Raw genomic sequence first — 56,324 nt, 5'->3', positions numbered from 1 at the left:
GCCACGACTCCGGCGAGAGCGGTGGCGGTGGCGACCCAGTGGATCGGCCGGGTGTGCGTGTGGGACAGGTCCGGAACGGCGGGGTGCTGCACGAGGAGTGTCTCCTGTGAGGGCTGTGCCGGTGGGGGTGGCCAGCATCGTGCCACACGTCACAGTGCGGGGGAACGGCGGGGTGGGTACTCACTCGGGTTTCGCCGGCCGCCGGACCTCGGGCGCGGGCCGCGCCCCTGGACGGCGGCTCCGGCCGGTGGCCCGGACCGGTCCTTCAACGCGGCGGCGCCGTGGTGGAGTTCCCGGGGTGACCGGGAACTCCACCACGGCGCCAGTGCGTTGTGTGCGGCACGGGGCCGTCTCAGCGGCCGGAGCCTCCGCCGGCGTTGGGGCCGTCGTAGTCCTCGCCGTAGGCGCCCTTGGCGGGGCGGCGGCGGCGCATGGGCGGCTCGACGCCGTCGGCGAGGCGGCGGGCGGTGAGCAGGAAACCGGTGTGGCCGATCATCCGGTGGTCCGGGCGGACGGCCAGGCCCTCGACGTGCCAGTTGCGGATCATCGTCTCCCAGGAGGTCGGCTCGTTGAAGCAGCCGATCTCGCGGATGGACTCGACGGTCCGCGCGAGCTGGGTGGTGGTCGCGACGTAGCAGCACAGGATGCCGCCGGGCACGAGCGCCTTGGAGACGGCCTCCAGGCACTCCCACGGGGCGAGCATGTCGAGGATGACCCGGTCGACGTCGGTGTCGGACAGGTTGTCCTGGAGGTCGCCGACGGTGAGCTGCCAGGCGGGGTGCGGGCCGCCGAAGTAGCGCTCCACGTTCTGCTGGGCGATCTCGGCGAAGTCCTCGCGGCGCTCGTAGGAGTGCAGCATGCCCTGGTCGCCGATGGCGCGCAGCAGGAAGCTGCTGAGCGAGCCGGAGCCCACCCCCGCCTCCACGACGCGGGCGCCGGGGAAGATGTCGGCGAAGGCCAGGATCTGCCCCGCGTCCTTGGGGTAGACCACGGCGGCGCCGCGGGGCATGGACAGGACGTAGTCGGGGAGCAGGGGGCGCAGCGCGAGGTAGGCGACGTTTCCGGTGGTGCGGACAACGCTGCCCTCGGGAGCACCGATCAGTTCGTCGTGGGGGAAGGAACCCTTGTGGGTGTGGAAGTTCTTCCCGGCCTCGAGCGTGAACGTGTAGTGGCGGCCCTTGGGGTCGGTCAGCTGAACCTGGTCCCCGACCTTGAAGGGCCCGCGCCTGCGGGCGGCACCGGTCGGTTCGGACATGTGACCAGCCTACCGGTTCCCTGCCGGGGGCTTTACCGGCCCAGGGGCCGGGGCGGCGGCGCGTTCAGCTGGGGCGGGCCATGGCCTTGACGAAGGCGCGCTCGACGTCGGCCGCGGACAGGACGCCGTAGATCTCGCCGGTGTCCTCGACCACCAGGTATTCGGTGGCCGGGGACGCCCGCAGCGCGTCGAGGAGCTCCTCGCCGGACAGCTCGGCCGAGACGCGCATGCCGTCGGTGAGGTCCTGCGCGAGCCCGCTGACCGGGACCCAGGGGCGGCGGTGCTCGGGTACGCCGACGATGGCGGCCTCGCGGACCAGGGAGACCGGCCTGCCCTCGGCGTCGACGACGACCAGGGCGCGGGCTCCGGAGGCGTTGGCACGGCGCAGGGCCTCGGAGAGGGGGGTGTCCGCGGGCACGGGGACCGCGCGCCGGGTCAGGGCGCGGGCGCGCAGCTCGGGCAGGTGCTCGCGCAGGCGGGCCATGCGCAGGCTGTTGCCGGCGCCGGTCCAGATGATCGCGGCCAGGATGGCGGCGAGCAGGGCGTCCATCACGGTGTCCATGCCGACGTTGTCCACGGCGCCGGAGCCGAGCGCTCCGGACTGGGTGAGCAGCGGCAGCCCGATCAGGACGGAGACGGCGAGTGCCCGGCCGACCCAGGCGGCGGCGACCGTGCCGGTCATCGGCTTGCCGGTGACTTTCCACACGACGGCGCGGAGCATCCGGCCGCCGTCGAGGGGGAGGCCGGGGAGCAGGTTGAAGACGGCCACGATGAGGTTGGAGACCATCAGGCCGGCGAGCAGGACGCCGGGGACGGTGCCCGGCTCGACGGGCAGCAGGGCGAGGTAGAAGACGCCGGCGAGGACGAGGGAGAGCAGCGGGCCGACGAAGGCCAGCACGAACTCGCGGCCGGGGGTCTCGGCCTCCTTCTCGATCTCGGAGACGCCGCCGAAGAACTGGAGCTGGATGCGGCGCACGGGGAGCTTGAAGCGGAGGGCGGCGACGGTGTGGGCCAGTTCGTGGACGAGGACGGAGGCGTAGAAGGCGACCGCGAAGAAGAGGGAGACCAGGTAGCGCGCGACGCCGAGCTCGGGCAGGACCCGGTCGAGCTGGCCGCCGAACACCCAGGTGATCAGGGCGGCGACCAGGAACCAGCTGGGCGCGACGTACACGGGCACGCCGAACGGCCGCCCCATCAGCAGCCCGCCTCCGGGCTCGGGGCGACGCTGCGGTGGCCGCCCCGGGCCGCCGCCGGTGTGGGCCTCGGTACGGGCGTGGTGACCGGGGGCCGGACCGGCCGGCGGGACGCCGGCGCCCGCGGGGCGGTCGGTCCCGGCGTCCTGCGGTGCGGGGGGCTGCGGTGTGGGCTCGGACGGGGTGTCCTTCCCCGTCGCGTTCCCCGCGGCGTCCTCGGCGGGGGGCTGCTCCGGCGGCTCGGCACCTGGGGCGTCCGTCCGCCCCCTGGTGGTCTCGCTCACTGTCGGTGACTGCCCTGCGGGGGTCTCTTCGGTGCTGGGGAGCTGTTCCCCGGGCTGTTCCCCGGGCGTGTCGGCAGCCGTGGGCTCCGGGCGCACGGGGTCCGGGGCCGGGGGCCCGGTGTGGGGGCCGGCCGACTCGTCGTTGCCGGACCGCGGGTGCCCGCTCCCGCCGCTCACGTTCACGGTGTCCCCTCGTTCGAAGCGTTTCCCGCGCCTGCCGTGCGGGAGGGTCTGGTGTCGATGGTATGCGGCCGTCGCGGGCCGTTCCGCCCCGGCACCCGGTGCTTCCCGGTCCGTCGCACGGGTCAATGCCGCGACTGGGTCACTGTCAGTGGCGGGCCGTAAGGTCTGTGGGCATGGAGACGAGCATCGAGGATGTCGCGGAGGACGCCGGCGGCTCCGCCCCGCCGGCAGCGGCCGCGGCGGAGGCAGCCGAAGCGGCCGAGGGCGCGCCGGCCACCGCGGGCCCACAGCCACCCGCACCCGTGCCCGTCGCCGTGGCACCCGCCTCGCTCTCGCCGTCGCGGGCCGGCGACTTCATGCAGTGCCCGCTGCTGTACCGGTTCCGGGTGATCGACCGGTTGCCGGAGAAGCCCAGCGAGGCGGCGACCCGGGGCACCCTGGTGCACGCGGTGCTCGAGCGGCTCTTCGACGCGCCGGCGGCCGAGCGCACGCCGCCGCGGGCCAAGGCGCTGATCCCCGGGCAGTGGGACCGGCTGCGGGAGACCAGGCCCGAGGTCGGGGAGCTGTTCGCGGACGACCCGGAGGGCGAGCGGATGGCACGCTGGCTCGCCGAGGCGGAGGGGCTCGTCGAGCGCTGGTTCACCCTGGAGGACCCGAGCCGGCTGGAGCCCGCCGAGCGGGAGCTGTTCGTCGAGGCCGAGCTGGACTCCGGACTGCGGCTGCGCGGCATCATCGACCGGGTCGACGTGGCTCCCACCGGCGAGGTGCGGATCGTCGACTACAAGACGGGCAAGGCGCCCCGGCCGCAGTACGCGGAGGGCGCGCTGTTCCAGATGAAGTTCTACGCGCTGGTGGTGTGGCGGCTGAAGAAGGTCGTCCCGCGGCGGCTGCAGCTCGTCTATCTCGGCAGCGGTGACGTGCTCACGTACGACCCGGTCCTCGCCGACCTGGAGCGGGTCGAGCGCAAGCTGCTGGCCCTGTGGGAGGCCATCCGGCTGGCGACCGAGACCGGTGACTGGCGGCCGCGCCCCACCAAGCTGTGCGGCTGGTGCGACCACCAGGCGCACTGCCCGGAGTTCGGCGGCACTCCCCCGCCCTACCCGCTGCCGGTGAGGGCGGCCGAGTCGGGCACCGCCGAGCAGGGCAGAATGGGGCCGGACTAGCGAGAAGGAGACTTACGTGGCCATCCGCGTCCTACTGGTCGACGACCAGCCGCTGCTGCGCACGGGCTTCCGGATGATTCTGGAGGCGGAGCAGGACCTCGCGGTCGTCGGCGAGGCCGGAGACGGCCTCCAGGCTCTCGACCAGGTGCGGGCGTTGCAGCCCGACGTGGTGCTGATGGACATCCGCATGCCGCGGATGGACGGTGTGGAGGCGACCCGGCAGATCACCGGTCCGGAGCGGGACGGTCCGGCCAAGGTGCTGGTGCTGACCACCTTCGACCTCGACGAGTACGTGGTGGAGGCGCTGAAGGCGGGTGCCAGCGGGTTCCTGCTGAAGGACGCCCCGGCCAACGAACTGGTGCAGGCGATCCGCGTGGTGGCGAACGGGGAGGCGATGCTCGCGCCGAGCATCACCAGGCGGCTGCTCGACAAGTACGCCACGCACCTGCCCTCCGGCGACGAGCCGGTGCCGGACACCCTGCACACGCTGACCGACCGTGAGGTGGAGGTCCTGAAGCTGGTGGCGCGCGGTCTGTCCAACGCGGAGATCGCCGCCGACCTGTTCGTCAGCGAGACCACCGTCAAGACGCACGTCGGGCACGTGCTGACCAAGCTGGGGCTGCGCGACCGGGTGCAGGCCGCGGTGTACGCGTACGAGAGCGGGCTGGTGCGCCCCGGCGCGCAGTAGGCCCCCGTCCCCGTCGCCGCGGCCTCCCGGCCGCGTTCGCCGGGAAGCGCGAAGGGCGCCCTCTTCCTTCCGGGAGGAGAGCGCCCTTCGGCTTGAACGGGGCGCGGCGGGTGACGGGGTGCGTCAGCCGCTCACACCGCGGGCCAGCTCCCACAGCTGCAGCGAGGAGGTGGTGTTGAGGGCGTAGGCGGTTCCGGTGACGTCGTCCCGGGCCGCGACGTACTGCTTGCCCTGCCAGAGCGGGATCATCGGGACCTCGTCGGCGACGACGTCCTGGATCTCGGTCAGGCTGTCCACGGCGGACAGCCGGTCGGCCTCGCGCCGGGACGCCGGGATCAGGTTGTTGATGACCTCGGAATTCGCGTACGGCGAGTTGAGCATGTTGCCCTTGTCGAGGAACGGCGCGAGGAAGTTGTCCGCGTCGGGGAAGTCCGGGAACCAGCCCATGCCGAAGACGTCGAACTGGCCCTTCAGCTCGGCCGGGCGGAACTTGTCCCAGGGCGCGCCCTCGATGTCGACCTGGAACAGGCCGCTGTCGTTGAGCTGCTTCTGGAGCTGCTCGAACTCCTGCTTGGTGGCCGCACCGTAGTGGTCGGTGGTGTAGTGCAGGGTCAGCTTCACCGGCGTGGAGACGTTGGCGGACTCCAGCATCGACTTGGCCTTGGCGACGCTCGGGTCGCCGTACTTGTTGAAGAACGAGTTCGAGTGGCCGGTGATGGTGGCCGGCACCAGCGAGTACAGCGGTTCGGCCTGCGAGCCGTAGACGTTCGAGATCAGCTCGCTGCGGTTGATGAGCTGGGCCATCGCCTGCCGGACGGCCTTCGTCTCCACCGTCTGGGCCTTGGTGTTGAAGGCCAGGTAGCGGATCTCGAGTCCGGCCATCTCGACCAGGTCGACGTCGCCGCCCGTGTCGTTGGAGAGCTTCCGGATCTGGTCGGGCGTCATCGCACGGGTCATCAGGTCGATGTCGCCCTTTTCGAGCGCCGTGCCCATGGCGTCGGCGTCGGCGAAGGAGACGACCTCGGCCTTGTCGTTGTTCACCGTGAGGGTCCCCTTGTAGCGGGGGTTCTTGGTGAACACGGCCTTGGTCAGCGCGCCGTCCTTGACCTCGGCCTTCATGGTGTACGGACCGGAGCCGTCCACCTCGAAGCCCTCGCGCAGCTTGCCCTTGTCATAGTCGTCGGGGTTGACGATGCCGGCGACCGGGGTCGACAGCTTGAACGGGAAGGTCGCGTCGGCGGTGTTGAGGTGGAAGATGACCTCGCGGTCGCCCTGGGTCTCCACGGTGTCGACGGTGGAGAGCAGACTGGACACACCGCTGTCGGCCTTCAGGGACAGGGCGCGTTCGATGGAGAACTTCACGTCGGCTGCCGTGACGGCATCGCCGTTGGCGAACTTGAGTCCGTCCCGCAGGGTGCAGGCGTAGCGCTCGTTGCCCGTGTCGGTGAAGCCGCACTTCTCGGCCGCCTCGGGCACCGGCTCGCCGTCGCCGCGCGGCTGGATCATCAGCGTCTGCACGGTCTGGCGCAGCAGGTTCCAGGAGCCGACGTCGTAGGCGTACGCCGGGTCGAGGGGCGCGGGAGCCAGCTCCGAGGTGAACCGGTCCGTGGTGCCGACGACGATCGCGTCCCCGCCTCCGCTGCCGCCGTCGGACCCGCCGCAGGCGGCGAGTACCGGGGCGAGCAGGCCGACGACGGCCGGCAGCACCAAAGTCTTGCGGTTCATGCTCGAAATTCTCCAGAGCTGTCGGTCCGTGTATGCGGCATGCAGGGGTGTCGCGGGCCGATCACGGGGGTAGTGGCTGAGGTTCTCGCGACGAGATTAGTCCGCGACCGCACGGGGGCCCGCAGCCCCCGGAGTTGAGGGCTCATCACAGAGCGAAACCGGGCGTGGACACACCGAAAACCCGACAGCGGAAGGATTAGTGCAGGGCTTCACCAATCGGGACACATGGGCGCGCCGACAACGTTCTCCCGGCGGGATTCGGCACAGCCGCACCGGCCTGTCGACCCCTGACGGCGTGGCGAACGTCACAGGTGGGTGCGACTGGGGGTTCCGCCCGAGGCCGTTGGCGCACGGGCCGGGCGCGACGGTGCCGCACGCTGTGTGAACGCTCAGCCCACGTGGGTGATGAGACCGCGCAGGAAGGTCAGGTCGACCTCTTCCAGTGACCCGACCACGGTGCGCCGGGCGGCCGGAGTGATGGGCGCGACCGAGGGGACGGCCACGACGTGGCAGCCTGCGGCCTCCGCGGCGGCGACTCCGGTCGCGGTGTCCTCGACGACGGCGCACCGGACCGGGTCCACGGCGAGTCCGGCGGCGGCGGCCAGATAGGGGTCGGGGTACGGCTTGGTGCGCGGCACCTCGTCGCCGGCGACCGTGAGCGCGAAGTGGTCGCGGCCGAGCGAGGCCAGGACACGGTCGATGATGCGCCGGTGCGAGGCGGAGACCAGGGCGGTGGGGATCTGGTGCTCGGACAGCTCCGCGAGCAGCCGGGCCGCGCCCGGCATGAGGGGCAGGTCGCGTCCGATGCGCTCCTCGAAGCCGTCGTTGAGCAGCACGCTGAGTTCGGCGAGCGAGATGTCCGCGCCGGTGGCCTCGATGAGGAAGCCCGCGCTGCGGGTCATGGGACCGCCCACCACCACGTGGCGCCAGGAGTCGTCGAGGGTGTGGCCGAGGGAGGCGAAGACCTCCTTCTCGACGTCCCACCAGAAGCCCTCGGTGTCCACCAGGGTGCCGTCCATGTCGAGGAGCACGGCTTGCAGGGCTGAGCCTTCGGCCGTACGGGTTCCGAGCGCGGGGACCGTACTGGTCATCCACGTACCTCCTTGAGGGACGATCAGGCCGGTTCCCACGAAGGGAACCGGCCTGCAGTGGACCGACCAGTGTACGTCGTGCGGGACGACAACGCCTGGTGTGACGCCTGGAGCGGTACGGAGGGGGTCCGTGGCGGCCTCAGCGGGCGTTGAAGTACTTGGCCTCCGGGTGGTGGATCACGATGGCGTCGGTGGACTGCTCGGGGTGGAGCTGGAACTCCTCGGACAGGTGCACGCCGATGCGCTCCGGCTGGAGCAGGTCGGCGATCTTGGCGCGGTCCTCCAGGTCGGGGCAGGCGCCGTAACCGAGGGAGAAGCGGGCGCCCCGGTACTTCAGGGCGAACATGTCCTCCATCTCGGCCGGGTCCTCACCGGCGAAGCCGAGCTCGGAGCGCACGCGCGCGTGCCAGTACTCGGCGAGGGCCTCGGCGAGCTGGACGGACAGTCCGTGCAGTTCCAGGTAGTCGCGGTAGGCGTTGGCCTGGAACATCCGGGCCGTCTCCTCGCCGATCCGGGAGCCGACGGTGACGACCTGGAAGCCGACGACGTCCGTCTCGCCGGACTCCTCCGGGCGGAAGAAGTCGGCCAGGCACAGGCGCCGGCCGCGCCGCTGGCGGGGGAAGGTGAAGCGGGTGCGCTCGTTGCCCGCCTCGTCCAGGACGATCAGGTCGTCGTCCTTGGAGACGCAGGGGAAGTAGCCGTAGACCACGGCCGCCTCCAGCAGGTTCTCCGTCTGGAGCCGGTCCAGCAGGCCGCGCAGCCGGGGCCGGCCCTCGCTCTCGACGAGCTCCTCGTACGACGGTCCCTCGCCGGTGCGGGCCTGCTTCAGACCCCACTGGCCCTTGAAGAGGGCGCCCTCGTCGAGCCAGGAGGCGTACTCCTTGAGCTGGATGCCCTTGACGACGCGGGTCCCCTGGAAGGGCGGGGTGGGGACGGGGTTGTCGGTGGCGACGTCGGAGCGGACGTGGCCTTCCTCGGGCCGCTCCTCGACCTCGACGGTGGCGGCCCGCACCCGGCGCTGCCGCAGCTCGGGCAGCTTGGCGCCGGGCACGCCCCGCTTGATGCCGATCAGGGCGTCCATGAGGCGCAGGCCCTCGAAGGCGTCGCGGGCGTAGCGGACCTCGCCGTCGTAGATCTCGTGGAGGTCCTGCTCGACGTACGCCCTGGTGAGGGCGGCGCCGCCGAGGATGACGGGGTAGTCGGCGGCCAGGCCCCGCTGGTTGAGCTCCTCCAGGTTCTCCTTCATGATCACCGTGGACTTGACCAGGAGCCCGGACATGCCGATGACGTCGGCCCTGTGCTCGTCGGCGGCCTCCAGGATGGCGGAGACGGGCTGCTTGATGCCGAGGTTGACGACGGTGTAGCCGTTGTTGGACAGGATGATGTCGACGAGGTTCTTGCCGATGTCGTGGACGTCGCCGCGGACGGTGGCCAGCACGATCGTGCCCTTGCCCTCGTCGTCGGTCTTCTCCATGTGCGGCTCGAGGTAGGCGACCGCGGTCTTCATGACCTCGGCGGACTGGAGCACGAACGGCAGCTGCATCTGGCCGGAGCCGAAGAGCTCGCCGACGACCTTCATGCCGTCCAGGAGGGTCTCGTTGACGATGTCGAGGGCCGGACGCTCCGTCAGGGCGTCGTCCAGGTCCTGTTCGAGGCCGTTCTTCTCGCCGTCGATGATGCGGCGCTTGAGGCGCTCCTCCAGCGGGAGGGCGGCCAGCTCCTCGGCCTTGGAGGCCTTCAGCGACTTGGCGGTGGCGCCCTCGAAGAGCTGCATCAGCTTCTGCAGGGGGTCGTAGCCCTCGCGGCGGCGGTCGTAGATCAGGTCGAGGGCGGTGGTGACCTGCTCCTCGTCGAAGCGGGCGATCGGCAGGATCTTGGAGGCGTGCACGATCGCCGAGTCCAGGCCCGCCTTGACGCACTCGTCCAGGAAGACGGAGTTGAGCAGGATGCGGGCGGCCGGGTTGAGGCCGAAGGAGATGTTGGACAGGCCGAGGGTGGTCTGCACGTCCGGGTGCCGCTTCTTCAGCTCCCGGATGCCCTCGATGGTGGCCAGGCCGTCCTTGCGGGACTCCTCCTGGCCGGTGCAGATGGTGAAGGTCAGACAGTCGACGAGGATGTCCGACTCGTGGATGCCCCAGTTGCCGGTGAGGTCCTCGATCAGCCGCTCGGCGATCTCGACCTTCTTCTCGGCGGTGCGGGCCTGGCCCTCCTCGTCGATGGTCAGCGCGATCAGCGCGGCGCCGTGCTCCCGGGCCAGCTGCGCGACCTTGGCGAAGCGGGACTCGGGTCCGGCGCCGTCCTCGTAGTTCACCGAGTTGATCACCGCGCGGCCGCCGAGCTTCTCCAGCCCGGCCCGCAGGACGTCGACCTCGGTGGAGTCCAGCACGATCGGCAGCGTCGAGGCGGTCGCGAACCGTCCGGCCAGCTCCTCCATGTCGGCGACGCCGTCCCGGCCGACGTAGTCCACGCACAGGTCCAGCATGTGGGCGCCCTCGCGGATCTGGTCGCGGGCCATCTCCACGCAGTCGTCCCAGCGGCCGGCCAGCATGGCCTCGCGGAACTTCTTCGAGCCGTTGGCGTTGGTGCGCTCCCCGATGGCCAGGTAGGAGGTGTCCTGGCGGAAGGGCACGGTCTGGTAGAGGGAGGCGGCGCCGGGCTCGGGGCGCGGGTCGCGCTCGCCCGGGGTGAGGTCGCGGACGCGCTCCACGACCTGCCGCAGGTGCTCGGGGGTGGTGCCGCAGCAGCCGCCGACCAGGGACAGGCCGTACTCGCGGACGAAGGTCTCCTGCGCGTCGGCCAGCTCGGGCGCGCTCAGCGGGTAGTGGGCGCCGTCCTTGCCGAGGACGGGCAGGCCGGCGTTGGGCATGCAGGACAGCGGAATGCGGGAGTGCCGGGCCAGATAGCGCAGGTGCTCGCTCATCTCGGCCGGGCCGGTGGCGCAGTTCAGGCCGATCATGTCGATGCCGAGCGGTTCCAGCGCGGTGAGCGCGGCGCCGATCTCCGAGCCGAGCAGCATGGTGCCGGTGGTCTCGACGGTCACCGACACGATCACGGGCAGGTCGAGGCCCAGGGCGTCCAGCGCGCGCCGGGCGCCGAGCACGGAGGCCTTGGTCTGCAGCAGGTCCTGGGTGGTCTCCACCAGGAGGGCGTCGGCGCCGCCGGCGACCAGTCCCTCGGCGTTGCGCTGGTAGGCGTCGCGCAGGGTGGTGTACGGGGCGTGGCCGAGGGTGGGGAGCTTGGTGCCGGGGCCCATGGAGCCCAGCACCCAGCGCTGCCGGCCGTCCCGGGCGGCGAACTCGTCGGCGACCTCGCGGGCGACCCGGGCGCCGGCCTCGGACAGCTCGTGGACGCGCTCGGGGATGTCGTACTCGCCGAGGGCGGAGTGGTTCGCGCCGAAGGTGTTGGTCTCCACGCAGTCGACGCCGGCGGCGAAGTACTCCTCGTGCACCGAGCGGACGATGTCGGGCCGGGTCAGGTTCAGGACCTCGTTGCACCCTTCCAGTTGCTGGAAGTCGTCGAGCGTGGGGTTCTGCGCCTGGAGCATGGTGCCCATCGCCCCGTCGGCGACCACCACACGGGTGGCGAGTGCCTCGCGGAGGGCGGACACACGGGTCCGGGTGTCGGCGGACGGGGTGGACGGCGACGAGGCCATGAAGGGGCTCCCTAGGATGCGACGGCTGTCGGCTTTGCGCTTCCCGGTGCCGTCCGTCCAGAACGTCCCGGGGAAGAACGCACGTCGCCAGGGTAGCCGGGAGGCGGGGCCGGTGGCCTGGGCGTCCACGTGACGGACGAGGATGGAGGGCCGGATGCCCTCCCGCACGGGTGACGCCGGCGCCCGAAGGGGCGAACCCCCGTCGCCCGTCCGCGGTGGAGGGACGGCCGGGCAGCGGGCGCCCGGGACCCCTCCATGACGCGGTCCGAGTGCAACAGTTGCCCGCCGACCATTGGCGGGAGGTCGGCATGGACCGGTAGTGTTCGGCATTGCCGAACGACGTCAGCGACGCCGAGGTCGGCAGTCGAAGGGGACGGAGGCAGTACGTCGATGGCACGGAACATCCAGTCGCTCGAGCGGGCGGCCGCGATGCTGCGCCTGCTCGCGGGCGGCGAGCGGCGGCTCGGCCTGTCGGACATCGCCTCGTCGCTGGGTCTGGCCAAGGGCACCGCCCACGGCATCCTGCGCACCCTCCAGCAGGAGGGCTTCGTGGAGCAGGACGAGGCCTCGGGGCGCTATCAGCTGGGCGCCGAGCTGCTGCGCCTGGGCACGACCTACCTCGACGTGCACGAACTACGGGCGCGCGCCCTGGTGTGGACGGACGACCTCGCCCGGTCCAGCGGCGAGAGCGTCCACCTCGGCGTCCTGCACCAGCAGGGCGTGCTGATCGTCCACCACGTCTTCCGGCCCGACGACAGCCGGCAGGTCCTGGAGATCGGGGCCATGCAGCCGCTGCACTCCACCGCCCTGGGCAAGGTCCTGTCGGCGTACGACCCGGTGGCGCACAGCGAGGCGCTGGAGGCCGACCGCAAGGCGTTCACCGACCGGACCGTCTGCGAGCCGGACGGGTTCGAGCACATCCTCGACATCACGCGCGCGCGTGGCTACGCGGCAGACGTGGAGGAGACCTGGGAGGGCGTCGCGTCCATCGCCGCCCCCATCCACGACCGGCGCCGCATGCCGGTCGGCGCGGTCGGCATCACCGGCGCCGTGGAACGGCTGTGCCGGTCCGACGAAGAGGGAGCGCTGCGGCCGGAGCTCATCGCGGCGGTACGGGACTGTGCCCGCGCGGTGTCGCGGGACCTGGGCGCCGGGCGGTTCTGAGGGGCGGACACGCGGACGGGGCCGGGACGCCGGGGGGCGTTCCGGCCCTCGCCATACCCTGAAACGGACAAATGGCACCGCGGTCCGTGAATCCGCCGCGCGGGAGATCGATAACCCCCAGCGATCAATAACGATCGTGCTTTCGATAACAGAACTCTTGACGCACGCCTGACGCCGAAGCAAGACTCCCGTCCATCGGTCGGCATTGTCGAACACCTACCGGCAATACGCGTTAGAGTGTGACAACGCCAAGGGCCGCCATCGCTCTCACACCGAGGGCGCCGGAACACCCGGAGGGACCCGGGGTTCGGCTTCCCCTGGACGAAGGACAAAGGAGTCGCGGGTGTCCAGCTCCGACATCTTCATCGGCGAGACCATCGGTACCGCCATACTCATCCTGCTCGGCGGCGGCGTCTGCGCCGCCGTGACGCTCAAGGCCTCCAAGGCCCGCAACGCCGGCTGGCTCGCCATCGCCTTCGGCTGGGGCTTCGCCGTCATGACCGCGGTGTACATCTCGGGTCCGCTCTCCGGCGCCCACCTGAACCCCGCCGTGACGGTCGGCATCGCGATCAAGGACGGCGAGTGGGGCAACGTCCCGACGTACTTCGCCGGGCAGATCCTCGGCGCGATGATCGGCGCTGCGCTGGTCTGGGTCGCCTACTACGGGCAGTTCGTCGCCCACCTCACCGACCGGGAGATCGTCGGCGGGCCGGGCGCGCAGGACACCACGGCGAAGGCCGTCGAGGCCCAGGAGAAGGGCGCCGGTCCCGTGCTGGGCGTCTTCTCCACCGGCCCCGAGGTCCGCAACGCCGTCCAGAACCTCGCCACGGAGGTCATCGGCACCTTCGTCCTGGTGCTCGCCGTCCTCACCCAGGGCCTGAACGACGAGGGCAACGGCCTCGGCATCCTGGGCGGCCTGATCACCTCGCTGGTGGTCGTCTCGATCGGTCTGTCCCTCGGCGGCCCGACCGGGTACGCGATCAACCCGGCCCGTGACCTCGGCCCGCGCATCGTGCACGCCCTGCTGCCCCTGCCCAACAAGGGCGGCTCCGACTGGTCCTACGCCTGGGTCCCGATCGCCGGTCCGCTGATCGGCGCCGCGATCGCCGCAGGTGTCTACAACGTCGCGTTCGCCTGAGCGGTCCCCCGCCCGGCGAACATCGAGTCGCAGCACACGCGCCGTACGCACCGGCCACCCCATCACGGAATCCCAGGAGCACACAGTGACCGACGCCCACACCGCAGGCCCCTTCATCGCCGCCATCGACCAGGGCACCACCTCCTCCCGCTGCATCGTCTTCGACCGCGACGGACGCATCGTCGCCGTCGACCAGAAGGAGCACGAGCAGATCTTCCCGAAGCCGGGCTGGGTCGAGCACAACGCCACCGAGATCTGGACCAACGTCGAGGAGGTCGTCGCCGGGGCGGTCGAGAAGGCCGGCATCACCCGTGACGACATCAAGGCCATCGGCATCACCAACCAGCGCGAGACGACGCTGGTCTGGGACAAGAACACCGGTGAGCCCGTCCACAACGCCATCGTCTGGCAGGACACCCGCACCGACGCCCTGTGCCGCGAGCTCGGCCGCAACGTCGGCCAGGACCGCTTCCGCCGCGAGACCGGCCTTCCCCTCGCCTCCTACTTCGCCGGTCCCAAGGCCCGCTGGCTGCTCGACAACGTCGACGGCCTGCGCGAGCGCGCCGAGGCGGGCGACCTGCTCTTCGGCACCATGGACACCTGGGTCATCTGGAACCTGACCGGTGGTGTGAACGGCGGCAAGCACGTCACCGACGTCACCAACGCCTCCCGCACCATGCTGATGAACCTGCACACCATGGAGTGGGACCCGCGGATCTGCGAGTCCATCGGTGTGCCGATGGAGATGCTCCCCGAGATCCGCTCCTCCGCCGAGGTCTACGGCGAGATCACGGGCGGCAAGCTCGGCGACCTGCTCGGCGGCATCCCCGTCGCCTCCGCGCTCGGCGACCAGCAGGCGGCCCTGTTCGGCCAGACCTGTTTCTCCGAGGGCGAGACGAAGTCGACGTACGGCACCGGCACCTTCATGGTGATGAACACCGGTGACAAGATCATCAACTCGTACTCGGGCCTGCTGACCACGGTCGGCTACAAGATCGGCGACCAGGACACGGTCTACGCCCTGGAGGGCTCGATCGCCGTCACCGGTTCGCTGGTGCAGTGGATGCGCGACCAGATGGGCCTCATCTCCACCGCCGCCGAGATCGAGACCCTGGCCCTGTCGGTCGAGGACAACGGCGGCGCCTACTTCGTGCCGGCCTTCTCCGGTCTGTTCGCCCCGTACTGGCGCTCCGACGCCCGCGGTGTGATCGCCGGCCTGACCCGGTACGTCACCAAGGCGCACCTCGCGCGCGCCGTCCTGGAGGCCACGGCCTGGCAGACCCGCGAGATCGCCGACGCCATGACGAAGGACTCCGGCGTCGAGCTCTCGGCCCTCAAGGTCGACGGCGGCATGACCTCCAACAACCTGCTGATGCAGACCCTCGCCGACTTCGTGGACGCCCCCGTGGTGCGCCCGATGGTCGCCGAGACCACCTGCCTCGGCGCCGCCTACGCCGCCGGCCTCGCCGTCGGCTTCTGGAACAGCACCGACGACCTGCGCGCCAACTGGCGGCGGGCCGCCGAGTGGACCCCCCGCATGGACGCGGAGACCCGCGACCGTGAGTACAAGAGCTGGCTCAAGGCCGTCGAGCGGACCATGGGCTGGCTCGAGGACGAGGAGTAAGAAGCGCAATGACCACTCAGTCCACCCTGCAGTCCGTGCCTGCCCTGGGGACGCACCCGGCCTCCGGCTCCAACCCGAGCCGGGCCGAGACCCGGGAGCAGCTCTCCAAGGCGTCGTACGACCTTCTCGTGATCGGCGGCGGCATCCTGGGCATCTCCACCGCCTGGCACGCCGCGCAGTCCGGCCTCAGGGTGGCCGTGGTCGACGCCGGCGACTTTGCCGGCGCCACCTCCTCCGCCTCCTCCAAGCTGCTCCACGGCGGACTGCGCTACCTGCAGACCGGCGCGGTGAAGCTGGTCGCGGAGAACCACTTCGAGCGCCGTGCGGTCTCCCGCCAGGTGGCACCCCACCTGGCGAACCCGCTCACCTTCTACCTCCCCGTGTACAAGGGCGGGCCGCACGGCGCGGCGAAGCTCGGCGCCGGTGTCTTCGCGTACTCGGCGCTGTCCGCCTTCGGTGACGGCGTCGGCCACCTGCTCTCCCCGGCCAAGGCCGCCCAGGACGTGCCGGAGCTGCGCACCGACAACCTCAAGGCCGTGGCCGTGTACGGCGACGACCAGATGAACGACGCCCGCATGGCGCTGATGACCGTCCGCGCCGCGGTCGACTCGGGCGCGGTCGTCCTGAACCACGCCGAGGTCACCGGTCTGCGCTTCACCAAGGGCCGGGTGACCGGCGCCGAGCTGAAGGACCGGCTCTCGGGCGACGAGTTCGGCGTGAACGCGCGCCTGGTGCTCAACGCCACCGGCCCCTGGGTCGACCACCTGCGCCGGATGGAGGACCCGAACGCGGCGCCGTCCATCCGTCTGTCCAAGGGCGCCCACCTGGTGCTCAAGCGCACCGCGCCCTGGAAGGCGGCGCTCGCCACGCCGATCGACAAGTACCGGATCACCTTCGCCCTCCCCTGGGAGGACATGCTGCTGCTCGGTACCACGGACGAGGAGTTCGAGGGCGACCCGGCGGACGTGGCGGTCAACGAGAAGGACATAGCCCAGATCCTGGACGAGGCCGCGTTCTCCATCCGCGACCAGCAGCTCGACCGGGATCTGATCACCTACTCGTTCGCGGGTCTGCGTGTGCTGCCGGGCGGGCCCGGTGACACGGCGAAGGCCAAGCGCGAGACGGTCGTCACCGAGGGCCGGGGCGGCATGCTGTCCGTCGCGGGCGGCAAGTGGACCACCTTCCGCCACATCGGCCGTACGGTGATGAAGAAGCTGGAGGCGCTGCCGGGCCACCCGCTCGGCGACGACTTCGAGCCCATCGCCTCGCTGCCGAAGAAGCTGCCGCTGCCGGGCGTCGCCAATCCGCGCGCGGTCGCCCACCGGCTGCTGGTGGACGGTCCGGCACCCGGCCCGCGCATGGCGGCGGACACCGCCAAGCACCTGGCCACGCACTACGGTTCGCTGGCCTTCGACATCGCCCGGCTCGCCAACGAGAACCCGGAGCTGGCCCGGCGCGTCCACCCCGACGCGCCGGAGATCTGGGCGCAGGTCGTGTGGGCCCGCGACCACGAGTGGGCCGAGACGCAGGACGACGTGCTGCGCCGCCGGACCACGCTGACGATCCGCGGCCTGGCCACCGACGAGATCCGGGCCGGGGTCCAGGACCTGCTCGACCGGAAGTAGGGCCCCGGCGCACCGGGAGGCGGCGACTGCGCACCGACGGAGCCGCCGCCTCCCGGTGCGCGTATCGCCGCACGGTGACCCCGATGGTCTCCGTGAGACATCGGATGTCTGGGAGGCATCCTCGAGGCACCGGGAGGCCGGCCGTGGCAGTCACCGACGAGGCGATCGAGAAGATCAAGGGCATGATCGTCTCCGGCGCGCTGCGGCCCGGCGACCGGCTGCCCAAGGAGAGCGAGCTCGCCGCCGGCCTCGGCCTGTCCCGCAACTCCCTGCGGGAGGCCGTGCGCGCCCTGTCGCTGATCCGGATCCTGGACGTCCGTCAGGGCGACGGCACGTACGTCACCAGCCTGGACCCGCAACTCCTGCTGGAGGCCCTCGGTTTCGTCGTCGACTTCCACCGCGACGACACGGTGCTGGAGTTCCTCGCGGTGCGCCGCATCCTGGAGCCGGCCGCGACCGCCATGGCGGCGTCGCGGATCGGCGCGCGCGAACTGGACGAGCTCGGCGACCGGTTGGACGCCCTCGGTGACGAGCCGTCGGTGGAGGAGCTGGTCGCCGCCGATCTGGAGTTCCACCGGGCGGTCGTGGGGGCCTCGGGCAACTCGGTGCTCTGCTCCCTGCTCGAGGGCCTGTCGGGGCCGACCGCGCGGGCCCGTGTCCTGCGCGGGCTGACCGAGGAGGGCGCGGTCGGCCGCACCCTGGACGAGCACTGCGCGATCCTCGCCGCGCTGCGCGACCGGGACGCGGAGGCGGCGCGCTCGTGGGCGACGGTGCACATCGCGTCCGTGGAGCGGTGGCTGCGCTCCACCCTCTGACCCGGCCCCTGCGGCGGGTGTCCGACCGCCGGGATCGGGGCAGTGATCGTTCACCGCCCCGCGCAAGGGGGCTGCGGGCGGCCCCTCGGCACGCCGTAAGGTTGGGGGGTACGCGAGGGCACGTCGGAAGGAGGCGCTGGGTGATCGAGCTCGAGGGGGTTCCCGAGCTGATCGACCCGGTCATGGTGGCCGCGTTCGAGGGCTGGAACGATGCCGGTGACGCCGCCTCCGCCGCGGTCGCGCACCTGGACAAGGAGTGGAAGGGCGAGGTGTTCGCGGCGCTGGACGCCGAGGACTACTACGACTTCCAGGTGAACCGCCCCACGGTCTTCATGGACGGCGGTGTCCGCAAGATCACATGGCCGACGACCCGGCTCTCGGTGGTCCGCGTCGGCGGCGACAAGCCGCGCGATCTCGTCCTCGTCCGCGGCATCGAGCCGTCCATGCGCTGGCGCTCGTTCTGCAACGAACTGCTCGGCTTCGCCCACGAGCTGGGCGTGGAGCTGGTCGTCGTCCTGGGCGCCCTGCTGGGCGACACCCCGCACACCCGCCCGGTGCCGATCAGCGGGACCACGTCGGACGCCGACCTGGCCCGCCGCATGGACCTGGAGGAGACCAAGTACGAGGGCCCCACGGGCATCGTCGGCGTCCTCCAGGAGGCCTGCACGCACGCGGGCGTGCCGGCCGTGTCGCTGTGGGCGGCGGTGCCGCACTACGTGTCGCAGCCGCCGAACCCGAAGGCCACGCTGGCCCTGCTGAACCGGCTGGAGGACCTGATCGGCGTGCGCATCCCGCTGGGCGAGCTGCCCGAGGACGCGCGCGCGTGGCAGGTCGGGGTGGACCAGCTGGCCGCGGAGGACAGCGAGGTCGCGGAGTACGTCCAGTCGCTGGAGGAGGCCCGGGACACCGCGGAGCTGCCGGAGGCCTCGGGCGAGGCGATCGCCCGTGAATTCGAGCGGTACCTGCGGCGCCGGGACGGCGGGTCCGGGCCGGGCGGGCACGCCACGGCGGACGGCGGCGACGGCACCCCCGGGACGCCGTACCTGCGGGACAATCCGAGCGGCCGCACACGCCCGCCCAAGCCGCCGAAGGCGGGCGGGGACGACGAGGAGTCGTCGGAGGACTGAGCGAAGAACGACGGAGGGGGCGCTTCCCGTGGGAAGCGCCCCCTCCGCGTTCGTGCGGGTGGTTACAGCGCCACGCCGAGCAGGGCGTCGACGGCGCGGGAGACGACGCCGGGCGCGCCGATGTCCGTGCCGCCGGTCTCCTGCTGGAGCGCCGCCCAGCGGTCGACGGCGTCGAGCGCGGCCGGGGAGTCCAGGTCGTTCGCGAGGGCCTCGCGGATCTCCTCGACCAGCGCCTCGGCGGGCGGGCCGTCGGGCCGGGACACGGCGGCGCGCCACCGCTCCAGCCGGGCGACGGCGTCCCGCAGCACCTGGTCGGTCCACTCCCAGTCGGAGCGGTAGTGGTGGGCGAGCAGCGTGAGCCGGATCGCGGCGGGGTCGACGCCGTCGCGGCGCAGCCGGGAGACGAAGACCAGGTTGCCCTTGGACTTCGACATCTTCTCGCCGTCGAGAGCGACCATCCCGGCGTGCACGTACGCCTTGGCCATGGGGAACTCGCCGGTGAGCACCTGGGCGTGCGAGGCGCCCATCTCGTGGTGCGGGAAGGCCAGGTCCGAGCCGCCGCCCTGGACGTCGAAGCCCATGCCGAGGTGGTCGAGGGCAATGGCCACGCACTCGATGTGCCAGCCGGGGCGTCCGCGGCCGAGGGAGGCGCCGTCCCAGCTGGGCTCGCCCTCGCGGGCCGCCATCCACAGCATCGGGTCGAGCGGGTTCTTCTTGCCCGGCCGGTCGGGGTCGCCGCCCCGCTCGGCGGACAGCAGCCGCATGGCGGCCGCGTCGAGGTGGGACACACCGCCGAAGTGGGGGTCGGACTCGACGGAGAAGTAGATGTCCCCCTCGAGTTCGTAGGCGGCGCCGGCGTCGCGCAGCCGCTCGACGAGCGGGACGATGCCGGGTATGGCCTCCACGGCGCCTATGTAGTGCTGCGGCGGGAGCATGCGCAGCGCGGTCATGTCCTCGCGGAAGAGCGCGGTCTCCTTCTCGGCGAGGGCGGTCCAGTCGACGCCGTCCCGCTCGGCCCGCTCCAGGAGGGGGTCGTCGACGTCGGTGACGTTCTGGACGTAGTGAACCTGCCGCTTGGTGTCGAGCCACACGCGCTGCACGAGGTCGAACGCGTTGTAGGTCGCCGCGTGCCCCATGTGGGTGGCGTCGTACGGGGTGATGCCGCAGACGTAGATACGGGCGACGGGACCGGGGTCGAGGGTGACGAGGCCGCCGGTCGCGGTGTCGTGGATCCTCAGGTCGCGGCCCTGACCAGGCAGGGCGGGGACCTCGGAAGCGGGCCAGGCATGCATGTCATGAGCCTAACCGGACGGGTCTTCCGTCCACGAACCGGATCGGACCGGATGGCCGGTAAGGCGCTCTTGCGCGATACCGGCCGTTGTGCGGGTCGGGCACCTACACCGGCGGCCAGGGGATGGCCGGCCACTCCCCGCCCGGTTCCGGGTGCTTCCCGGACTCCAGGAGGGCGCCGACACGCGCGCGTGTGGCGTCCAGTTCGGCGGGCGTGATCAGCTCGCCGAGCCGGGCCGCCAGCGGTGCGCCGTCCTTGAGACCCTCCTGGAGGGCGTGGAGCGCCGCCAGGGCCTCCGCGGTCAGCGGGTCGCCCGCCCAGCCCCACAGGAGCGTGCGCAGCTTGTTCTCGGCGTGGAAGGTCACCCCGTGGTCGATGCCGTAGAGCCGCTCTCCGGCCGCGGGCAGCAGGTGGCCGCCCTTGCGGTCGGCGTTGTTGACGACGGCGTCCAGGACGGCGAGCCGGCGCAGCCGCTCGTCGTCGGCGTGCACGAGCAGCGCGGTGCGGCCCTCGTCGACCTCGGCGAACGCGACGGCCTTCCAGCCGGGGCCGGGCTCCTCGGCGTCCACCAGGGCCAGCAGCTCCGCTTCGGGCACGGTGTCGATCCACAGCTGGACCATGCCCTCGCCGTACGGGCCGTCGCGCAGCACGGTGGGCGGTACCAGGCCCCAGCCGGTCGCCTCGGAGACCTCGTACGCGGCGACCTCGCGCTGGGCGAGCGTGCCGTCCGGGAAGTCCCACAGGGGGCGCTCCCCCGCCACGGGCTTGTAGATGCAGGCCGCCTCGCGTCCCTCGTGCGCCACCGTGCAGTACAGCGCCGCGTTGGACGCCTCACGGATGCGTCCGCGCACGGTCAGCTCGCCTCGGGCGAGCAGCTCGGCGGCCACCGCGTCGGTGGTCACGCTCCGCGGCGGTATCCGTTCTGGCGCGGACATACGTGTCCTTCCGGGTCGAGCGGGAGGCTGCACAGCGGGCACGGCGGCCGCCCGGCGTTGACGACGTCGAGGGCGCGCTTGGCGAAGGCCCTGGCCTGCGCGCCGGTAAGGCGGACCCGGAGCATCGGGGGGCCATTTTCCTCGTCCTGGAGGAGTCGCTCCTCGGCCTCCGCCAGGTCCTCCTCGGACTCGGCCTCGAGCTCGACGAGGGCCTGCGCCTCGACGATCATGCACTGGTCCTCGCCGTCCCACGCGAGCGCCATGGTGCCGACCCGGAACTCCTCCTCGATGGGAGTGTCCAGCGGCGCCGTGTCGGCGTTCTCGGCGGGGGCCACGGCGGGGACGACGGTGCTGCCGCCGCTACGCCGTACGACCTCGTCGAGGAGCTCGTCCATGCGTTCGGCGAGTGCGGCGACCTGCGTCTTCTCCAGGGCCACGCTGGTCACCCGGGGGCCGGCGATGGCCTGGAGGAAGAACGTACGGCGTCCGGGCAGCCCGACCGTGCCGGCCACGAAACGATCCGGTTGGTCGTAGAGGAACACCTGACGGGACACGTCCTGTCTCCATGGGAAGTCGGGGGAAGCGGGATTCGGGGGGCGGGCACTGCGATCGCTTCACCCTACTGCGGCCGACGATCACGGTGCGCCCGCACCACCACCGACCGGGGCGTCGCCCTCCGGGGGCTCCTCGCGCGGCGCCAGGGAGGCGAAGTCACCGGTGTCGCCGAGGCGGACGAGGTACGGCCGCAGCCGGGTGTAGCGGATCGCGGTGACGGAGCAGGGTTCGACGGAGATGCGCTGGAAGAGGTCGAGGTGGAGGCCGAGTGCGTCCGCCACGAGGGACTTGATGATGTCGCCGTGGGAGCACATGAGGTAGACGGCGTCCGCGCCGTGGTCGCGCTCCACGCGCGCGTTCCACTCACGTACCGCCTCGGCGGCGCGGGTCTGCATGGCGCGCATCGACTCGCCGCCGGGGAACGCCGCCGCGGAGGGGTGCGCCTGCACGACCTCCATCAGGGGCTCGTCCTTCAGTTCGGCGAGTTTGCGGCCGGACCAGTCGCCGTAGTGGCACTCCCCGATGCGTTCGTCGGTGTGCGCCCGCAGTCCGGGGCGGGCGTCGAGCAGGGGCCGGATCGTCTCCTGACAGCGCTGCAGCGGGCTGGCGACGACCTCGGCGAGCGGCAGGCCGGCGAGCCGCCCGGGCAGCGCGGCGGCCTGCGCGGCCCCGCGTTCGTCGAGGGCGACGCCGGGCGTCCAGCCGGCGAGCAGCCCCTCGGTGTTGGCGGTGGAACGTCCGTGCCTAACCAGGATCAGCGTGGGCATGCGGCCAGGGTAGGCGCACCGCACGGTGCGAGGGCGACGGGGGCGAGGGGAGAAGGCGTTCGGTGATCGTCGACTGTGCCATCTACCGGGGCGGGCACCGGACGGAGGGGCCCGAGGACTTCTCCGACGCGCTCGGCGAGGCGCGGCAGGCGGGCGGCTTCGTCTGGATCGGGCTGCACGAGCCGACGGCGGAGGAGTTCGACCTGGTCGCGCAGGAGTTCGGACTCCACCCCCTGGCCGTGGAGGACGCCCTGAAGGCACACCAGCGGCCCAAGCTGGAGGTGTACGAGGACTCGCTCTTCGTCGTCCTCAAGCCGGTGGTGTACGAGCCGGAGAGCGACACCGTGTCCACCGGCGAGCTCATGCTGTTCCTGGGCGACGCGTTCGTGGTCGTCGTCCGGCACGGCGAGGGCTCCCCGCTGAAGGCCGTGCGGCAGCGCCTGGAGCACGAGCCGGAACTGCTCGGCAAGGGGCCCACCGCCGTGCTGTACGCGATCGCGGACGCCGCCGTCGACCACTACCTGGACGTGGCGGTCGAGCTGCAGACCGACCTGGAGGAGCTGGAGGCGGAGGTCTTCTCACCGGACGGCGGCGGCTCGCGGCACACCGCGTCGCGGATCTACAACTTCAAGCGGCAGGTCCTGGAGTTCCGCCGCGCCACCGGGCCGCTGGCGCCTCCGGTGGCCCGGCTGGCCGGCACGGGGGCGTTCGGCGCCGGTGTGCCGTTCGTGAACGACAGGGCCCGGCCCTTCTTCCGGGACGTGAGCGACCACCTCACGCGTGTGAACGAGTCGGTGGAGGGCCTGGACCGGCTGGTGTCGGACATCCTGTCGGCGCACCTGGCGCAGACGGGCGTCCGGCAGAACGACGACATGCGGAAGATCTCCGCGTGGGCGGCCATGGCGGCGGTGCCGACGATGCTCGCGGGGATCTACGGCATGAACTTCGAGCACATGCCGGAACTGCGCTGGGTGTGGGGCTACCCGGCGGTGATCGTCGTGATGGCCGTGCTGGAAGTGCTGTTGTTCCGGACGTTCAAGCGGCGGGGCTGGCTGTAGCGCGGCGACCCCGGCCCCTCAGGCGAGCTCGGGGGCCGGGGTCGCGGGTCCGCCGAGGGCGTCGCGCCGCTCGGGCGTCCGCAGGGTCACCATCCGGCGCCAGCCGGCCAGCCGCTCGTAGGCGTACACCGCGTGGATGCCCGCCGCGAGCAGCGCGGACCGCGCCCGGGACCAGCCGAGCAGACGGCCCATGCGGGCCATCACCGCGAGGCTGACGTCCCGGTGGACGCGGATCTCGGCGTGCGCGCACTCGCGCAGCGTCCGCTGGATGTAGCGGCCGTGTCCGGCGGCGGCGTAGCGCAGCAGTTCCTCGTGGGAGTAGGCGAGGTGGTTGTCCTCGTCGGCCGAGATCATGCGCACGGCCCGCCCCAGGTCGGGGTGGTCCGCGAAGTGTTTGAGGAGCATCGCCATCTGCTCGGCCGCGCGCTGCTCGGTGACCCTGCTGTGCGCGAGGTAGGTGATGACGTCCCGTACGGTCAGGGGCCGGTCGGCCTTGAGCTTCTCGTGGGCGAGGCCGATGCCGTGCCGCTCCAGGAGCATCGTGTAGTCCGTGTCGGGGGGCACGTCGACCGGCTCCAGACCGCGCTTCTTCAGCAGGGCGTTGAAGATCCGCCCGTGCTTGTCCTCGTCCGCGCCGTGCCGGGTGATCTTGGGCGCGAGCCGGCGCTCGCTCTCCGGTACCAGCGCCGCGATGCGCGCGTTCTCCCAGCCGCCCTGCGACTCGCCGCTGGCGGCGATGGAGCAGAACAGACGGAACGCCTCGTCGTCGTCGATGATCTCCTGGAACAGACTCTTGGCCGAAAGCATCGCTGGCACCTCTCTGCCTCCGCGGGGCTGCGCAGGTTCCGCGGTCTCCGCGGTCTCCGCGAAGAACGAGTCAAGTGCGGGACGCGGAACACGGCAACAGGTGCGACGGGGAACTCCGCCGAAAGAGGGAGGGCGCGCGGACGAGAGGGCGTAACCACACGCGGGTGGACGCGTTGTTCCGCGTGACGGCCGTGGCGGGGAAGACCCCCCGAGCCCCCACCACGGCCGCGGAACTTCGACGACGGATCGCGCGTCAGGCGAGCCCGGCGCGCTCCAGGGCCTCGGTGCCGGCGCGGAGCGAGGCGAGCCGCTCGTCCAGGGTGAAGCCCGCGGGAGCGAGGGTCAGCGTGGTGACACCGGCGGCGGCATAGGCCTTCATCCGGTCCGCGATCCGGTCGACGCTGCCGAGCAGGGTCGTCCGGTCGATCAGGTCGTGCGGCACGGCCGCGGCGGCGCCCTGCTTGTCGCCGGACAGGTACTTGTCCTGGATCTCGGCGGCCTCGCGCTCGTACCCCATGCGCTGGGCGAGCTGGTTGTAGAAGTTCTGCTTGCGGCTGCCCATGCCGCCCACGTAGAGCGCGGTGTAGGGGCGGAAGGTGTCGGCGAGCGTGGTGACGTCCTTGTCGTCGCCGAGGGCGAGCGGCAGGGTGGGGACGATGTCGAAGCCCTCGAGGGTCTTCCCGGCCTTCTCGCGCCCGGCGCGCAGGTGCCGGATCGCGGTCTCCTCCAGGTGGTCGGCGGACGGGAAGATCAGCAGGGCGCCGTCGGCGATCTCGCCGGTCTGCTCCAGGTTCTTCGGGCCGATCGCGGCGATGTACAGCGGGATGTGCTCACGCTGCGGGTGCACGGTCAGCTTGATCGGCTTGCCGGGACCGCCCGGCAGCGGCAGCGTCCAGTGCTGTCCCTCGTACGACAGCCGCTCCCGGGTCATCGCCTTGCGCACGATCTCGACGTACTCGCGGGTGCGGGCGAGCGGCTTGTCGAACTTCACGCCGTACCAGCCCTCGGAGACCTGCGGCCCGGAGACGCCGAGGCCGAGGCGGAACCGGCCGCCGGAGAGGGAGTCGAGGGTGGCGGCCGTCATCGCGGTCATGGCCGGCTGACGGGCGGGGATCTGGAAGATGGCCGAGCCGACGTCGATGCGCTCGGTCTGGGCGGCGACCCAGGTCAGCACCGTCGCGGCGTCCGAGCCGTAGGCCTCGGCGGCCCAGCACACGGCGTAGCCGAGCCGGTCGGCCTCCTTGGCGACGGCCAGGTTGTCCGCGTCCATTCCGGCACCCCAGTAGCCGAGGTTGATCCCGAGCTGCATGGCCGATTCCCCTTACCGATCAGTAACGTCTGTTGTGCCCCGACCCTAGCGTGCCGATTCGGTTGTCCACAGGCCCCCACAGCGCAAGCCGTGGCCAGTAATGTCGGCGTTCATGGAGCAGAGGCATCTCGGCCGCACCGGCCTGCGTGTGTCCCGCATCGGGCTGGGCACCCTCACCTGGGGCAGGGACACCGACGAGCACGACGCGGCTGACCTCCTGAAGACCTTCTGGGAAGCCGGCGGGACCCTCGTCGACACCGCCGACGTGTACGGCGACGGAGAGGCCGAGTATCTCCTCGGCCGGCTCATGGAACGCCTGGTGCCGCGCCGGGACCTGGTGATCTCCACCAAGGCGGGCAGCGTGCCGGATCCCGACCGCCGCTTCGACGGCTCGCGCGGCCATCTCCTCTCCGCGCTGGACGCCTCCCTGGCCCGGCTGGGCACGGACCACGTCGACGTGTGGCATCTGCACGCCTTCGACCCGCACACGCCGCTGGAGGAGACGCTGCACGCCCTCGACGTGGCGGTCGGCAGCGGCCGCGCCCGCTACGCCGGGGTCTCCAACTTCTGTGGCTGGCAGCTGGCCAAGGCGGCGACCTGGCAGCTGGCGGCGCCGGGCGTGCGCACCCGGCTCGCGAGCACGCAGATGGAGTACTCGCTGCTGCAGCGCGGCGTCGAGCGCGAGGTGCTGCCGGCCGCGCTGGACCTGGGCATCGGTCTGCTCCCCTCCTCGCCGCTGGGCCGGGGCGTCCTCACGGGCAAGTACCGCAAGGACGCGACGCCGCCGGACTCGCGGGGCGCCTCGGAGCACCTGGCCCCCTTCGTCGAGCCCTACCTGGACGACACGGCCGGTCACATCGTGGACGCGGTGGCGACGGCGGCGGACGGGCTCGCGGTGACCCCGCTCCAGGTCGCCCTCGCCTGGGTCCGGGACCGGCCCGGGGTGGTCGCCCCGATCATCGGCCCGCGCAACGCGCAGCAGCTCACGGCGGCGTTGTCAGTGGAGAGCCTTAGTCTTCCTGACGAGATCTGCCGGGCGCTCGACGACGTGTCGGCGCCCGTGCACCGCTATCCCGATCACGACTGGAGCACGCTGTGAGCACGCAGCCCGAACCCGCCGAGGACACCGCGGACGCCGTGGACACCGAGCCGGGAGCGCCGGGCACCGCGCAGGAGGCCGAGCCCGACGACGCCACGGACGGGGCCCCGTCCGGCGACCGGGCCGCCGACGCGGAGACCGCCGAGGAGCCGGGGGCCCCGGAGCCCGACGACGCCGGGGCCGAGGCGACTGCCGGGGAGACCGCCGGGGCGGGCGAGCCGCCGGCCGCCGAAGACGCGCAGCCGGCCGGGGACGGCGCCGATGCGGCGGGTGAGGGCTCTGCGGCTCAGCTGTCGGAGGCCGAGGCCGAGCTGGCCGCCCAGCGGCTGGAGCGGGAGCGGATCGAGCGGCGGAAGGCCGAGAAGCAGCAGCGGATCGACAGCGGGGCCAAGCTGAGCGGCACGGCGGCCGAGCTGCTCGCCGCCGTGCGCGCCGTGGAGAGCGGCGAGAAGCCGGCCGCCACGGTCTTCGGCGAGCCCCGGCCCGCGCCCCGCCGCCCCGCCCCCGAGCCGGTACGACGCCCGCAGCCGGCGCCGGCCGAGCCGGCCGCCGGGCCCGCGGGGCCCGCGCCGGAGACCGTCGAGGCCGTGCGGCGCGTCCTGGCCGAGGGCGGCGCCCCCGAGACGCTCGCGCCGCAGACCGCCGCGCTGCTCGGTGAGGCGGCGGAGGAGTCGCTGCGCGCGGATCCCTGGCAGCTGCTCCGGGTCGCCGGTGTGCGGCCGGAACAGGCCGACGGGTTCGCCCGGGCGCTGCTCGGCGCGGAGTGCGGCCCGGACGACGAGCGGCGGGGACGTGCGATCACCGTCTGGCTGCTGGAGCAGGCGGCCCTGACCGGCCATACGGCTTTGGAGCTGCCGCGGCTCACGGCTGCGCTGGCCCAGCGGGGCGTGCCGGATCCCGACGCCGCCGTACAGAGCACGCTCGCCGAGGGCGAGGCCCTGGTCTTCCAGGACGCCTTGGAGGAGACCGGCGCCCGCCCCGGCACCGTGGACGCGGGGACGGAGGGCACGGAAGAGGCCGAGGAACGTCCGGTCCGGGTCCTGGTCGGTCTGGAGCGGTACGCGCTCGCGGAGGAGAGCCTCGCCGACGGCCTGGCCCGGCTGGTCAACTCGGTGCCGAAGCAGGACGGGGCGGCGGAGGACTGGGAGCGGGCCGCCGCGTCCACGCAGGGTTCCGCGGCCGACCTGATCCGTGCGGTCGCTGCGCACGGGCTGGTCCTGCACACCGGCGGGGAGGCGTCCCTGGCCGAACCTGCGGCCCTGCTGCGTGCCGCGCGGGGCCTCGGGCTGCGGGCCTGGGCCGCCGCGCACGGCCCGCTCGGCCGCGACCGCTTCGCCGCCCTGTCGGCCGACCGCCCCGCGGCGCACCCGGACTCCCCCGCACCGGACGGCCCGCTCCCGGACGGCACCCCCGTCGTCACCCTGGCCGGGCTGCTGGCCGGCGCCGAGGGGCCCGGGCGCGACGCGGACGGCGCGCTGGACCTCGATCTGCTCGTCGTGCTCGACGCGCCGCAGGTGGACGTGGAGACGGGCGCCCTGCTGGCGGAGTCGCTGCCCGACGGGGCACGGCTGGTGCTGGCCGGTGACCCGGGGGTGCTGTGGTCCGTGGGTCCGGGGCGGGTCTTCGCGGATCTGCTGGCGGCGCGGATCTGTCCCCAGATCGCCTCGCGGCGTCCCGACCCGGGCCCGCTGGGCGAGCTGGTCTCCGGCATCGGCATCGGTGAGCTGAGTCAGGTGGAGGCGCCCGGCAAGGAGGTCGTGATCGTGCCCGTGCGGGACGCGGGCGAGGCCGTGCACCGCACCGTGCAGCTCGTCGCGGACTCGGTGCCGCGCGCGATCGGCGTCCCCGCCGAGGAGACCCAGGTGATCACGCCGGGCCACGGCGGCGCGGCGGGCACGCGGGCGCTCAACGCGGCGCTGAAGGAGCGGCTGAACCCGGGCCCCGGCCGCTTCGGCGGCTTCGACCCCGGCGACCGTGTCGCCTACTCCCCCGTGCCGGGCCGTACGCTGCCGGGCCGGGTGGTGAGAGCCGACGCCCACGGACTGCACCTGTCCTGCGCGGGCGAGTCCGTCGTGGTCCCGAAGGAGCGGCTGGAGCGGACCGTGCGGCACGGGTGGGCGCTGACCGCTCACCAGGCGGTCGGCGGCCGGTGGCCCGCGGTGGTCGTGGTCCTGCCGGGCGACGCCGCGCAGGCGCTGAGCCGCCCGTGGGTCTACACGGCGTTCGGCCGGGCCGCCCGGCACCTGTCCGTGGTGCACGGGGTGGACCAGGCGCTGCCCCGTGCCGTTGCCGAGGTGCAGGCCAAGCCGCGCACGACCCGGCTGCCGGCACTGCTCACTCCGCAGGTTCCGGTGGGCGGCTGAGCCCGCCGGGCGCGGTCGCCCGGCGGCACATGCGACGGCGGCGGTCACGGGGACGTACCCCGTGACCGCCGCCGCTCGTCTCGGGGGGGGCCGCTCAGCGGTCCGCCCGCAGCCGCTCCGGCTCGCCGTCCGTCTCGCCGTCCGCTTCCTCGTCCAGGTCCGTGTCGAGGTCCTCCTCGAGCTCCGGCACGTCGTCCTCGTCATCGTCGTCGAACTCGTCGTCGAAGACCGCGCTGACGTCGAAGCGGCAGACCACGCGTTGGGGATCGACCTGGTCGAACGGTGCGTCCAGCCACTCGCCCGGTTCGGCGCTCTCGTCGGCGGCCGTCACCCAGAGCGTGGAGTCGCCCTCCTCCAGGCCGAACTCCTTGTGCCGGGAGGCGATCTCGTCCGCCTCGAACTCGCCGAACAGGATGCCGAGCGCCCCGTGGACCGTGCCGGCGACGTCCGCGCCCACGGCCGCCTCGTCGTCGGCCGCCTCGATCCGCCGCGCCTGTGCCATCAGCCGCTGCGGTTCCGCCACGGCGTAGTCGCGGCGGATGAGCACGCTCAGCGCGTTCGGTTCCTCGGGGCCCGTGTAGGGCGGCGTCTCGTCCGCGCCGGGGATCTCGAAGGGGGTCACCTCGTCGTAGCGGTCGTAGAGCAGTTCGTCGTACGCCTCCGCGGCCGCGGCCAGCTCGTTGAACGCCTGGTAGACGGCCGGGTCGTCCTCCCCCGACCGGCGTTCGACCGCGGCCAGGTGGCGGTCGAGCGCGGTCTTGACCGCCTCGGCGGCGGCGCGTACCTCGGCAGCGGTGGGCTGCGCAGCATCAGACATAGTGCAGACGCTATCCGTACCGGGCCCCAGCCCGCACAATAGATGCGATGCCGGAATACGAATTTGTCGACGTGTACGTGCCACGCGGGGTTTCCCGCAAGGAGACGACACGTCTGCTGACCGACCACGCCGAGTACGGACACTGGGAGTTGTACCGCCTGAGCCTGCTGCGCGACGGCAGTCGCAAGGTGCGGCTGCGGCGGCGGATCATCCGCCAGGTGCGGGCCACCTGGTGACCGGCGGCGCCGGGGGCGACCCGGCGCCGGTGACGGAAGCGGAGCGGGCCCCGCCGGTGTGCGGGGCCCGCTCCGTGTGCCGGTCCGCCGCGTCAGGCCGAGGCGCGTGCCTTGCGGTAGAGCACCGTGCCCGCGAGCAGCGCACCCGCGCCCACCGGGAGGGCGAGCCCCAGCGGCAGCCCGCTGCCGGTCTCGGCGAGCTGTGCGTCGCCCCGCGGCTGGGTGACGGTCTGCGCGCCGGGCTGGTTGATGTGCGAGGAGCCGCCCGGCGTCTCGTCGCCCGGGGTGCCGGGGTTACCCGGCGTACCAGGCTCGCCGGGGTTACCCGGGTTGCCGGGCTCGCCCGGATTACCCGGCTCACCAGGGTTGCCGGGGTTACCCGGCTCACCGGGGTTACCGGGCTCACCCGGCGGGGTGGTGTGATCTCCGCCGCCCCCGTTGACGCAGTCGTTGCCCGTGGCCGGGTTGAGGGCGCCCACCACGTTGACGGTGTTGCCGCAGACGTTCACCGGCACGTGCACGGGCACCTGCACCGTGTTGCCGGAGCCGACCCCGGGCGAGTCGGTGGCCTGTCCGCCGGCGTGCGCACCGCCGTGGCCGCCGGAGTCGCCGTATCCGCCGGACGAGTCGCCGCCCCGGTTGGCGCACGCGTTGCCCATGGCCGGGTTGAGGACGCCGATGACGTCGACCGTGTTGCCGCAGACGTTCACCGGCACGTGCACGGGCACCTGCACCGTGTTGCCGGAGAGTACGCCGGGCGAATTCGAACTGGCTCCGTGCGCCCCCGAGTCGGCGTGGGCGGCACCGCCCGCGGCGGCGAGCACACCGGTGGCGGCCGCCATCGTCATCAGGCCCTTGCGGGTGACTTGTCGCATTTCCGAAATCCCTGCCTTGCCCTAGTCCCGTAGCGCCGGGAATTCCGTCGTCTCCGACGCTGCTGCACGCTGATGTTTCTTTGCCTCGAAGGCGGCCGGCCCCGGAGCGCATGGCGCGCTCCGGGGCCGACGGACTCAGACCCTCACGGGGCGAGACGCAACGTCACTTGTTGATGCAGACGTTGCCGAAGGCGGGGTTCAGCAGGCCGATCACGGAGATCGTGTTGCCGCAGACGTTCACCGGGACGTGCACGGGCACCTGGACGACATTGCCGGAAGCGACGCCCGGGGAGTGGGCGGCGACGCCCTGGGCACCGGAGTCGGCGACGGCCATGCCCGCACCCGCGAGGACCAGACCACCGGTGGCAACCGCAGCGGCGACGACCTTCTTGAGCATTATTCCTCCTAGTTGACAAAGGCGATCCGAAATTGCCGATCGCATCACCTGTAACGAGGACGGAGTAATGAGGCTACGAGCTTATGAGCGCATTCACCCTTCCCGGTAACCTCCCGCACGCGCGGTCGAATACCGGTGAAGGGTGAAGTCTCGTTTCAGCGGGCCGAATCAGGACGCGTCGATGAACCGGTCGAGCACCCGCACACCGAACTGCAGGCCGTCCACCGGCACGCGCTCGTCGACGCCGTGGAACATGCCCGCGAAGTCCAGCTCCGGCGGCAGCTTGAGGGGCGCGAAGCCGAAGCCCCGGATGCCGAGGTCGTCGAAGGACTTGGCGTCCGTCCCGCCGGAGAGCATGTACGGGATGGCCTTCGCGGCCGGGTCCTCGGCGACCAGCGCGGACTGCATCGCGTCCACGAGGGCCCCGTCGAACGTGGTCTCGACGGCCTTGTCGGAGTGGACGTCCTCGCGCCGCACCTTCGGACCGAGGATCCGGTCGAGGTCGGCGAGGAACTCCTCCTCGTGTCCGGGCAGGAACCGGCCGTCGACGTGCGCGGTCGCCTCGCCGGGGATGACGTTGACCTTGTAGCCCGCGCCCAGCTGCGTGGGGTTGGCGGTGTTGCTCAAGGTCGCGCCGATGAGCTTGGCGATGCCGCCGAGCTTGGCGAGGGTCCCCTCCATGTTCTCCGGGTCGAGCTCGGTGCCGAGGGCGTCGCCCAGTTCGTCGAGGAAGGCCCGGGTCGTCTTGGTGACCCGGACGGGGAACGTGTGCCGGCCGAGGCGCGCGACGGCCTCCGACAGCTCGGTGATGGCGTTGTCGCGGTGGATCATGGACCCGTGCCCGGCGGTGCCGGCCACGGTCAGCTTCATCCAGTGCATGCCCTTCTCGGCCGTCTGGATCAGATACAGCCGGCGCTGCTCGCTCACGGTGAAGGAGAAGCCGCCGACCTCGCTGATCGCCTCGGTGACGCCCTCGAAGAGGTCCGTGTGATGGTCGACGAGGTGCCGCGCGCCGTACGTGCCGCCGGCCTCCTCGTCGGCGAGGAACGCGAGGACGATGTCCCGGGGCGGCTTGCGCCCGCTGCGCATCCGGTCGCGGACGACCGCGAGGGTCATCGCGTCCATGTCCTTCATGTCGACCGCGCCGCGTCCCCACACGCACCCGTCGGCGACCTCGCCGGAGAAGGGGTGGTGGGTCCAGTCGTCCGCGTTGGCCGGGACGACGTCGGTGTGGCCGTGGATGAGCAGCGCGGGCCGTGACGGGTCCTCGCCCTCGATCCGGGCCACCGTGGAGGCGCGTCCCGGGTGGGACTCGAAGATCTGCGGCTCCAGTCCCACCTCGGCGAGCTTCTCGGCGACGTACTCGGCCGCCTTGCGCTCGCCGGGGCCCGAGTGGTCGCCGTAGTTGCTGGTGTCGATCCGGATCAGCTCGCGGCAGAGGTCGACGACCTCGTCCTCGCCGGTGACGCTCCTGGCCGTGCCCGAGTCGCTCACGTGCTTCCTCCCGCTGTCACTGCTGGTGGGTCCCCCTCATCCTCCCCCTCCGGCCGTCCGGGCCCAAGACCGGACCCGGCCCGTCACACGCCGTTCACGCCGGAGCGGGGGTGATCGGACACCCCAGAAAGCCTGGTAATGTTTACGTCGTCGCCACGGGGAACACCCCGCGCGACAGACACCTTGTCCGGGTGGCGGAATGGCAGACGCGCTAGCTTGAGGTGCTAGTGCCCTTTATCGGGCGTGGGGGTTCAAGTCCCCCCTCGGACACCAGAGAAGACCCCTGCTGAGCAGGGGTCTTCTGCTTTTCCGGGACGGCGCTCCGAGCGGGCACAATGGCCGCCATGACCACGCGTTCCTGCCCGTGCGGGCTGCCCGAGGCGTACGAGAAGTGCTGCGGCCGTTTCCATGCGGGGGCGGCGTCCGCGCCGAGCGCCGAGGCGTTGATGCGTTCGCGGTACAGCGCCTTCGTGCAGGGCGACGCGGGGTACCTGCTGCGGACATGGCATCCGAGGACGCGGCCGGCGCGTCTCGACCTGGACCCGGGGATGCGGTGGACCGGGCTGGAGATCCTGGACACGACCGACGGGTCCGCGTTCCACTCCACCGGCACGGTCACCTTCCGCGCCTCGTACCGCGGCGGCTCGCTGCACGAGCGGAGCCGGTTCGAGCGGGTCGACGGGGCGTGGGTGTACGTCGACGGGGAGTTCCTCGCCTAGGTCGTGCTACGGCGCCAGGATGTCCAGTTCCTGGAGCGCCCCCACCGTGATCTCGCGGGTCAGCTGCTCGGCGCGTTCGGCGTCGCGGGCGCGGACGGCCTCGGCGACCCGGACGTGCAGGGTGACGGCGGCCGGGTCGGGGTCCTCGAACATCACGTCGTGGTGCGTGCGTCCGGCCAGGACCTCGGCGACGACGCTGCCGAGGCGGGCGAACATCTCGTTGCCGGACGCGGTCAGGATGACGCGGTGGAAGGCCACGTCGTGGAAGAGGTACCCCTCCAGCTTGTGGCCGCGCGAGTTGGCCACCATGCCGAGCGCGCACTCGGTGAGCTCCGCGCACTGCTCCGCGGTCGCGTGTCTGGCGGCCAGTCCCGCCGCGACCGGTTCGATCGCCGACCGCAGCACGGTCAGTGAGCGCAGCTGGCGCGGGCGGTCGGCGCCGGCCAGGCGCCAGCGGATGACCTGCGGGTCGTAGACGTTCCACTCGCACTCGGGCAGGACGGTCACGCCCACGCGGCGCCGCGACTCGACCAGGTGCATGGACTCCAGCACGCGGACGGCCTCGCGCATCACGGAGCGCGACACCTCGAAACGCTGTGCCAGCTCGTCCGTGCGCAGGACGCTGCCCGCAGGGTATTCGCCCGCGGTGATCGCGGGGCCGAGGGTGTCCAGTACGCGGCCGTGCAGCCCCCGGCCCGGTGTGCTCATGCACTCAGCGTACGGGGCGCGTCACGGGAACAAAAAGTCAGACTTATATGTCACAGACTCTTGAATTTGTCGTACCTAATGGGTTTCAGTGGCGTCGACATCACGTGTCGACGAAGACAGCAGACAGCGAGAGTGCGATGCAGCAACTGCACATCCCCCATGTCGTCGTGGTCATGGGCGTAGCGGGCACCGGGAAGACCACCATCGGCCCCCTGCTCGCGGCCCGGCTCGGCGTTCCCTACGCCGAGGGCGACGACTTCCACCCGCCGGCCAACATCGCCAAGATGACGGCCGGAACCCCGCTCACCGACGAGGACCGCTGGCCGTGGCTCGACGCCATCGGCGGCTGGGCGCACGGTCGGGCCGGGCTCGGCGGGGTGGTGAGCAGTTCCGCGCTGAAGCGGTCGTACCGCGACCGGTTGCGGGCCGCCGCTCCCGGTGTCGTCTTCGTCCACCTCACGGGCAGCCGCGAGCTGATCGAGGACCGGATGTCGCACCGCGAGGGGCACTTCATGCCGACGGCCCTGCTCGACTCCCAGTTCGCCACGCTCCAGCCGCTGGAGGCGGACGAGGCGGGGGTCGCGGTGGACGTCGCCGGCAGCCCCGAGGAGATCACCGAACGGGCGATGAACGCCCTGAAGGCCCTCCCCCAGCCGGCCCCGTAACCCCGTGGCCCGGTAGCGGGCCGACCCCCCACGACCTCCCCCGGGGCCGTGCCACCCCTGGTGCGCACGGCTTCGTCTCCCCCTGAATCCCCATCACCGCAAGGGAACCACCGTGACCAGACTCAGCGTCGAGATGCTGGCAGCGGACACCGCCGAGCCCATCACCTCGGCCGGCCACGCCCAGCTGGGCATCGCCGTGCTGTTGGGCATCGCCGTCATCGTCCTGCTCATCACCAAGTTCAAGCTGCACGCCTTCCTGTCCCTGACCATCGGGACGCTGGCGCTCGGCGCGTTCGCCGGGGCTCCGCTGGACAAGGTCATCGCCAGCTTCACCACCGGGCTCGGCTCGACGGTCGCGGGCGTCGGCGTCCTGATCGCCCTCGGCGCGATCCTCGGCAAGATGCTCGCCGACTCCGGCGGCGCCGACCAGATCGTGGACACCATCCTGGCCAAGGCGAGCGTCCGGTCGATGCCGTGGGCGATGGTGCTGATCGCCTCCGTCGTGGGGCTGCCGCTGTTCTTCGAGGTCGGCATCGTGCTGCTGATCCCGGTCGTCCTGATGGTCGCCAAGCGCGGCAACTACTCCCTGATGCGCATCGGCATCCCGGCGCTGGCCGGTCTGTCCGTGATGCACGGCCTGGTCCCGCCGCACCCCGGCCCGCTGGTCGCGATCGACGCGGTCGGCGCCAACCTCGGTGTGACCCTGGCGCTCGGCGTCCTGGTCGCGATCCCGACGGTGATCATCGCCGGCCCGGTGTTCTCGAAGTACGCGGCCCGCTGGGTGGACGTCCCCGCCCCCGACCGCATGATCCCGCAGCGCGCCTCCGAGACGCTGGAGAAGCGCCCGAGCTTCGGCGCCACCCTCGCCACGATCCTGCTGCCGGTCGTGCTGATGCTCGCCAAGGCGCTCGTCGACATCATCGTCGACGACCCCGACCACCTGGTGCAGCGCGTCTTCGACGTCGTCGGTTCGCCCCTGATCGCCCTGCTCGCCGCCGTGATCGTGGGCATCTTCACGCTGCTGCGGCCGGCCGGTTTCGCCAAGGACCGGGTCTCGGGCCTGGTGGAGAAGGGCCTGGCGCCCATCGCGGGCATCCTCCTGATCGTCGGCGCGGGCGGCGGCTTCAAGCAGACGCTGATCGACTGCGGCGTGGGCCAGATGATCCTGGAGATCTCCAAGGACTGGTCGATCCCGGCGCTGCTGCTGGCCTGGCTGATCGCGGTGGCGATCCGGCTGGCGACCGGTTCGGCGACGGTGGCGACCGTCTCGGCGGCCGGTCTGGTCGCGCCGCTGGCGGCCGACATGTCGACGACCCACGCGGCCCTGCTGGTCCTGGCCATCGGCGCCGGTTCGCTCTTCTTCAGCCATGTCAACGACGCCGGCTTCTGGCTGGTGAAGGAGTACTTCGGCCTGAACGTCGGCCAGACCATCAAGACCTGGTCCGTCATGGAGACGATCATCTCGGTGGTCGCGGGCGGTCTGGTCCTGCTGCTCTCACTGGTGATTTAGCGGCCGGCCGAGCCCCGCACGGCACGACGACGGCGCCCGCTCCCGGACCACCGGGGCGGGCGCCGTCGTCGTGCCGTACCGCTCAGGACGTCTTCCCGGCCGCCTTGTCCAGCTGGAAGGCCTCGTTGCCCAGGCCGATGCGGGCGTGCCGCTCGGGGGCGCGGGCGCGCAGGACCAGGCCCTGCACGAGGCCGCCGGCCGCGGCGAGGCCGATGATGCCGGGCAGGGCCCAGCTCAGGGCCGAGCCGGGGCCGGCGCCGACGAGGACGTCGAAGTCCTTCACCGTGTACCCGGCGATCACGAGCAGGGCGACGCCCGCGACGGCGGAGGTCGCCAGGCGGACGCCCTGGGCGCCGGCGGCGCCGCGGCGGACGAAGAAGGCGACCACGGAGAACGAGGCCGCGGCCATCAGCACGATCACGCCGAGGGCGCCGATGTTGCCGCCCCAGGTGAACAGGTGCAGGACCGGCTCGGTCGGGTCGCCGGCCGGCTTGTCGTCGGCGATCGCGAAACCGACCACCACGACGGCGGACACGGCGGTCTGGAGCAGCGAGCCGGTGCCCGGCGCGCCGCTGGTGCCGCTGGTGCGTCCGAAGGCGGCCGGCAGCAGCCCCTCCCGGCCCATGGCGAAGGCGTACCGGGCGACGACGTTGTGGAAGCTGAGCAGGGCCGCGAACATGCCGGTCACGAAGAGCACGTGCAGCACGTCGGTGAAGGTGCCGCCGAGCCGGGACTCGGTGAGGAAGAAGAGCAGTCCCGCGCTCTGCTCCTGCGCGGTGCCGACGATCCTGTCGGGGCCGGTGGCGACGGTCAGGGCCCAGCTGCTGAGCGCGAAGAAGACGGCGACGCCGCCGACGGCGAGGAACATCACGCGCGGCACCAGGACGTGCGGCCGGCTGGTCTCCTCGGCGTACACGGGCGCCTGCTCGAAGCCGAGGAAGGCGGCGATGCAGAAGCACAGCGCGGTCCCGACGCCGGCCCCGGTCAGCGTGTCCGGGTCGAAGGCGTGCAGCGACAGCCCCTGGGCGCCCGGGTCGGCGACGGCGGCGATGTCGAACACCACGACCAGCACGACCTCGATGAGCAGCAGCACGCCCAGCACGCGCGCGTTGACGTCGATCTTCAGCCAGCCCAGGGTGCCGACCGCGAGCACGGCCAGCAGCGCGGGGATCCACCAGGCGACCTCGAGGTCGGCGTAGGTGGCGAGGAGGCCGGAGACCTCGAAGCCGAAGATGCCGTAGATGCCGACCTGGAGTGCGTTGTAGGCGACCAGCGCGACGAGGGCGGCGCCCGCGCCGGCGGTGCCGCCGAGGCCGCGGGAGATGTACGCGTAGAAGGCGCCCGCGTTGTGGACGTGGCGGCTCATCTCGGCGTACCCGACGCTGAACAGGATCAGCACCACGCCCAGGATCACGAAGAGCAGCGGCTGCCCGACGATGCCCATCACCGCGAAGGTGGTGGGCATGACCCCGGCGACCACCATGAGGGGCGCGGTGGCGGCGAGGACGGACAGGAGCAGGCCCCCGGTGCCCAGCCGGTCCGCGCGCAGCGCCCGCTCCTCCCCCTTGAAGGTGCTGATGCCGCCGCCGCTGGTGGATCTGCTCGTGCGTGCACTGCCCGTGGCCATGGGGGGACCGTCCTCACTGTGGGTGTCGGGGTGTCAGGTCGTGCCCAGCGCGCCGGCGCGGGCGGCGTGGAAGGCGGAGTACGGGTCGCGGTCCGGGTACGACCACGGAGCGGGCGTGGGGTGCTCGCCGATGCGGTGGAACAGTGCGGCGGCCTCGGCGCCGCGGCCCTCGCAGGACTTGGCGTGCGCGAGGAAGTTGAGGTCGACCAGGCGGCGCGGGTGGTCGTCCTGCTCCCACTCCAGCCACCAGTCGAAGGCGGCCTTCATCACCAGCCGGGCCCGGCGGCCGGCCCAGTGGCCGGACGCCCGCGGGTCGGGGGACTCGTGCCCGGCCAAGGCCAGCACCCGGTAGCGCTCGGCGTGCGCGACCACCGGCAGGACGGCCAGCGGGGAGTCGGCGGGGGCCTGTTCGGCGGCCCAGTTGGCGAAGTCGTAGACCTCGTGGAGCGGGTCCGGGCCGCCGTCGCCGCGGCGTTCGGCGAGCCGGGCGACCATCAGGTGGTGGGCGTGGTGGTGGTCGGCGTACCGGCCGCGCACCTGCTCGAAGGTCCGGACGACCTCCTCGTCCGCGCCGAGCGCGCGCTCCAGCAGGAGCAGCCCGAGCCAGGGCGTGGGATCGGCGGGCACGAGTGCGGCGGCGTCCCGGCAGGCCTCCCGCGCCCTGCCGGGCTTCTCCTTTCCGCCCAGGGCGCGGTGGACGAGGGCGAAGGAGAGCAGGACGGAGGCGTCGGCGGAGTCGGGCTCGGCGAGGAGCCACTCGCGGGCCCAGGCGGCGCAGTAGGACTCCTTGGCCAGGACGGTCACCCGGTGGCCGCGGCGGTCCCAGTCGTCACCCGTGTGGACGAGCAGGGAACGGGCGGACTGCCAGCGTCCCTGGGCCAACGCGGTCCGTGCGGTGACGAGTTCGGCGTCGTCGAGGGCCTCGTCGAAGGACTGGGCCGCGCGTCTGCGGCCGCGGCCGAGGGGAGGCGGGGGTGGGGGCACCGCGGGAACTTCCTCACGCGACCCGGGAGGTCGTCGTAGCCGGTTTGCCATGAACTGATCACGCACAGCAAAGCGGCAGCCAAGGCTTGGCGTCAAGGCCCGCAGGGCCGTTACACGCGTCAACTTACGTGACAACAGCGGTACTTGTGGTACTCGCCGCCGCGCCACCCGCACTGCCGGCCACCCGGATGCGGGCACTCGCCCGGCATGCCGGACCCGCCCCCACTAGAGTCGTCTTCTCACGCACCCCGTGGCCCGGCCTGACGATCGAGGTACGCAGCGTGTCGGTTCTGGTTCTGGTTCTCGCCGTGAGTGCCGCGTGCTGCCTGGGCTTCGGTTTCGTCCTCCAGCAGAACGCCGCCCGGCGCGCCCCGCTGGGTGACTTCCTCTCCCCGCGGCTGCTGCTCGACCTGGTGCGGGTGCCGCGCTGGCTGGGCGGCACGGGGCTGATGGTGGCCGGGATGGTGATGGGCGCGATCGCGCTGGCCGGCGGCGAGATCACCCTGGTCGAGCCGCTGCTCGCGACGAACCTGCTCTTCGCCCTTGCCCTCTCCCGCGCACAGACCCGGCAGCCGCTGGGCCGTCAGGGGTGGGCGGGGCTCGCGCTGCTGGCCGGCGGGGTCAGCGCGTTCATCGTGGCGGGCGAGCCGCGCGGCGGCAGCGCGGTGACCGATCCCGTGCGGCACTGGGTGATCCTCGGCGTGGTGCTGGGCCTCGCCCTGCTGCTCACGGCGTGCGCCGGACGGGCGCGGCTGACCTGGGGTCCGGCGCTGCTGGCGCTGGCCGCGGGGCTGGTGTACGGGGTGCAGGACGCGCTGACGCGGGTCAGCGGGCAGCGGTTCTCGGCGGGCGGAGCGGCGGCACTGCTGACCGGCTGGCAGCCGTACGCGGTGCTGGTGCTCGGCGTCACCGGCCTGGTCCTGGTGCAGAGCGCGTTCGAGACGGCGCCGCTGCGCAGGTCGCTGCCCGCTCTGACGGCGGCTCAGCCGCTCGCGGGCATCGCCTGCGGGGTCGGTTTCCTCGGCGACCGGCTGCGGACCGACGCCGGGGCGCTGGCGTGGGAGGCGGGCGGTCTCGCGGCGGTGGTGACGGGCATCGTGCTGCTCGGGAGGCATCCGGCGATGCCGCAGGGGACGGGCGAGCGGGGCCCGGCGCGGGACCTGCAACGGCGCTGACCTCGTCGGCCGCTGCTTGGATGGGGGCATGAGCGCTGCTGACGAGATCCTCGACATCGTCGACGAGAACGACCGGGTGACCGGGCAGGCCCGGCGGGGTGACGCGTACGCGCGGGGGCTGCGCCACCGCTGTGTGTTCGTGCGGGCCCGGGACGCGCGGGGCCGCGTCTTCGTCCACCGCCGCACGCCGACGAAGCTGGTCTTCCCCTCCCTGTACGACATGTTCGTCGGCGGGGTGGTGGGCGCGGGCGAGTCCTACGACGACGCGGCGTTGCGGGAGGCGGAGGAGGAGCTGGGGGTGCGGGGGCTGGCGCGGCCGGAGTTCCTGTTCAAGTTCCTGTACGACGACGGGGGCGGGCGGACGTGGTGGTCGGCGGTGTACGAGGTGCGCGTCTCGTCGCGGGTTGCCCCGCAGGTGGAGGAGGTGGCCTGGTGGGGGTTCCTGGAGGAGGCGGAACTGGAACGGCGGCTTCGGGAGTGGGAATGGGTGCCGGACGGGGTGGCGGCGTATGCGCGGCTGCGGGCTTGGCGGGGCGGTGCGTGAGGTGACGCGGGGCTGACGGGTGCCCTTGCGCGAGCGCGGGCGTGAGGTGGGTCGCGGGCCCGGCGCTGCGGGGCGCCTGGCGCTCGGGCTGGGCGGGGGTGGGTCGCGTGGCCCGGCGCTGCCGGGGTGCCGCTGCGCCCACCCGTGCCGCCCCAGCGGCACGACTGCCCGCAGCTAGGCAGGCCAGGCGGCCGGTCAGTCGCGTACGGCGGGAAGGGGACGTGTCGGGGGGTGTCCGCCCGCAGCGGTTGGCGCGTCAACGCCCCGCCTGTTGGCAGGTGACCGATTCCGCGCCGTCGGACACCCCCCGGCGCGGCCCCGACCCACAGACAACCGAACGCGCTACGCGCACCCCCACCGAACCCGCACAGGCCGCCGCAGGCACGACGCCCCACCGCCGGAGGCACCCCGCCCGATAGGGTCCCCGCGTGATCGAATTCGTGCGGAACCTTCGGCTCTGGTTCGTGCCCGAGGAGGTGCGGGACGAGGGCGGGACGCCCGACTACCGGTTCTCGCTGGCCAACGAGCGCACCTTCCTGGCCTGGCTGCGCACCGCCCTCGCCCTGATCGGCGGCGGGTTCGCGGTGGACCAGTTCCTGCCCGACCTGCGCTGGGGCTGGCGGGTCGGGCTCGCCCTCGCGCTCCTCGCGGCCGGCGTGCTGTGTTCCCTGCGCGCCGTCAACCACTGGGTGCGCTGCGAGCGGGCGATGCGCCGCGGCGAGGACCTCCCCGTCTCCCGCTTCCCGGCGCTGCTCAGCCTCGTGGTCGCGGTGGTCGCCCTCGTCATGGTCGTCGTGGTCCTCGTCGGGTGGGAGGGATGAGCCGGGACCCCGGGCTCCAGCCCGAGCGCACCCGGCTCGCCTGGCGCCGCACGACCCTGTCCGGCACCGTCGCCGCCGTGCTCGCCGCGAAGGCCGCGCTGCACGCCGGCCCGACGCCCTCCGCGGTCGTCGCCGCGGCGCTGTGCTGCGCGCTCTGGCTGGGCTTCCTCCACATCGCCCACCGCCGCATCCGCACCCTCGCCTCGACGAGCCGGCCCCCGGTCATCGCCCCCGGCAACGCCACGGCGGCCGTGCTGTGCACGGTGGGGCTGGCGGTGTGCGGAGCGATCCTCGTCCTCTAGGAGCAGGGCCGGCTAGGACCCGCTCGCCTCCCAGTCCACCGTCACCACGATCTTCCCCCGCGTCCGCCCCTCCTCGTTCCGCCGGTACGCGTCCGCCGCCCGCTCCAGCGGGAACGTCTCCGACACGTGCACGGCGACCACCCCCTGCTCCGCCAGCTCGGTCAGCCGCAGCAGGTCCTCCGCGTCGGGGCGTACGAAGAAGTACCGTCCCCCGTAGTCGACGGCGTCCGGGTCGGCGATCGACACCAGCCGGCCCTCGGTGGCCAGCAGGTTCGCCGAGATCCTCAGCGTCTCCCCGCCGACCGTGTCGAACACCGCGTCCACCCCCTCGGGCGCCAGCCCCCGCACCCGTTCGGCCAGACCCTCCCCGTACGACACCGGCTCCCCGCCGAGCCCCCGCACGTAGTCGTGGTTGCCCTCACTGGCCGTGCCGATGACCCGCGCGCCCAGGTGCCGGCCCAGCTGGACGGCGATCGAGCCGACCCCGCCCGCGGCGGCGTGCACGAGGACGGTCTCGCCGCGCTTGACCCGCAGGGCCTTCACCAGCACCTGGTACGCGGTCAGCCCGGTCAGCGGCAGCCCGGCAGCCTCCTCGTAGGTGAGGTTGCGCGGCTTGCGCGCGAGGGTGCGCACGGGTGCCGCCACGTACTCGGCGAAGGTCCCCCGGGAGAGGAAGTCCTCGCGTACGTAGCCGATCACCTCGTCCCCGACGGCGAACTCCGTGACCGACGCACCGGGCTGGACGACGACCCCCGACACGTCCCATCCCGTGACCACCGGGAACACCGGCTCGAGGATCGCGTCGAGATGTCCCTCGCGGCACTTCCAGTCCACCGGGTTCACGGCGGCGGCCCGCACCTTCACCAGCACCGAGTCGGGGCCCACCCGCGGATCGCGGACGTCGGCGTACTCCAGCACCTCGGGGCCGCCGTACCGTGCGTAGCTGATCGCCTTCATGGCTTCGACCCTCCGGGGTAGTCGGACGTGACGCAAGCCGAATGTACTGATATGCACCGTTAAGGTGAGCGCCATGACCACCCTCCACCAGGAACACACCGCACACGACCACACCCACGGCCCGGACTGCGGCCACACCGAGGTCCCGCACGGCGACCACGTCGACTACGCGCACGACGGGCATCTGCACCGGGAGCACGGCGGCCACTGGGACGAGTGCGAGACCTCGGGACACACGGCCCACGAGAGCCACGACCACCGGCACGGCGAGGACTGCGGACACGCGTGCGTGCGCCACGGCGACCACGTGGACTACCTCCACGACGGCCACCGCCACGCCGCCCACGACGGCCACTGGGACGACCACTGACCGAGGGGCCGCGGCCCCTCCCGGACTCCCCCGACAGCTCCCCGCGCTCCCGCGCCGGGAGCTGTCGGCCTATCGTGGCCCCGATCACGTTCCGCCCGCCCACTGGACGCCATACCGACCGGTCGGCATCATGAGTCGGGTACTGTTCACCTGCCCGAGGAGTGCCCATGAGCCCCGACCACCCGCCCGGACTCGATCTCGACCGGTTGCGCGCCCTGCTCGACCGCGAGCGGCCCGGCCTGGTGACCGGTCCGTTGTCCGGCCGGCTGATCGAGGGCGGACGGTCGAACCTGACGTACGGGGTCTCGGACGGCACCTCGAAGTGGGTCGTGCGGCGCCCCCCGCTCGGCCACGTCCTGGCCACCGCGCACGACATGAAGCGCGAACACCGGGTGATCAGCGCCCTGCACCCGACGGACGTGCCGGTGCCGCGGCCCGTGCTGCTCTGTGAGGACGAGGAGGTCCTCGGCGCGCCCTTCTACGTCATGGAGTTCGTCGAGGGCACCCCGTACCGCACGGCCGGCCAGCTCGCCCCGCTCGGCCCCGAGCGCACCCGGGCCGCCGTGCTGAACCTGGTCGACACGCTCGTCGGACTGCACGCGGTGGACCCCGCAGAGGTGGGCCTCGGCGACTTCGGCCGGCCCGACGGCTTCCTGGACCGGCAGCTGCGGCGCTGGGCCAAGCAGCTGGACGCCTCCCGCAACCGCGACCTGGCCGGCATCGACGAGCTGCACGCCACGCTCGGCCGGGAGCTGCCGCGCTCCCCCGCGCCGACCGTCGTGCACGGCGACTACCGGCTCGACAACGTCCTGATCGGCGGCGAGAACGACGAGATCAGGGCGATCCTCGACTGGGAGATGTCCACCCTCGGTGACCCCCTCACCGACCTCGGCCTCCTCGTCATGTACAGCCAGCCGCTCGGCATGCCCGACTCCCCCGTCTCCACCACGGCCCAGGCCCCCGGCCACCCCGCCCCGGCCGAGCTGATCGAGCGGTACGCCGCGCGCTCGGGGCGCGACGTGTCCTCGGTCGCCTGGTACACGGCGTTCGCGTGGTTCAAGCTCGCCGTGATCCTGGAGGGCATCCACTACCGCTACACGCTGGGCCAGACGGTCGGCCGCGGCTTCGACCGCATCGGCGAACTCGTCCCCGTCTTCATCGAGCACGGCCTGACCACCCTTCAGGAAGGCTGAACCGTCATGGACTTCGCGTTCGACGCACGCACCGAGGAACTCCGCGCCAAGCTGCTCGCCTTCATGGACGAGTACGTCTACCCGGCCGAGCAGGTCGCCCACGAGCAGCGCGCCCTCCTCGCCTCCCCTTGGGACACCCCGCAGGTCGTGGAGGACCTCAAGGCCGAGGCCCGCCGCCAGGGCCTGTGGAACCTCTTCCTCCCCGACGCCGAGTACGGAGCCGGCCTCACCAACCTCCAGTACGCACCGCTCGCCGAGATCACCGGCCGCAGCCCGCAGCTGGCGCCGACGGCGACGAACTGCGCGGCGCCCGACACCGGGAACATGGAGGTGCTCGCCCAGTTCGCGGACGAGGCGCAGAAGAAGCAGTGGCTGCAGCCGCTGCTCGCCGGTGAGATCCGCTCGGCGTTCGCGATGACCGAGCCGGACGTGGCCTCCTCGGACGCCACGAACATCACCACGCACATCGAGCGCGACGGCGACGAGTACGTCATCACGGGCCGCAAGTGGTACATCTCCGGGGCGATGAACCCGGACTGCCAGATCTTCATCGTGATGGGCAAGACGGACCCGGACGGCGAGGACATCCGCCGTCAGCAGTCCATGGTGCTGGTCCCCCGCGACACCCCCGGCGTGACCGTGAACCGGGCGATGCAGGTCTTCGGCTACGAGGACCACTACCACGGCGGCCACGCCGAGGTGACCTTCGACCACGCGCGCGTGCCGGTGTCCCACCTGATCGGCGAGGAGGGCGGCGGCTTCGCCATCGCCCAGGCCCGGCTCGGTCCCGGCCGGATCCACCACTGCATGCGGCTGATCGGCATGGCCGAGCGGGCGATCGAGCTGATGTGCCGGCGGGCGACCTCCCGCACGGCCTTCGGCAAGGCGCTGGCCCAGCAGGGTGTCGTGCAGAACTGGATCGCGGACGCGCGCGTCACCGTCGAGCAGCTGCGGCTGCTGGTGCTGAAGACCGCCTGGCTGATGGACACCGTCGGCAACCGGGGCGCCCACACCGAAATCCAGGCCATCAAGATCGCCACTCCGCGCGCGGTGGTCGGCATCCTCGACCGGGCGATCCAGCTGCACGGCGCGGGCGGCGTGAGCCAGGACTTCCCGCTGGCAGAGCTGTACGCGGGTGCCCGCACGCTCATGCTCGCCGACGGCCCCGACGAGGTGCACCAGCGCTCGCTGGCACGCCGGGAGATCAAGAAGTACCTCTGAGCCGCGGCGCGTCTCCTCGGGCACCAGGCACGGGAGTCTGGGACCACGGGGCTTCTGCGGCCCTCTTCGTGCGTCGACGCGGCGGTCCCCGGCCGGGGGTCCGGGGGTCGTCCCCGGGGGACGCAGTACCGCCGCCGCGCGCCGCGAGCTGATCGTGCAGCCGGCGCTCAGCACCTCGGTCCGCAACCTCGAACGGGAGCTGGGTGCCGGCCTGTTCGACCGCACCGGCCGCCGGGTCGTGCTGACGGAGGCGGGCCGCGCCCTGCTGCCGCAGGCCCGCGCGCTGCTGGCCGGCGCCGAGGAGGCCCGGCAGGCGGTCGCGGCGGTGACGGGGCTGGCCGTCGGCCGGGTGGCCATCGGCACGATCCAGACGCTGACCTGCGTGGACCTGCGTGGACCTGCCCGCCGAACTGGCCACGTTCCACCGCCGGTCCCCGGGGTCCAGGTGTCGGTGCGGGACGCGCCGGTCGGTGAGCTGGCCGAGGCGCTGCGCGCGGGCGAACTGGACCTCGCCCACCTCGTGCCGGACGCGGGGACGCTGCCCGAGGGGCTGACGCCGTACGCCTCCTGGGAGGAGGAGCTGGTGCTGATCACCGCTCCGGGCCCCCTCGCCGAGGCCGGGCGGACGCTGATCAAGGATCTCGCCGAGGAGCCGTTCGTCGACTTCCGCGCGCGGACCGGACTGGAGACGGCGGTACGGCGTCTTGCAGCGCACTGCGGTCCGGAGCGCCGTCTCACCTGTGACGTGACCCAGATCGGGCTGCTGGTCGACCTGGTGCGGGCCGGGACCGGGGGGGGGCGTTCGTGCCGCGGCGGATCGGCGAGCGGGCCGGGCTGCCGTGCGTGGCGGTCCGGCAGCCGGAGCCGGGCCGCACGGTCGTGCGGGCCGGCCGCGGGCCGCTGCCGCGCAACCCCGCGGCGGCGGCTCTGGCCGACCACCTCACGGGTCAGCTCACGGGCGCAGCGCCCGCAGCAGCAGGTCGGCCAGGTGGTCGGCCACTTCCTGCGGGCTGAGCGGGCCGTCGGGGCGGTACCAGGTCGACAGGTGGTGCACGGAGCCGAAGTGGTAGTCCACGACGAGGTCGGCCGGGACCTCCTTGGTGAAGACGCCGGCCCGCTGGCCCTCCTCGATGAGCGCCCGGAAGCGCTCGTGGTAGCGCCGGCGCTCGGCGCGCACCTGCTTGTTCTTCTCCGGGCTGAGCTGGTGCATCGAACGGAAGAAGATCGACGCGTCGTCGAGGTTGTCGATGGTGGTGACGACCACGTCGGCCGCCGCCTCGCGCACCCGCTCCTCGACCGGCTCGTCGGAGTCCGCGTAGGCGTCCAGGCGCTCCTGCTGGAGGCGCAGGACGCGCGCGTACACCTCGTGCAGGAGGTCGTCCTTGGAGCCGAAGTAGTGGTACAGCGCGCCCTTGGTGACGCCGGCCGCTTCCACGATCTCCTGCACCGAGGTGCGGTCGTAGCCCTGCTCCGCGAAGAGCCGGGTGGCGGCGGCCAGGAGCCGCTGCGGCACCGGAGTGCCGTCCCCGTCCGTGGTCCTGGGCACTGCCGTCACCTGCCTTTCCGTTGTCTCACTGTCCGTCGTCGTGCGTACGGGAACGCAGTTCCCGACGGAGGATCTTCCCACTCGCCGTCTTCGGCAAGTCGGTCAGGATCTCCACCTGACGCGGGTATTTGTAGGCGGCCAGTCTCTCCTTGCAGTACGCGGCCAGCGCATCCGGGTCGGTATCGGCGCCCGGGCGGAGGCTGATGTAGGCCTTGACGGTCTCCCCGCGGTATCCGTCGGGCACGCCGACGACGGCGGCCTCGCGCACCGCCGGGTGCGTGTAGAGGACGTCCTCGACCTCGCGGGGCCAGACCTTGAAGCCGGAGGCGTTGATCATGTCCTTCTTGCGGTCGACGACGTAGAGCCAGCCCCGCTCGTCCATGAAGCCGATGTCGCCGGTGCGCAGCTCGCCGCCGGGGAAGGTCTCGGCGGTGGCGTCGGGGCGGCGCCAGTAGCCGGGGACGACCTGCGGGCCGCTGACGACGATCTCGCCCTGCTCGCCGAAGGGCACCTCCTCGCCCTGGTCGTCCACGATCCGGACGACCGTCTCGGGGCCGGGCACGCCCACGGCGAGGGTCCCGGAGACCGGGTCCACGGGCGCCTCCAGGTGGGGCGGTACGGAGGCGCAGGGCGCGGTGCACTCGGTGAGCCCGTAGCCGTTGCGGATGTACGGGCCGAAGCCCGCGCGGAACTTCTCCACCAGGGCCGGCGGCAGCGGGGCGCCCCCGGAGGAGATGTTGGCGAAGGACGCGAAGTGCTCGCGGGTGACGGAAGGGTGGGCGGCCAGCGCCATGAAGGCGGTGGACGGGCCGACCGTGTAGTGCGGCCGGTGCTCGGCGAACGCGTCCAGGACGACGCCCGCATCGAAGCGGTACGCCAGGACGAGCGTGCCCACGCTGTTCAGGCAGGCGCCGAGCTGGCAGACCATGCCGGTGATGTGGAACAGCGGCGCCAGCGCGAAGTAGACGGGCGCCTCGGGCAGACCGAGGCCGGTGCGCTGCCGTTCGGCGTTGTACATGATGTTGCGGTGCGTGTTGGTGGCGCCCTTGGGCGTGCCGCTGGTGCCCGAGGTGTAGCTGATGAGCGCGATGCCGGCGGGCTCGGGGTCGCGGCCCTCGGGTGCCGTGTGGCCGGCGCGGGCCACCTCGGTGAGGTCGTCGGTGTGCCCGGGCCGCGGCAGCCGCTCGAAGGTCAGGACGCGGGCATCGCCCCGGGTCTGGAAGTCCAGTTCGCAGGCCGTGAGCACGATCCGCACCGGCGAGCCGGCGGCCGTCTCGCGCAGGTAGCCCTCCCAGGCCCGGTCGGAGCAGATCAGGGCGGCCACCTCGCCGTCGCGCAGGACGTGGCCGACCTCCCCCGACTTGTACATGGGGTTGACCGGCACGACGACCGCGCCCGCCTTCCAGGCGCCGAGGACGGCGAGCACGAAGTGCGGGGAGTTCTGCAGCAGGACGGCGACCCGGTCGCCGCGCTCCAGGCCGCGGGCGGCGAGGTGCCCGGCTACGGAGTCGCTCAGTTCGTCGGCCTCGCGGTAGGTGAGCCGGCCGTCGAAGTAGGCGAGGAACTCGCGGTCGGGTGCCTCGGCGGCGGCCCGGCGCAGGGCGTGCACCAGGGAGGCGTCCGGGTCGAGCGGGGCCTTCTGGACGTCGGTGAGGAGGTCCAGCCAGGGCTTGGCCGCGTAACGGGAGCCGGTCATCGGGCCGTCGCCTCCCACTGCTGCTGGAGGCGGTTCATCCCGCGCAGCCAGCGGTCGGGTTCGGCGGCACGGGCCTGGTAGTACTCGGCGACCTCGGGGTGCGGCAGGATCAGGAAGCGGTCCTCCTCGATGCCCTTGAAGAGGGCGTCCGCCACGTCCCCGGGCTCGATCGCGGTCGGTGCGAGCACCAGCTCGCCCGCGCTGCCGCTCGCGGTCAGCATGTCGGTGCGCACCCCCTGCGGGCAGATGGCGTGCACCTTGATGCCGCGGTGGCGGTAGGTGAGGGACAACCACTCGGCGAACGCGTAGGCGCCGTGCTTGGTGACGCTGTAGGGGGCGGCGCCGATCATGGTGAGCAGTCCGGCCGCCGAGACGGTGGAGACGAAGCGGCCGCTGCCGCGCTCCAGCCAGTCGGGGATCAGCTCGTGGGCCGCCCGGACGTGGGCCATGACGTTGACGTCCCAGGCGAGCGCCCAGACGGCCTCGTCGGCCGCCTCGGTCCCGCCGGAGGCGACACCGGCGTTGGCGCAGTAGACGTCCACCGTGCCGCCCAGCGCGTCGCGCGCCTCGGTGATGATCGCGGAGGCGTCCCCGGGGACCGCGATGCCGCCGATCTCGTCGGCGACGGCCTTCGCCCGTCCGGCGTCCAGGTCGTTGACGACCACCCGGGCGCCCTCGGCCGCGAAGCGGCGGGCCAGTGCGGCGCCGATGCCGCCTCCTGCCCCGGTGACGACGACTCCGGCATCCTGCACGGCTTCCACCATCGGTCTCCTTCGACGCGGCTCGGGCGCTGGTGGACGCCAGACTAACCAGTCGGTATGCACGGCGGAAGAGGTGAACCGCGGTTCGAGTCGTTCCGTGGGACCCGGGGCGCGGGTTAGCGTGCGTGCGCATGACACCCGCCGCGATCACGGAGGTCACCGCATGACGCTGTCCAGACGGAACCTGCTCGCCACCACGGCCGCCGTGGCGGCCACCGCCTCGGCCGCGGCCGCCGGTCCGGCCCAGGCGGCCCCCTCGGGCGGCGGCCGCCGGCTGCGCACCGGGTTCGAGCGGCTGGCCGACGACGGCTACGCCCTGCTCGATGGCGAGCGGGTCGGCATCGTCACCAACCCCACCGGCATCACCCGGGACGTGCGCCACATCGTGGACGTGATGCACGCCGACGGCCGGGTGAACCTGACGGCCGTCTTCGGTCCCGAGCACGGCTTCCGCGGCACCGCGCAGGCCGGCGGCTCCGAGGGTCGCTACGACGATCCGGCGACCGGGCTGCCCGTCTACGACACGTACCTGAAGAGCGGACAGCCGCTCGCGGACATCTTCACGGCGTCCGGCGTGGACACCGTCGTCTTCGACATCCAGGACGTGGGCGCGCGCTTCTACACCTACATCTGGACGCTGTTCGACTGCATGGAGGCGGCCCGGCTCGCGGGCAAGCGGTTCGTCGTGCTGGACCGGCCGAACCCGGTGACCGGGCGGGCGGCGCTGGGGCCAGTCCTGCACAAGGAGTTCGCCACCTTCGTCGGGCGGCAGCCGATCGCCCAGGCGCACGGCATGACGGTCGCCGAGCTGGCGCTGCTCTTCAACGGCGAGTTCCTGACGTCGCCCGTGCCGCTGGAGACCGTCACGATGACGGGCTGGAAGCGGTCGGAGTTCTACGACACCGCCGGGCTGCCCTGGGTGCCGCCGAGCCCGAACATGCCGACGCCGGAGTGCGCGCTGGTGTACTCGGGCACGTGCCTGTTCGAGGGCACGAACCTGTCGGAGGGGCGCGGCACCACCCGCCCGTTCGAACTGCTGGGCGCCGAGGGCGTCGACGGGCGCTGGGCCGCCGCCGCGAACGAAGTCGGCCTGCCCGGCGTGCGGTTCCGCGAGGCGTACTTCGCACCCACCTTCTCCAAGTTCCAGGGGAAGACGGTCGGCGGTGTACAGCTCCACGTGCACGACCGGGCCGCCTTCGACCCGGTGCGCACCGGAATCGCTCTGCTGGTGACCGCCAGGCGGAGCTGGGACGGCTTCGCCTGGCGGCCGGACAACTGGATCGACAAACTCACCGGCTCCACGCAGGTGCGCACGATGATCGACGCGGGCGCGGACACCGACGAGGTGGTGGACGGCTGGGAGAGCGAACTGGCGGCGTTCCGCAGGACGCGCCGCCAGTACCTCCTCTACCGCTGACCTCTGCCGCCGTCCTCTGGCGCCGTCCTCTGGCGCCGGCCTTTGGCGCCGGCTCTTGGCGCCGAGCGCGGGGCCGGCCGGTCACCGGTGGGTCGCGAACTCCACGACCTGCTGGTAGGTCGGCCGGTTCTGCCAGCTGATGCCGCCGTGCTTGATGCCGCCGAGGGTGCGGTGGATCACCGAGTCGGCGCACCACTGGTCGCCCGCGGAGCAGTTGTCGTCGCCCGGGTAGACCTGGGCGGGGGTGCGGCCCGCGGCCTCCGTCAGGGTGGAGACCAGGGTGTCCCGGCAGGCGGCGAGGTCGCCTCCGCCGCAGTACTCCCGCGCGAGCGGACCCTTGACGGACTCGCCGAGCACCGACCGGACGTCCTTGTCGACAAAGCTCCACCAGCCGTACTGGAAGGCGCTGCCGGCGTGGGCGCCGGTCGGGCCGTGGGCGGCGGACGGTGACTCGTCGACGGGCAGGTTGCGGGTGAAGGCGGCGTACAGGTCGCTGCCGAGGCCGGGTTCGAACTCGGCCTTCACCAGCAGCGGCCACCAGGCGTCCAGGGTGCGGATCGCGTCGGCGTGGGCGTACTTCTCCGAGCCGGCCGAGGTCTCCGTGCGCAGGGCGCCCGCGGCGAGCCATGCCTTGAGCCGGTTCACGGCCGCCTGGGCCGCGGGGTCGGTCACCGGCGCGGACTCGACGACCTTCAGCAGGTCGGGCACGACGTCCTCGGCCCGCAGGTCGGCCAGGCCCGCCTCGGCCATGGCCTTCACCAGCGCGGCCCGGGTGACGCCTCCCTGCGCGACCAGTTTCCCGACGCGGTCGTCGAGCAGGTCGCCGCGGTGGACGGAGCCGTTGCCCCAGGAGGCGGCCGGGTAGTCCTTGGCCTGCTTGTTGTTCCAGGAGATGTAGTAGTCCTGGTCGACGGACCGGGGGTGGGCCGACGCGGGCGTGTACCGGGCCGTGTTGGCGGCCGGGTCCCAGCCCTGCCACTCGTACGCCTCACGCGCCCACACCGGGAACTCGGCGTCGACGCCGTCCGCCCGTACCGGGTTGTCGCCGCTGTTGTAGTACGCGGTGTGCTCGGAGTCGGCGTAGAACCAGTTGAAGGTGTAGTTGATGCGCTGGACGGCTCCCTGGAAGCGCTCCGGGCTGTTCAGGTAGTCCGGGTCGTTGAGCATCTGGAAGCCGATGATCGAGTCGGCCTCGTGCAGGTAGGACGAGCGCAGCGTGGTGTAGGCGACCTTCTTGCCGCCGACCGTGGCGCGGGACTCGACCGGGCCGTACTTCGTGCGCCAGACCCGCATCGTGTAGGAGCCGGCGGCGGTGGAGTCGGCGACGGTCGGCTTCCAGGCGTTCTTGCGCTCGACCTTCTCCATGGGCGTGCAGGTGCCGCGGTACAGGTAGTGGTAGTCGTCCTGGCACAGCTCGACCGCGTAGGTGTCGATGATGTCCTGGCCGGAGGTGGTCGCGCTCCAGGCGTAGTCCTGGCCGCGGCCGAGTTCGACGTACATGCTCAGCCCCGCGAAGGAGGCGCCGCGGGCGCTCAGGCCCGGGCCCTGGAGTTCCTGGAGCATGAGCAGCTGGGGCGCGAAGTAGCCGGTCTGCGGGCCGAACACGGCGACCGGGTTCCCGCTCGCGGTGTGCTTCCCGCTGACGACGAGGGCGTTGGACATGCCGCGCCGGGCCGAGGTGACGGCGGTGTCCGCCGCCGTGGCGGAGGCGCCCGTCGCGCCCGCCGTGGCCGCGCTGCCGGTGCGGTCGTACACCAGGGGCTCCGCCTGGACCGAGCCGGCGTCGGGCAGGGCGCGGCCCTGCGGGGCGTCCGGGCGGGGCAGGTACGGGAAGCTGCCGTTCTGCTGGGTGAGGACCGCCTCGGGGTCGTTGCGCTGGCGGAAGGACTCCCAGACCCTGGTGCCCTCGGCGACGCCGTACTTCTCCTGGGCGGCGAGAAGGGAGAGCGCGTTGTTGACCTCTCCGCCGCCGCCGGCGCCGAAGAGGGAGCCGATGACGGAGGCCAGGGCTATCAGGTCGGTGCGCTTGAAGCGGTCGATGGTGCCGGCGTTGGTGAGGGCGTCCTTGTGGCCGGTCAGGACGTACTCGCCGGGGAAGTAGCGGCCCTTGTCGGAGGCGTCGATGTAGGCGTTGACGCCGGCGACGTAGGCGTCCACGTCGGCGAGGGCCTGCTCGCCGCGCTCACCGGCCTTGGCGGCGGCGCTCAGGATCTGCGCCTCCAGGTCGGCCTCGGTGTACGGGGCGCTGCGCCAGAACTGCTGCTCCAGTCCCTGGTTGGCGGGGGCGCCGCCGGCGAAGGGCGTCAACTGGCCGCGTCCGACGTGCCGGAAGAGGTCCATCAGCCACAGCCGGTCCTGGGCCGCGGCGTAGCCGGCGCCGAACTCGGTGCCGTAGCGGGTGGTACCGGTGATGTGCGGCACGCCGGTCTTCTTGTCGCGGACGATGGTCACGTCGTCGCGTCCGGCGGGGCGGACGGTGGAGGCGACCTGGTCGGCGGGGACGCCGAAGGAGGCGTCGCCGAAGAAGCTGTTGATCTTGTCGTTGGTGAGGCCGGAGTAGCCGGTGGCGAGGTTCGCGTAGGGGCCGAGCTGGTCCTCGGCGTGCGCGGGCTGGGTGCCGAAGGCCTGGTTGAGGAGGATCTGGGCGAGGGTGGCGTTGCCGTTCTGGCCGGGCGGCAGGATGTCGGAACAGCGGCCGCCGCAGTGGTCGTCGGCCGCCGCCGGCGCGGTCGTGGGGGTGGTGGTGCCCGTGCCGGTGGCCATCGCCGGGGAAAGCGGTGACAAAAGACCGGCAATGAGGGCGCATACCGATGCGCTCTTCAGGAACCCGTGGAAGCGACGGGGAGTTCTCAGTCTGTCAAGGGCGTTGCGTGGGGTGCGCCGTTGCATGGCAGCTCCTCCCGACGAGGGTGGGCCCGGACGTTACCGCCGGTATCCCCGAGTTGGAAGGTGAACATGCGTCAGTTTTCGCAGCGGGTGCGGTCGGCTTATGGGAGGCATCGGAAATCGGATGGAGCCGAATCGCGTGTCGATACGTCTACTCGGCGACGTCGGGAGGACGACTCCGTACGACGACGCCGAAGTGACCGAAGTGCAGGTGCAGGTGTGACGGAGGTGCAGGGCGATGGCCGGTTTCCGGAGTCTGGCGAGACAGGTCCGCGATCCACGGTGCGACCTGGCGCTACGGCGCTATTCGCTGCGCAAGTGCCTTGAGCGGTTCGCCCCTTACGGGCACAGGGCGACTTGGGACCATCTGTGCTCGCGGGCCGGCTTCGGCCCCGAGGACCGCTCCCCCGACCCGGCGCGGCTCGTGGCCGCACTGGAGGAGCTGGAGGAGGCGCGTTCGGTGTGGCTGGCCTACGAGGTGGAGTTCGCCGAGCGGCGCAGGAAGGAGAAGCACGACGGCCTGCGCAGGCCGGGCAGTGTGGACGACTGGCACCGGCTGACCTGGGGCGGTTTCGGGGTGGCCTGGTGCGACGACCCCCGGGTCCATCCCGACGGGCCGCTGGCCGAGGTGTTGCGCCGGCTGATCTCGGCGCTCGAGCGCGACCCGGGTGAGGTGTGCCCGGTGTGCGACGGGGACCGGCTGGTCTGGAAGTACGACCTGGACCACGAGCCCTCGACGGGACCGGTCTGCACGGACTGCGGGATCCTGGTGCCGCGGCCGGTGCTGACCCCGGACGCCCTGGCGGACGCCCGGCGTGAACGGCTGCTGATGTCGGCGTAGCGGCCGGGGGACGGACGCCCCCGTGCGGGCGGGAAGTTGACGACAGGCCGCAGGCCGTGTCAGCGAGGTCCCTCCGTCCGCCCGGAGGGACCTCGCGGACAGGGCTCGGGGATGCGCCGGGGATGCCGCGCTCCCGACGGGTGTTGTCAGTGGTGCCCTGCACCATGGGGGAATGGTGCAGGTGTGTGTGAACGGGGCCCGCGGGGGCGCCGACGGCGCGGTGGTGCCGCTGACGCCGGAGGCGATGGCGGACGCCGTGGCCGGGGCGGTGGCCGCCGGGGCCACGGACGTCCATGTCCATCCCAAGACGCCGTGCGGGCGGGACACGTTGTCGCCGCGGGTGCTCGCGGTGACCCTGGAGGCGGTACGGGCGCGGGTGCCGGTGCCGGTCGGGGTGACCACGGGGGCGTGGGCCGAGCCCGGGCCGGACGCACGGGTCGCGCGGGTCCGGAGCTGGGAGGCGCTGCCCGACCACGCCTCGGTCAACTGGCACGAGCCGGGCGCCGAGGCGGTCGCCGCCGCGCTGATCGAGCGGGGGGTGGGTGTCGAGGCGGGCATCTGGTCCGGCACGGACGGCGCGGAACGGTTCGCGCGCTCGCCGCTGGGGCCGAGGGTGCTGCGGGTACTGGCGGAGGTCACGGACACCGACGCGGAGACCGCGGAGGCGTCCGCGCGGACCCTGCTGGACGGCCTGGGTGCGGCGCACGGCCGCCCGGTACTGCTGCACGGCGAGGACGGCGGCGCCTGGCCGGTGCTGCGCCTGGCCGGCCGGCTGGGCCTCGCCACCCGCATCGGCCTGGAGGACACCCTGCTCCTGCCGGACGGCCGGCCCGCCCGGTCGAACGCCGAGCTGGTCGAGGCGGGACTGACCGAGTGGCGGACGGCCCGGCACCCCGGGGCGTGACCCGCAGGGGGCGAACGGCACGTGGGAGCGAAGCCCGGCGTGTGCGGGGCCCGGTGCCGGACCGGGTCGGTGCACGGGCTGCGAGGGGGGCGACGAGGGGCGCGCAGGGGTGCCGCGCGGACGGCTGAGGGTGATCGGACGGACCGGCGCGGGTGCGGGGCAAGGCAGGTCGCGTCGTCCGGCGCGGGTGCGGGGGCGGGGCGCGTGGTCCGGCGCTGCCGGGGCCCCGCCGCGCCCACCCGTGCCGCCCCGGGGGTGCCTCCCAGGCCGTTCAGGCACTGAGGGAGGCACGACTGCCCGCAGCCGGGCGGGCGTTCAGTCGCAGCAGGCCGGGTCCTGGGAGGCCACCGCACGCTTGCCGGCGCGGGCCGGGTCGGTCTTCCGTTCCACCAGCAGGCGGGAGCCCGTACGGCTTTCGCCGAAGACGTCGTCGGGGTTGGACAGGACGCAGGTGTCCAGGGACAGGCAGCCGCAGCCGATGCAGTCGGTGAGGTGGTCGCGCAGCCGGTTCAGCTGCTTGATCCGCTCGTCCAGCTCGGAGCGCCAGGCCGCGGAGAGCCGGGCCCAGTCGTCCTCGGTGGGCGTGCGCCCCTCCGGCAGCTCGGCCAGCGCCTCGCGGATCGTGGCGAGCGGGATGCCGACGCGCTGGGCGGCCCGCACGAAGGCGACCCGGCGCAGCGCGTCGCGGCTGAAGCGGCGTTGGTTGCCCGAGGTGCGGCGACTGCTGATCAGGCCCTTGGACTCGTA

Annotated in this window: 50 protein-coding genes, 1 tRNA gene and 1 pseudogene (2 of these 52 only partly in view); 27 read left to right on the top strand and 25 right to left on the bottom strand. The window is 72.5% G+C overall.

The features are described from left to right. The 3 genes from IEZ05_RS14500 to IEZ05_RS14490 all read right to left on the bottom strand — a co-directional run. A protein-coding gene (locus IEZ05_RS14500; RefSeq protein ID WP_189230505.1) for a hypothetical protein crosses the window boundary here: on the bottom strand, nt 1-92 show its beginning. 487 nt of this gene lie to the left of the window's left edge; the window shows 92 of its 579 coding nt (coding positions 1-92); it begins with the start codon at nt 90-92; the stop codon falls past the left edge of the window. Nucleotides 93-352: 260 nt separating this feature from the next. Further along, nucleotides 353-1,255 (bottom strand): tRNA (adenine-N1)-methyltransferase, encoded by a 903-nt coding sequence (locus IEZ05_RS14495; protein WP_189230504.1) that lies wholly within the window; start codon nt 1,253-1,255, stop codon nt 353-355. Nucleotides 1,256-1,319: 64 nt separating this feature from the next. Next, the gene (locus IEZ05_RS14490) at nt 1,320-2,915 is read right to left on the bottom strand and encodes a site-2 protease family protein (RefSeq protein WP_189230503.1); all 1,596 of its coding nucleotides are present in this window, start codon (nt 2,913-2,915) and stop codon (nt 1,320-1,322) included. A gap of 173 nt (nt 2,916-3,088) precedes the next feature. On the opposite strand from IEZ05_RS14490, the gene IEZ05_RS14485 reads away from it, so the two are divergent. Next, complete coding sequence (locus IEZ05_RS14485; RefSeq protein ID WP_189230502.1) at nt 3,089-4,078, top strand: RecB family exonuclease; 990 nt, start codon at nt 3,089-3,091, stop codon at nt 4,076-4,078. 16 nt (nt 4,079-4,094) lie between these two features. Next, complete coding sequence (locus IEZ05_RS14480) at nt 4,095-4,766, top strand: response regulator (protein WP_003977171.1); 672 nt, start codon at nt 4,095-4,097, stop codon at nt 4,764-4,766. A 123-nt stretch (nt 4,767-4,889) separates the two neighbouring features. Here IEZ05_RS14480 and IEZ05_RS14475 read toward each other — a convergent pair whose 3' ends face one another. The 3 genes from IEZ05_RS14475 to metH all read right to left on the bottom strand — a co-directional run bounded on the left by IEZ05_RS14475 (nt 4,890) and on the right by metH (nt 11,234). Then, a complete protein-coding gene (locus tag IEZ05_RS14475; RefSeq protein WP_189230501.1) occupies nt 4,890-6,491 on the bottom strand; it encodes an ABC transporter substrate-binding protein in 1,602 nt (533 codons plus the stop codon). A gap of 389 nt (nt 6,492-6,880) precedes the next feature. After that, nucleotides 6,881-7,582 (bottom strand): HAD family hydrolase, encoded by a 702-nt coding sequence (locus IEZ05_RS14470; RefSeq protein ID WP_189230500.1) that lies wholly within the window; start codon nt 7,580-7,582, stop codon nt 6,881-6,883. 139 nt (nt 7,583-7,721) lie between these two features. After that, nucleotides 7,722-11,234, bottom strand: a complete 3,513-nt coding sequence (gene metH, locus IEZ05_RS14465) for a methionine synthase (RefSeq protein WP_189230499.1) — start codon at nt 11,232-11,234, stop codon at nt 7,722-7,724. A gap of 390 nt (nt 11,235-11,624) precedes the next feature. Here metH and IEZ05_RS14460 point away from each other — a divergent pair, with 390 nt between their 5' ends. The 6 genes from IEZ05_RS14460 (at nt 11,625) to IEZ05_RS14435 (ending at nt 18,727) form a co-directional block, all read left to right on the top strand. After that, on the top strand, nt 11,625-12,398 hold the full coding sequence (locus IEZ05_RS14460) for an IclR family transcriptional regulator (RefSeq protein ID WP_189230498.1): 774 nt from the start codon (nt 11,625-11,627) through the stop codon (nt 12,396-12,398). 343 nt (nt 12,399-12,741) lie between these two features. Further along, a complete protein-coding gene (locus IEZ05_RS14455) occupies nt 12,742-13,536 on the top strand; it encodes an MIP/aquaporin family protein (protein ID WP_189230497.1) in 795 nt (264 codons plus the stop codon). 85 nt (nt 13,537-13,621) lie between these two features. Then, nucleotides 13,622-15,160: a glycerol kinase GlpK gene (gene glpK, locus IEZ05_RS14450; RefSeq protein ID WP_189230496.1), complete on the top strand. Its 1,539-nt coding sequence runs from the start codon at nt 13,622-13,624 to the stop codon at nt 15,158-15,160. A gap of 8 nt (nt 15,161-15,168) precedes the next feature. Continuing rightward, entirely contained in the window at nt 15,169-16,785 is a 1,617-nt protein-coding gene (locus IEZ05_RS14445; RefSeq protein WP_189230495.1) for a glycerol-3-phosphate dehydrogenase/oxidase, read from the top strand. A gap of 143 nt (nt 16,786-16,928) precedes the next feature. Further along, nucleotides 16,929-17,600 (top strand): FadR/GntR family transcriptional regulator, encoded by a 672-nt coding sequence (locus IEZ05_RS14440; RefSeq protein ID WP_189230494.1) that lies wholly within the window; start codon nt 16,929-16,931, stop codon nt 17,598-17,600. A gap of 140 nt (nt 17,601-17,740) precedes the next feature. After that, entirely contained in the window at nt 17,741-18,727 is a 987-nt protein-coding gene (locus tag IEZ05_RS14435) for a PAC2 family protein (RefSeq protein ID WP_189230493.1), read from the top strand. Nucleotides 18,728-18,789: 62 nt separating this feature from the next. Here the strand turns inward: IEZ05_RS14435 and mshC are convergent, their stop codons facing one another. The 4 genes from mshC to IEZ05_RS14415 form a co-directional block, all read right to left on the bottom strand. Then, complete coding sequence (gene mshC, locus IEZ05_RS14430; protein ID WP_189230492.1) at nt 18,790-20,019, bottom strand: cysteine--1-D-myo-inosityl 2-amino-2-deoxy-alpha-D-glucopyranoside ligase; 1,230 nt, start codon at nt 20,017-20,019, stop codon at nt 18,790-18,792. A gap of 103 nt (nt 20,020-20,122) precedes the next feature. Next, entirely contained in the window at nt 20,123-20,953 is an 831-nt protein-coding gene (locus IEZ05_RS14425) for an SCO1664 family protein (protein ID WP_189230491.1), read from the bottom strand. Next, the gene (locus IEZ05_RS14420; protein WP_189230490.1) at nt 20,917-21,507 is read right to left on the bottom strand and encodes a DUF3090 domain-containing protein; all 591 of its coding nucleotides are present in this window, start codon (nt 21,505-21,507) and stop codon (nt 20,917-20,919) included. Before IEZ05_RS14420 ends, IEZ05_RS14425 begins: the two co-directional genes overlap by 37 nt. Before the next feature lie 81 nt (nt 21,508-21,588). Continuing rightward, nucleotides 21,589-22,275, bottom strand: a complete 687-nt coding sequence (locus IEZ05_RS14415; RefSeq protein ID WP_189230489.1) for a histidine phosphatase family protein — start codon at nt 22,273-22,275, stop codon at nt 21,589-21,591. A gap of 62 nt (nt 22,276-22,337) precedes the next feature. On the opposite strand from IEZ05_RS14415, the gene corA reads away from it, so the two are divergent. Beyond that, complete coding sequence (corA, locus tag IEZ05_RS14410; protein WP_189230488.1) at nt 22,338-23,333, top strand: magnesium/cobalt transporter CorA; 996 nt, start codon at nt 22,338-22,340, stop codon at nt 23,331-23,333. A gap of 18 nt (nt 23,334-23,351) precedes the next feature. Here the strand turns inward: corA and IEZ05_RS14405 are convergent, their stop codons facing one another. After that, nucleotides 23,352-24,140: a ferritin-like domain-containing protein gene (locus IEZ05_RS14405; protein ID WP_189230487.1), complete on the bottom strand. Its 789-nt coding sequence runs from the start codon at nt 24,138-24,140 to the stop codon at nt 23,352-23,354. A gap of 253 nt (nt 24,141-24,393) precedes the next feature. Further along, complete coding sequence (locus tag IEZ05_RS14400) at nt 24,394-25,449, bottom strand: LLM class F420-dependent oxidoreductase (protein ID WP_189230486.1); 1,056 nt, start codon at nt 25,447-25,449, stop codon at nt 24,394-24,396. Nucleotides 25,450-25,561: 112 nt separating this feature from the next. On the opposite strand from IEZ05_RS14400, the gene IEZ05_RS14395 reads away from it, so the two are divergent. Together IEZ05_RS14395 and IEZ05_RS14390 are read left to right on the top strand one after the other, a co-directional pair. Then, nucleotides 25,562-26,548, top strand: a complete 987-nt coding sequence (locus IEZ05_RS14395; RefSeq protein ID WP_189230485.1) for an aldo/keto reductase — start codon at nt 25,562-25,564, stop codon at nt 26,546-26,548. Further along, nucleotides 26,545-28,911: a helix-hairpin-helix domain-containing protein gene (locus IEZ05_RS14390; protein ID WP_189230484.1), complete on the top strand. Its 2,367-nt coding sequence runs from the start codon at nt 26,545-26,547 to the stop codon at nt 28,909-28,911. The genes IEZ05_RS14395 and IEZ05_RS14390 overlap by 4 nt, the downstream gene beginning before the upstream one ends. Before the next feature lie 94 nt (nt 28,912-29,005). On the opposite strand, the gene IEZ05_RS14385 is transcribed toward IEZ05_RS14390, so the two are convergent. After that, nucleotides 29,006-29,728 (bottom strand): hypothetical protein, encoded by a 723-nt coding sequence (locus tag IEZ05_RS14385; RefSeq protein ID WP_189230483.1) that lies wholly within the window; start codon nt 29,726-29,728, stop codon nt 29,006-29,008. A gap of 47 nt (nt 29,729-29,775) precedes the next feature. Here IEZ05_RS14385 and IEZ05_RS14380 point away from each other — a divergent pair, with 47 nt between their 5' ends. Then, on the top strand, nt 29,776-29,964 hold the full coding sequence (locus IEZ05_RS14380) for a DUF5703 family protein (RefSeq protein WP_161163089.1): 189 nt from the start codon (nt 29,776-29,778) through the stop codon (nt 29,962-29,964). A gap of 92 nt (nt 29,965-30,056) precedes the next feature. On the opposite strand, the gene IEZ05_RS36930 is transcribed toward IEZ05_RS14380, so the two are convergent. From IEZ05_RS36930 to IEZ05_RS14365, 3 genes are all read right to left on the bottom strand, one after another. Further along, nucleotides 30,057-30,839, bottom strand: coding sequence for a chaplin family protein (locus IEZ05_RS36930; protein WP_189230482.1), 783 nt, complete (start codon nt 30,837-30,839; stop codon nt 30,057-30,059). Between the two features lie 163 nt (nt 30,840-31,002). Continuing rightward, nucleotides 31,003-31,236 (bottom strand): chaplin ChpH, encoded by a 234-nt coding sequence (gene chpH, locus IEZ05_RS14370; protein WP_189230481.1) that lies wholly within the window; start codon nt 31,234-31,236, stop codon nt 31,003-31,005. A gap of 168 nt (nt 31,237-31,404) precedes the next feature. Then, a complete protein-coding gene (locus IEZ05_RS14365) occupies nt 31,405-32,730 on the bottom strand; it encodes a M20/M25/M40 family metallo-hydrolase (RefSeq protein WP_189230480.1) in 1,326 nt (441 codons plus the stop codon). A gap of 185 nt (nt 32,731-32,915) precedes the next feature. Between IEZ05_RS14365 and IEZ05_RS14360 the strand changes: the two genes are divergently transcribed. Together IEZ05_RS14360 and IEZ05_RS14355 are read left to right on the top strand one after the other, a co-directional pair. Further along, nucleotides 32,916-33,003: transfer RNA gene (locus IEZ05_RS14360), tRNA-Leu, on the top strand. Between the two features lie 71 nt (nt 33,004-33,074). Further along, the gene (locus IEZ05_RS14355; RefSeq protein WP_189230479.1) at nt 33,075-33,449 is read left to right on the top strand and encodes a YchJ family protein; all 375 of its coding nucleotides are present in this window, start codon (nt 33,075-33,077) and stop codon (nt 33,447-33,449) included. Between the two features lie 6 nt (nt 33,450-33,455). Here IEZ05_RS14355 and IEZ05_RS14350 read toward each other — a convergent pair whose 3' ends face one another. Continuing rightward, nucleotides 33,456-34,157 (bottom strand): FadR/GntR family transcriptional regulator, encoded by a 702-nt coding sequence (locus tag IEZ05_RS14350; RefSeq protein WP_189230478.1) that lies wholly within the window; start codon nt 34,155-34,157, stop codon nt 33,456-33,458. Nucleotides 34,158-34,294: 137 nt separating this feature from the next. Here IEZ05_RS14350 and IEZ05_RS14345 point away from each other — a divergent pair, with 137 nt between their 5' ends. Both IEZ05_RS14345 and IEZ05_RS14340 read left to right on the top strand, forming a co-directional pair. Then, on the top strand, nt 34,295-34,822 hold the full coding sequence (locus IEZ05_RS14345) for a gluconokinase (RefSeq protein ID WP_189230477.1): 528 nt from the start codon (nt 34,295-34,297) through the stop codon (nt 34,820-34,822). Between the two features lie 112 nt (nt 34,823-34,934). After that, a complete protein-coding gene (locus IEZ05_RS14340) occupies nt 34,935-36,332 on the top strand; it encodes a GntP family permease (protein WP_189230476.1) in 1,398 nt (465 codons plus the stop codon). Nucleotides 36,333-36,414: 82 nt separating this feature from the next. Here the strand turns inward: IEZ05_RS14340 and IEZ05_RS14335 are convergent, their stop codons facing one another. Beyond that, nucleotides 36,415-37,959, bottom strand: a complete 1,545-nt coding sequence (locus IEZ05_RS14335; protein ID WP_189230475.1) for an APC family permease — start codon at nt 37,957-37,959, stop codon at nt 36,415-36,417. A gap of 33 nt (nt 37,960-37,992) precedes the next feature. After that, entirely contained in the window at nt 37,993-38,943 is a 951-nt protein-coding gene (locus IEZ05_RS14330) for a hypothetical protein (protein ID WP_189230474.1), read from the bottom strand. Nucleotides 38,944-39,224: 281 nt separating this feature from the next. Between IEZ05_RS14330 and IEZ05_RS14325 the strand changes: the two genes are divergently transcribed. The 4 genes from IEZ05_RS14325 (at nt 39,225) to IEZ05_RS14310 (ending at nt 41,785) form a co-directional block, all read left to right on the top strand. Beyond that, complete coding sequence (locus IEZ05_RS14325) at nt 39,225-40,118, top strand: DMT family transporter (protein WP_189230473.1); 894 nt, start codon at nt 39,225-39,227, stop codon at nt 40,116-40,118. 28 nt (nt 40,119-40,146) lie between these two features. Continuing rightward, on the top strand, nt 40,147-40,662 hold the full coding sequence (locus tag IEZ05_RS14320) for an NUDIX hydrolase (protein WP_189230472.1): 516 nt from the start codon (nt 40,147-40,149) through the stop codon (nt 40,660-40,662). Nucleotides 40,663-41,090: 428 nt separating this feature from the next. Further along, nucleotides 41,091-41,483, top strand: coding sequence for a YidH family protein (locus tag IEZ05_RS14315; protein ID WP_189230471.1), 393 nt, complete (start codon nt 41,091-41,093; stop codon nt 41,481-41,483). Next, nucleotides 41,480-41,785, top strand: coding sequence for a DUF202 domain-containing protein (locus tag IEZ05_RS14310; protein WP_189230470.1), 306 nt, complete (start codon nt 41,480-41,482; stop codon nt 41,783-41,785). The genes IEZ05_RS14315 and IEZ05_RS14310 overlap by 4 nt, the downstream gene beginning before the upstream one ends. Nucleotides 41,786-41,797: 12 nt before the next feature. Here IEZ05_RS14310 and IEZ05_RS14305 read toward each other — a convergent pair whose 3' ends face one another. Further along, nucleotides 41,798-42,742 carry an NADP-dependent oxidoreductase gene (locus IEZ05_RS14305; RefSeq protein ID WP_189230469.1) on the bottom strand — a complete coding sequence of 315 codons (945 nt, stop codon included), beginning with the start codon at nt 42,740-42,742 and terminating at the stop codon, nt 41,798-41,800. Nucleotides 42,743-42,815: 73 nt separating this feature from the next. Between IEZ05_RS14305 and IEZ05_RS14300 the strand changes: the two genes are divergently transcribed. From IEZ05_RS14300 to IEZ05_RS36340, 4 genes and pseudogenes are all read left to right on the top strand, one after another. Beyond that, on the top strand, nt 42,816-43,112 hold the full coding sequence (locus tag IEZ05_RS14300) for a hypothetical protein (RefSeq protein ID WP_189230468.1): 297 nt from the start codon (nt 42,816-42,818) through the stop codon (nt 43,110-43,112). A 167-nt stretch (nt 43,113-43,279) separates the two neighbouring features. After that, on the top strand, nt 43,280-44,305 hold the full coding sequence (locus IEZ05_RS14295; protein WP_189230467.1) for a phosphotransferase family protein: 1,026 nt from the start codon (nt 43,280-43,282) through the stop codon (nt 44,303-44,305). 6 nt (nt 44,306-44,311) lie between these two features. Further along, on the top strand, nt 44,312-45,526 hold the full coding sequence (locus IEZ05_RS14290; protein ID WP_189230466.1) for an acyl-CoA dehydrogenase family protein: 1,215 nt from the start codon (nt 44,312-44,314) through the stop codon (nt 45,524-45,526). Next, nucleotides 45,441-46,259 (top strand): annotated as a pseudogene (locus tag IEZ05_RS36340) (LysR family transcriptional regulator); the annotation flags it as partial. The gene IEZ05_RS14290 and the pseudogene IEZ05_RS36340, both read left to right, overlap by 86 nt. Nucleotides 46,260-46,478: 219 nt before the next feature. Here the strand turns inward: IEZ05_RS36340 and IEZ05_RS14280 are convergent. Genes IEZ05_RS14280 through IEZ05_RS14270 form a run of 3 tightly spaced genes read right to left on the bottom strand, consistent with a single transcriptional unit; the run spans nt 46,479 to nt 49,532 of the window. Further along, a complete protein-coding gene (locus IEZ05_RS14280) occupies nt 46,479-47,072 on the bottom strand; it encodes a TetR/AcrR family transcriptional regulator (protein WP_189230465.1) in 594 nt (197 codons plus the stop codon). Between the two features lie 25 nt (nt 47,073-47,097). Beyond that, complete coding sequence (locus IEZ05_RS14275; RefSeq protein ID WP_189230464.1) at nt 47,098-48,768, bottom strand: class I adenylate-forming enzyme family protein; 1,671 nt, start codon at nt 48,766-48,768, stop codon at nt 47,098-47,100. Continuing rightward, nucleotides 48,765-49,532 carry an SDR family oxidoreductase gene (locus tag IEZ05_RS14270; RefSeq protein ID WP_189230463.1) on the bottom strand — a complete coding sequence of 256 codons (768 nt, stop codon included), beginning with the start codon at nt 49,530-49,532 and terminating at the stop codon, nt 48,765-48,767. Before IEZ05_RS14270 ends, IEZ05_RS14275 begins: the two co-directional genes overlap by 4 nt. Before the next feature lie 160 nt (nt 49,533-49,692). On the opposite strand from IEZ05_RS14270, the gene IEZ05_RS14265 reads away from it, so the two are divergent. Further along, on the top strand, nt 49,693-50,946 hold the full coding sequence (locus IEZ05_RS14265) for an exo-beta-N-acetylmuramidase NamZ family protein (RefSeq protein WP_189230462.1): 1,254 nt from the start codon (nt 49,693-49,695) through the stop codon (nt 50,944-50,946). Between the two features lie 81 nt (nt 50,947-51,027). Here IEZ05_RS14265 and IEZ05_RS14260 read toward each other — a convergent pair whose 3' ends face one another. Further along, on the bottom strand, nt 51,028-53,835 hold the full coding sequence (locus tag IEZ05_RS14260) for a penicillin acylase family protein (RefSeq protein ID WP_189230461.1): 2,808 nt from the start codon (nt 53,833-53,835) through the stop codon (nt 51,028-51,030). Between the two features lie 235 nt (nt 53,836-54,070). On the opposite strand from IEZ05_RS14260, the gene IEZ05_RS14255 reads away from it, so the two are divergent. Both IEZ05_RS14255 and IEZ05_RS14250 read left to right on the top strand, forming a co-directional pair. Then, entirely contained in the window at nt 54,071-54,673 is a 603-nt protein-coding gene (locus IEZ05_RS14255; protein ID WP_189230460.1) for a hypothetical protein, read from the top strand. Between the two features lie 172 nt (nt 54,674-54,845). Beyond that, complete coding sequence (locus IEZ05_RS14250) at nt 54,846-55,577, top strand: 3-keto-5-aminohexanoate cleavage protein (protein ID WP_189230459.1); 732 nt, start codon at nt 54,846-54,848, stop codon at nt 55,575-55,577. Nucleotides 55,578-55,892: 315 nt separating this feature from the next. Here the strand turns inward: IEZ05_RS14250 and soxR are convergent, their stop codons facing one another. Next, a protein-coding gene (gene soxR, locus IEZ05_RS14245; RefSeq protein ID WP_189230458.1) for a redox-sensitive transcriptional activator SoxR crosses the window boundary here: on the bottom strand, nt 55,893-56,324 show its 3' portion. It continues 87 nt past the right edge of the window; the window shows 432 of its 519 coding nt (coding positions 88-519); its start codon lies beyond the right edge, outside the window; it ends in the stop codon at nt 55,893-55,895.

This window comes from Streptomyces flaveolus (assembly GCF_014648815.1).
In the GTDB taxonomy this organism is placed as follows: domain Bacteria; phylum Actinomycetota; class Actinomycetes; order Streptomycetales; family Streptomycetaceae; genus Streptomyces; species Streptomyces flaveolus.
The sequence above is the reverse complement of the archived record's forward strand: the minus strand, read 5'-3'. Positions and strand labels throughout refer to the sequence as shown.

Coding starts and splice junctions, on each gene's coding strand:
- IEZ05_RS14290 (WP_189230466.1), top strand. CDS start 44,312: ATGGACTTCGCGTTCGACGCACGCACCGAGGAACTCCGCGCCAAGCTG.
- IEZ05_RS14295 (WP_189230467.1), top strand. CDS start 43,280: ATGAGCCCCGACCACCCGCCCGGACTCGATCTCGACCGGTTGCGCGCC.
- IEZ05_RS14460 (WP_189230498.1), top strand. CDS start 11,625: ATGGCACGGAACATCCAGTCGCTCGAGCGGGCGGCCGCGATGCTGCGC.
- IEZ05_RS14470 (WP_189230500.1), bottom strand. CDS start 7,582: ATGACCAGTACGGTCCCCGCGCTCGGAACCCGTACGGCCGAAGGCTCA.
- IEZ05_RS14385 (WP_189230483.1), bottom strand. CDS start 29,728: ATGTCTGATGCTGCGCAGCCCACCGCTGCCGAGGTACGCGCCGCCGCC.
- IEZ05_RS14345 (WP_189230477.1), top strand. CDS start 34,295: ATGCAGCAACTGCACATCCCCCATGTCGTCGTGGTCATGGGCGTAGCG.
- IEZ05_RS14495 (WP_189230504.1), bottom strand. CDS start 1,255: ATGTCCGAACCGACCGGTGCCGCCCGCAGGCGCGGGCCCTTCAAGGTC.
- IEZ05_RS14255 (WP_189230460.1), top strand. CDS start 54,071: ATGGCCGGTTTCCGGAGTCTGGCGAGACAGGTCCGCGATCCACGGTGC.
- IEZ05_RS36930 (WP_189230482.1), bottom strand. CDS start 30,839: ATGCGACAAGTCACCCGCAAGGGCCTGATGACGATGGCGGCCGCCACC.
- IEZ05_RS14265 (WP_189230462.1), top strand. CDS start 49,693: ATGACGCTGTCCAGACGGAACCTGCTCGCCACCACGGCCGCCGTGGCG.
- IEZ05_RS14270 (WP_189230463.1), bottom strand. CDS start 49,532: ATGGTGGAAGCCGTGCAGGATGCCGGAGTCGTCGTCACCGGGGCAGGA.
- IEZ05_RS14485 (WP_189230502.1), top strand. CDS start 3,089: ATGGAGACGAGCATCGAGGATGTCGCGGAGGACGCCGGCGGCTCCGCC.
- IEZ05_RS14300 (WP_189230468.1), top strand. CDS start 42,816: ATGACCACCCTCCACCAGGAACACACCGCACACGACCACACCCACGGC.
- IEZ05_RS14395 (WP_189230485.1), top strand. CDS start 25,562: ATGGAGCAGAGGCATCTCGGCCGCACCGGCCTGCGTGTGTCCCGCATC.
- IEZ05_RS14305 (WP_189230469.1), bottom strand. CDS start 42,742: ATGAAGGCGATCAGCTACGCACGGTACGGCGGCCCCGAGGTGCTGGAG.
- IEZ05_RS14355 (WP_189230479.1), top strand. CDS start 33,075: ATGACCACGCGTTCCTGCCCGTGCGGGCTGCCCGAGGCGTACGAGAAG.
- IEZ05_RS14400 (WP_189230486.1), bottom strand. CDS start 25,449: ATGCAGCTCGGGATCAACCTCGGCTACTGGGGTGCCGGAATGGACGCG.
- mshC (WP_189230492.1), bottom strand. CDS start 20,019: ATGCATGCCTGGCCCGCTTCCGAGGTCCCCGCCCTGCCTGGTCAGGGC.
- IEZ05_RS14445 (WP_189230495.1), top strand. CDS start 15,169: ATGACCACTCAGTCCACCCTGCAGTCCGTGCCTGCCCTGGGGACGCAC.
- IEZ05_RS14350 (WP_189230478.1), bottom strand. CDS start 34,157: ATGAGCACACCGGGCCGGGGGCTGCACGGCCGCGTACTGGACACCCTC.
- IEZ05_RS14335 (WP_189230475.1), bottom strand. CDS start 37,959: ATGGCCACGGGCAGTGCACGCACGAGCAGATCCACCAGCGGCGGCGGC.
- IEZ05_RS14260 (WP_189230461.1), bottom strand. CDS start 53,835: ATGCAACGGCGCACCCCACGCAACGCCCTTGACAGACTGAGAACTCCC.
- IEZ05_RS14425 (WP_189230491.1), bottom strand. CDS start 20,953: ATGTCCGCGCCAGAACGGATACCGCCGCGGAGCGTGACCACCGACGCG.
- IEZ05_RS14380 (WP_161163089.1), top strand. CDS start 29,776: ATGCCGGAATACGAATTTGTCGACGTGTACGTGCCACGCGGGGTTTCC.
- IEZ05_RS14250 (WP_189230459.1), top strand. CDS start 54,846: ATGGTGCAGGTGTGTGTGAACGGGGCCCGCGGGGGCGCCGACGGCGCG.
- IEZ05_RS14475 (WP_189230501.1), bottom strand. CDS start 6,491: ATGAACCGCAAGACTTTGGTGCTGCCGGCCGTCGTCGGCCTGCTCGCC.
- IEZ05_RS14405 (WP_189230487.1), bottom strand. CDS start 24,140: ATGCTTTCGGCCAAGAGTCTGTTCCAGGAGATCATCGACGACGACGAG.
- IEZ05_RS14320 (WP_189230472.1), top strand. CDS start 40,147: ATGAGCGCTGCTGACGAGATCCTCGACATCGTCGACGAGAACGACCGG.
- IEZ05_RS14275 (WP_189230464.1), bottom strand. CDS start 48,768: ATGACCGGCTCCCGTTACGCGGCCAAGCCCTGGCTGGACCTCCTCACC.
- IEZ05_RS14310 (WP_189230470.1), top strand. CDS start 41,480: ATGAGCCGGGACCCCGGGCTCCAGCCCGAGCGCACCCGGCTCGCCTGG.
- IEZ05_RS14415 (WP_189230489.1), bottom strand. CDS start 22,275: ATGCCCACGCTGATCCTGGTTAGGCACGGACGTTCCACCGCCAACACC.
- metH (WP_189230499.1), bottom strand. CDS start 11,234: ATGGCCTCGTCGCCGTCCACCCCGTCCGCCGACACCCGGACCCGTGTG.
- chpH (WP_189230481.1), bottom strand. CDS start 31,236: ATGCTCAAGAAGGTCGTCGCCGCTGCGGTTGCCACCGGTGGTCTGGTC.